Genomic DNA, 57,671 nt, shown 5'->3' on the forward strand with positions numbered 1-57,671 from the left:
CGATCTCGTCTATCATGAGACGGAGGGGAAGACGCGCCTCTTCCGTACCCTTGCCCACCCTGAGCCAATCTTTAGCTGCGACTGTACCCAGAGCAGCGCTGTCTGGACAACCGATGACAGCCACCTTTTGATCAATGCTGGCAGCGAGCTTTTCCTGGTAGATATGACCGGCAACAGTGAACCCGTCTATTCATCAGCACTACTACAGGATAGCACGCTTGCCTTCTATTACAACGATTTCCTGTTTTTTATCCACCAGGAAACCGCCAAAGAGGTGCTCTATCGCCTTGATTTGGCCAACGGGGAACTACGTTTGATTGCCTCTCGACCTCTGACCACGGATCAAGGTACTTCTACCCCTACAGTCAGCCAACGCGCTTCCTGGTTGCTTAGCCCCACTGGCTCAGCGATTTACTACAGCGTAGGCAGTGGCCCGGGGGCAACCATCTATATGGTCAACAGCGATGGAAGCAACCTGCACTCGCTCAATCGACATGGCATCCCGCTTGGCTTTGCCGAGGATAACCACTTGCTTTTCTTGCAGGAAGTTCAAGGGGCCTTTGCAGTGCGCAAGCTGGGCAACACTCCCCAGCAGGATCAGCTCGTGGTGGTCAACGCTGCCCCGGGGGCCAGAAGTATCCTGACCAACGGACTGGCCCTTGCTCCTTATGGCTGGGCTTTGCTGACGGAGGCCCTGTATCCAGATCACTCGCTGCGCCTCTGGGCCACAAACTTGACGACGCACGCCCAGAAGCTATTGCTCTCGCTGTCAGCCACCCAGGTCACTCAGCAGGGCACGCCACAACTGGTCGGCTGGGACCAGCTCCCTGTCAGCGATGAGACTACCCCCACTCCCTCTGCGGCCCAGATCCCGGGGAATACTCCTACCGACGATTGGAACGGCCTGGTGCTGGTCTCGGATGCCCAAAATGGGCAGGTGGTCGTCAGCAACTATAACTATGCCAGTGGGCAGCTGCAGCAGCTGCTCTCTGCTCTCCCTGCCCAGACGGAGATCGATGGGATCTCCCCCGACGGCAGCGCCCTGGCTTACCATGTCCCGAGCACCACTCAGACGGACTACTATGTCCTGGATCTGCGCGTGACGCCGCCTCTCATACGCGTCCACTATCATGTTCCTGGCAGTGGGGGAAACGCCATCTGGCTCAATGCTCAGACGCTACTGCTCAATACACCCTCCGCCCTGCTGCGGCTCAATATGCAGCGGTCGCAGCCCCAGGAGGTCATGGCCTCGCTGCCAGACGCGCGCCTGGCCTTCTACAGTGCACCGTACCTGTACTTCGTGCAGCGCCTCAATAACAGCCAGGAAGCGCTTTTCCGCCTGCCCCTGGGGGGAACATTTGAGGAGCGGCAGGCCATCACGCCACCGGTTCAGAGGGCCAGCACCGATTTCTGGCTGAGTCCCGACGGGCACGTCATTTACTATGCCGACTACCAGTCCACGGCCTCGGGCATCTACGCCGTTGACAGCGATGGATGGAACCGCCATCGTCTGCGTCCCTGGGGGGTCCCCATCGGCTACGCGGCAGATAATTCGCTGATGGTCATGCGCTATCGCCAGGGCACCTTTGAGGTGGTGAAGCTGGGTCTGACCCCAGCCCAGGACCAGGTGCTGCTGCAGGATGCTGCTCCTGGCGCGCGCACTCTCTGCGCAGATCGCAATGCTCCAGCAACGTCGGTCGATGCTACGCTGATCTGTCCCAACAATGTAGCGCTGGCTCCCTACGGCCATCACCTGGTCGTGCAGGCATACTATCCAGATGGGCATTCCACTCTGCTAGCCTATAATCTGGACAGTAACCAGCTGCTCTCTGCTCAGAATACCGCGACAAGCCGGCTGATCGGCTACAATCGCTATCCACCCGTCTGAGCCGACGAGGGAGCAAGCATCTCCTTCCGTCTACCTCTTGGGGAGGGCTGATTTCTGATCCGATCAACGGGGATCGGATCGCTCAGCTCTCCCCACCGACTGACGCCGGCTGGCTCTCCTCTCTGACACGCCAGGCGTTTTTCTTGTGTCCGCTTCTGCTTTTAGATTCGGTATTCCTCAGCGCTCATGTTGCGCCAGATGCGAACCCGTTGGATACCAGCCTCGCGCAGCAGCTGCTCACTGGCCTCGTGACTGTTGGCCAAACTCGACGGGTAATGAGCGTCCGAGCCAACGCTTACCGGCGTCCCTTGTAAGGCACAGGCCCGCACAAGACGGCGCACTAGCTGGGGATAGGTGGCAACGTCGAAGCCATTGACCTCCAGGGCCACATCACAACTCCTGGCTTCGGCAGCGAGCTGCTCCAGCTCCTCATCGATAGTGGCGGGCAGGTGCCGATTCTCAACGAACAACCTCACCGGATGGCTGACAACACTAAAGAAGCCCGAGCGCACAGCCTGACGCAGCAGCTCCATATAGCGCTGCCAGGCTCGCTCTGCCTGGGGTGGTTCCCCCCAGCCCTCTTCGTTCTCTAGCTGCTTCCCATCAATCTCATGAACGGAGCCAATGAGAAAATCCCAGGGATAGCCCTGCAGTAACTCACGGACTGCCTCAATTTTGCCAGGAATAAAATCAATCTCCAATCCCAGACGGACGTCAAATTGCAGGGCTTGTCTGGCCTCCTGCACGCTCTCAATATAGTCAACAAGGGCCATCTCCGGCCCTTCCAGTGGCATATGTGCAAGGAGCGGACGCACCTCGCGCATCTGAAACACGTGCTCAGAGAGACCCAGGACACGTAATCCTCGCTCTCTGGCCTCTCTCACCATCGCCTGGGCCGAACTACGGGAAACATGACTATGAAAGTCCGTATCGATCGTCATTGTCTCTCCTTCGCTTAAAGCAGCCGCGTCGCCGGGAGGAGGCGCCCCTCCCGGAAACGCTGGAGACTGAACTGCTCGATAGCGAGCGTGCTGCTTTTGCCAGTGGTCAGATAGTCGATCAGGAGCTGCGCCGCTAGCGGAGCGTGCATGAAGCCATGCCCGGAGAAACCAGAGGCGCAGAGGAAGCCCTCGACCTCGGTGGGACCCAGCACCGGATGCTCGTCTGGCGTCATTTCATAGAGGCCAGCCCAGGCACGCCGGAGACGGAGGCCCGCCAGCGCCGGAAAGCGGCGGGTACTGACGCGCTCAATCTGGGGCCAGACACGTGGATCAAGCGACAGGTCAAAAGCCGTCGCTGCCAGGGCACGGCTGGCCGCTTCTTCTTCGGGAGAAGGCTGATGGGGCAGCCCTAAGAGCAGGCCGCCATCGCGCCAGCGAAAATGGAAGCCGGTTGCCTGGTCCACAACCATCGGCAGCTCAGCTGGCAGTCCGGCAATCGCCTCACAGAGATAGAGCTGACGCCGCAAAGGATAGACGGGAAGATCATGGATTCCAACCAGGCGCGCCGTGAGGGCTGCATAGACGCCGGTGGCATTAATGACCAGAGGCGTGGCCAATGCTCCCTGGGGGGTCTGCACGGCCTGCACACGCCCCTGAGTGGTCCGAATGGCCACGACAGGACTCTGCTCGTAGACCACTACCCCTAGTCGACGGGCGGCGCCCATGAGAGCATGCGTCATGGCTGCCGGGTCCGTGTAGCCGTCGGTTGGGCAGAAGCTGGCGCCACGCAGATCGTCTGTGATCAGGTGGAGGCCAGGCCAGCGCCTCTCTACCTCTTGCGGCGTCAGCAGCTCGCTGGGAACGCCCAGTCGGCGCTGGAGCGCGACGTAGCCCTGCATGGCCTGCCAGCTTGCATCGTCGCTGACCAGGAAGAGGTAGCCATACTGGTAGAAAGGGGGAGGAGATGGAGAGGTGGGAACCACTTCGGCCTGCATCTCGGCTATGAACTGCCGATAGAAGCGCAGGCCCTCGCGCGCGAAGATAATATCCAGCTCATCGGCGAACTGTTGGCGTAGTCCCCCCGTGGCGCGCCCAATCGAGCCAGAGGCTACTGCCTCGCGTTCCAGCACAACTACCTCACCTATCCCACGCCGGGCAAGCTGATAGGCCAGAACTGCGCCCATGATCCCACCACCGATAATGGTGATCGCCGCCGTTCTGGTTGTGCTGCTTACCACAGCACTCACCCCTCGCGCACCAGGGTTACGGTGAAGCCATCGCGATAGCCTTCATCAATATTGAGGGCCAGCGAGAAGAGACGGGGATCGCTCGTAATGCGCTGACAATATTCGACAATGCCCGCTGTGACCTCGTCCACTGGCTCTCGGCTGAAGCGCCCATCGCGCAGGCAGTTATCGGCCACAATAATGGTGCCAGGATGGCTGAGCTGTAAGGCCCAGTCGAGGTAGCGAGGATAGGGCGGCTTGTCAGCGTCGATAAAGACCAGGTCAAACGGTCCTGCGCCTTCGTTGACGAGCGCGGGGAGCAGGTCCAAGGCCCGGCCAAGCCGGATCTCTACCCGTTCGCTGACCCCAGCGTGCTCAAAGACACGCCGCGCGACGCTCGCATGCTGGGGATTCATCTCCAGCGTGATCAGGCGCCCATCCGAAGGCAAAGCGCGCGCTAACCAGAGGCCGCTATAGCCCCCGAGCGTGCCTATCTCCAGGATGGTGCGCGCCCGAGAGATGAGCGCCAGGAACTGCAAAAGCTTGCCTTCGATCGGGGAAATATTGATCTGCGGCAGCCCGGCCTCGGCACTGGCCTGGAGAGCATAGCGCAGCGCCTCATCCTCCGGGGCAAAGACACGATTAATCTGCTCCTCAAGCTCATGCTGGATCTGCACTAAACGACGCAGACTCAGCAACTCTTCCTCAGCCGTTGGCTGTTGTTCACGAACTTCGCTCAAGTTGCTCCGCTCCTTTTATCTGGGCGAGGTCAGCCGCCGTCAGGTGAACCGGCGAGCCAACCACGCCCACGACAATAGCGCCTGGCTCTTCAGAGCAGCATCAGCGCGGCAGGCAGGCGGCGAGCGCCGAGGAAGCTTCCTGGCCGTGTTGACGCCTTCGCTCCTGACCCGCTCTCATTGTATGGTTGCTGGTCAGGCAGTGTCAACCTGCTCTCAGAGCACGAGCGAGCGAGCGATAGTGCGTTCAAGGCATGGCCCTGAGGGCAGCGGCCAGAAGAGGCAATGAGGGCCAGGTAGCCAGGAGGGTCTCGACCCATTGGAGATCGATCGCGGCCTGCGCCCGCCCAAAGAGGGCCTGGGCCTCTCTCAGGTAGGAATAGGCCCTTGCCAGCTCCTCCCTTCCGCTCTGCCTGGCGCTCAGCAGAGCCAGATGGACCCCATAGCTATGAAGGGTGCGAGCATAATCGAGGGTCAGCTCGCTTGCCTCGAAGATACGGGCAGCTTTTTCAAAATGGGCAGCTGCCGCCTCTGGCTCTTCCTGGACTGCCAGGATGCGAGCCAGCAGACGGTGAGCATGACCCAGAGTTAGACGGTTCTCCTGACGATCGGCGCTGGTGACCAGGTCCAGGGCCGCTTGTCCGGCGACTTCTAAGCGATCGAGGAGGAAAGCCACGCTGGCCTGGAGATAGCGCCCCTCTAAAGCTACCTCGGCATCCAGTCCCTCGTAGCGCAGCGCACGCTCTAAGGCCCGCTCGCCTCGCAAGAGCAGGCGGCGATAGGTACTGCGCCCGTGACAACCAGGCCCCCGGCGGTCCAGGCGCGCGCCAGCGGCAGAGAGCTGGCGCTGCGGCAGAGAGGCCAGACAGGCGGCGCTGGCCTGAGCCAGCCGCACCTCGGCCAGCACGATGCGCGCGTGGGCGACTGTGCGCGCGTGTCCGATCGCCCGGCCAGTCAGCAAGGAGCGCTGGACGCAGCGCAGGGCCTCATCGAGCTTGCCCGCGCTTTGCAGCGTTTCAGCCAGGGCAATATTGCACCAGGCCATGTGCTCGCGCTCCTGGGTCCGCTCGGCCAACGCGAGGCTGCGCCGGAAGCAGGCTTCAGCCTCGCGCAGATCACCGCAGCGACGGGCCAATTCGCCCAGGTTGCCCGTGACAAAGGCCATATTGGGGAGATCGCCCGTGCGCTCCGTCAACTCCAGTGCCCGTCGCATGTAAGCCCGCGCTGCCTGATGATCGGCTACCAGCGCATGGGCCGCGCCCAGATTACCACAGATTTGGGCCATCGCCATCAGACACTCATGCTGCTCGTAGATGGTCAAGGCCGTGTGCAGGTGCTTCAGCGCTTCGCTCGGATGGCCCAGTCGGGCGGCGATCACTCCGAGGGTCTCATGGGCATGACCCAGCTCCAGCGGGTCGCCGGCGATGGCGCGTTCGCTCAGGGTCGGCAGTTCCTGACTTGCAGCAACTGGCGCCGATCTCTGCTCCATTGCTCTCTCTAGCATGTCCAGCATCTGCTCAACCTGGCGGCGCGCTTCATCATAGTTGCCCTCCAGGGCCGAAAGGTTCCCTTCTTGCAAGAGCAGGCAGGCACTGGCCGGACTCTGCAAAGCGTCGGCCTCGCGCAGGGTGCGTTTCCCTTCTTCGAGGCAGTGGCGAGCCTGGGCGAAATCGCCGGTCCTGAGCCAGGCCAGGCTCATCTCTCGCCAGATGATGGCCTGAATCTGGGCTTCGCGCTGACGTCGCTGGCGTAGCTGCTCTCCATCTGGCCGCTCTGGTTGATGGTCCTCCCAGGTCTGTAACGAACGCTGGCGCAGAGCCAGAACGCGCGCATAGAGGCGGCGCGCCTCGCTGTAGTTTCCCTGCATCATGCAGCATTCGCAGACATGCTCTAAGAGGCGCGCGAAGTGAAGCAGTTCCTCCTCACCGGCACTGGGCAGAAGTTGATCGAGTGGGGGAACTGGATCAGCGTCGGCCTCGGGCGGCAGGTAGTCGACACTGATGAGGGCCTGGCGCTCCAAAGGAGGGGGAGGTGGCGCCCCGGCCAGGGCCAGCAGAGCCAGACGGTAATAGTATTGGGCTTCACCATAGGCAGCCAGCCGATAGGCCCGGTTGGCCGCGCGTTCAGCATAGCGGGCAATGCGGCTGCCATCGCTGGCCCCGCGGATTAGGTGATAGGTGACCGCCGCCGCCACTTCCTCCTCGCGCTGGGGATTCAGGGTCAGCAGGGCCTCCGCCGCCCGACGATGGAGCTGGATGCGGCGCATCACCGAGAGGCTCTGATAGAGGTGGCTTTCAATGAGCGGATGCCAGAAGTGATAGCTCACTTGCCTGCCGCTCTCTTCTTCAATCAGGAGGCCAGCACGCAGAGCCTCCTCCAGGAGATCCAGCACGTGCTCCTCTTGCGGATGAGGAAGCTGGCCGCTGTCCATGAAGAGCAAATGGCTGAATTCGAAAGGTGCGCCAAAGACCGCCGCTTTGCTTAGCAGCGTCTGGCAGGCCGCGCTGAGCTTGCTGAGCCGCCGATCCAGTACGGCGGCAATGGTCGCAGGGAGCGCAAGTCGGCTCTCTCCAGCGCCTGCCGCACTCTGCCCGGCTGCTGCCGCACCTCCTTCGCTGGCTTCGCGCTCCAGGTAACGCGCCAGTTCTTCGGCGAAGAAGGGGTTCCCATCGGCCTGGGTCTGGATACTGTGCACGAGACGGGTCGGCAAATGAGCAACAAGCTGCGCAATCTGCGCCGCTGTCAGTGGTTGGATCGGTAGGGTCAGGAGGACCTGCTCACGCTGGAGGTCGTTGATGAGGGTGCGCAGGGTATGGGTCGGCAACAGCTCCATGTCGCGGCAGGTCCCGAGAAGCAGAATCGGCTGCTCGCGCAGGTGGCGCGCGAGGTAGGTCAGCAGCTCCAGGCTGCTCTCATCGGCCCAATGAAGGTCATCGAGCACTAACAGGAGAGGTGTACGCCGACTGAGAGCCGAGAGCAGGCTATGCGTGGCCTCCCAAAGGTGCAGGCGCTCTTGTTCTACCGGCAGGGTCAGCGGCGCAACTCCAGGCTGCAGTAATTCGTGTAGTTCGGGCAGCAAGGTGCAGAGGCGTTGCAGGTGAGAGGTTGAGAGGCCGAGATCCATCAGGACCTGGGAGGTTGAGAGGGTCTGAGCGGCCAGCCGGCCCTGCAAGAGGGTACGCAGCAGCTCGACCCAGGGACAATAAGGAATGGCTCCTTCCTGCTCATAGGAGCGGCTCCAGACCACCTGCCAGCCCTGGCGCACCGCTTCGTCGCTCAACTCCTCGGCGAGGCGCGTTTTGCCTATGCCGGCCTCGCCAGTCAAGAGCAAGAAATGAGGAGACGAGAGCGAGGGCTCCGCTGTTGAGATCTGCTGACCAGTTGCTGGCGCTGCTTCAGCTCTCTCCTGGCTGCGTGAGCTGCCAGCGGACTTGACGGGGTCCAGACTGGAGAGGAGTTGGCGCATGACCGCTAATTCACGCTCGCGTCCGATCAGCGGCGTCCGTTTATGGCGTCCCGAAGGGAAGTGCGGATTGGTAACGGCACGCGTCGGCACAGTCGGACTGGAAAGACGAGCGGAAACGGGAGTCTGCGGAGTGTCGGAGCTGGCGCTGGCTCGAAGCGCCCCAGTAGCAGTAGCAGGTGAGTGGGGCAAAGCCGTAGCGGTTTCGGACCCTGTGAGAGTTGGCGAGGCAGTGCCCACAGCTACCAGTCCCAGCTCTCCGTTGCGGAGGGCTTCATAAAGACGGCGTGTCTCGGGCAGCGGCTCGCTGCCATACTCGCGTTCCAGCACCTCGGTCAGGCGCTGATAAGCCTGCAGGGCCTCGACACGACGATCCAGGCCCATCAGGACCATCATCAGCTGGCGCACCGCTGTCTCATGGGTGGGATCGCTCATCAGCAGCCGGTCGAGCGGCTCAATGGCGCTGGCCAGGGCCCCACGCCGGACTCGTAGCTCGGCGAGCTGCAGCAGTACCCCCATCCAGCGACGACGCAGCGCTTCGCGGCGCGGCTGGGCCCACTCCGAATAGAGTTCCTCAACCAGAAAGTCGCCGCGGTAGAGAGCCGCCGCCTCCTCCAGGAGGCGCTCGATCTGCCAGGGATCAGTAGAGTGCTCGGCTTGCCTGATCTTCTGCTCAAATTCGTCAGCATCAACCCAGATGACGCCTGCATCGGCTAGCTCCAGGACTTCATGCTGAAGGCGTAAGAGCGTCGAGGAGGCGGGACGCCGAATCTCTGGCTCGAGCAACAGGCGCAACTCGTGGACGGCACCGTTGAGACGATTGGCTGCTGTCTCGCTGTCGAGATCCGGGTCAGGCCAGAGCGCTTCCATGACCTGCTCCCGCCCCATGCGACGCAGGGGATGCGACAACAGGCAGCCCAAGAGGGCACGGGCCCGCCGCCGCTGCCAGCGCCGTCCATCGTCCTCAACCCAGCCGCTGCCGCTGCGCCGCTCTACTCGGAACTGCCCCAGCACATAAATGCGCAAGAGCGGTCTGGCTTCGCCACGCCCACTACGACGCTCACGCTCCCCTGCGACCAGCGCACGACCCCCCGCGGCAGCCGACGCCCGCCGCGCAGAGACAGAGACCGCCGATAGCCGCTGACCTGCCTGCTCCACCTCCGCTGGCAGCTGCGCCCCAATATACTTGCTCACGGTGCGCCCGTTCTCACTCCAGTAGGCATACCAGTAGGGGCCATGCCCAGCCCCCTCGCGGCATTTCCGGCAGCGCTGCTTGCCGCAGCGCGTATACTGCTGGCGATAGGTCACCTTGCTCTCCATTGAGTCCTTTCCCTCTGGCCCAGGCCGTTGGTCGAGGTCAATTGCATCGACGCGCTATCCTTGCCACACTACGAGCAGTGCTAGCAGCGTAGGCATAGTAACCAACAGGAAGAAGGAACATATTCGTAGCCTTTTTTGCTGACGCATCGGACTTCACAATGAGAGCTATCCCGTCATCAAGAAATATATACGAGTTCATTATAAGACGCCGACCGCCCTCATCAGTATTGGTTCCTTAACCAATAGCCCGATTGGACAGCCATCCTCGTGGGGAGGAAAGACTGCTCTCTCCGGGCCGCCGTTAGCGCCGTTGACAGGGCCACGGCGGCAGGCTAAGATAGAGAGGACATGCGGTGACTCACACCCTTGCTCACGTGCTCACACGCCTGCGCCACTACACCATCAACAGTCTCATAACAGTCTCATGATCAGACCTGGAAGCACCAGGTATGCCAACACTTGAAGGCTCTATTGAGAGCATCGTTTTTCATAACGAGGAAACACACTACACCGTTGCACGTTTTCGCCCCAGCATCAGCACTGGCCGAGGCTCGTCTCGCTCGTCTCGCGACGGCTTGCTGACGATCGTTGGGACCTTGCCGGGGGTACGCGCCGGCGAAGTGTTGACTGTGGAAGGTGTTTGGGAATATGATCCCCGCTACGGCCACCAGCTCCATGTGACGAGCTTTAGCCAGCGCCTGCCCACGAGTACTGAGGGCATCATTCGCTACCTCAGCTCCGGTTTGATTAAGGGCATCGGCCCCAAAAAAGCCCGCACGCTTGTCGAACACTTCGGCGAGCAGACGCTGGCCATTATTGAGCAGCAGCCCGAGCGCCTGGCCGAGGTACGCGGTCTTGGTGAGAAGGATCGCGCGCGCATTCTCGCCGCCTGGACTCAGCAGCAGGAGATGAAGGAGGTGCAGCTTTTTCTGCAGACTCATGAGATCTCACTGCACCTGGCCAATCGCATCTACCGGCAGTATGGGGGCGAGAGCGTCAAGGTGGTACGCGAGAATCCCTATCGACTGGTCCAGGATATCTATGGAATCGGTTTCCGTACGGCGGATGAGATTGCCAGCCGGCTGGGACTGCCACGCGACAGTCTGCCACGCCTGGTGACGGGCCTGACCTACGTGCTGGCGCAGGCAGCTAATGAGACCGGCCATTGCTATTTGCCGGAGAATGAGCTGCTGCTCCAGGCAGAGCGTATCTTGCAGGTCCCTCGGGCAGCACTTGAGCAGGCTCTGGAAGAGGGGCAGCGCGCAGGCGAGCTGTTTATTGAGCCGGCTCTACCTGATATAGAGAGTAGCACGCAGGAGGCCGCCGAGTACTCTCTCTTCCAGGACCTCGCTTCAGCTTCCACTCCTCTTGTTGCGTCAGAGAGCGCTTTACCCCCGGACCCACCAGCAGCCTCCACCGGTACGGCCCAGCGCCGTATCTACTATGGCCCGTTCTGGCACGCCGAACGCGGTTCCGCTCGCCTGCTCAAGCGACTGCTGCACACGCCCAGCCGCCTGCCGACAGTCTCTCCCGCTCTTTGGGAGCAGGTCTTTCATCATCTGGAGGTCAGGCGCCAGCTTCAGCTCACGGAGCGGCAGCGCGAGGCTGTGCAGACGGCTTTTACGCGCAAGGTGAGTATTCTGACGGGCGGCCCCGGGACAGGCAAGACGACGTCGCTGCGCGCGCTGTTGCTGCTCCTGCGCCGGCAGCGGGTGGAGGTGGCGCTGACGGCTCCTACCGGACGCGCCGCTAAGCGCCTCAGCGAGGCCACGGGACTGCCCGCCCAAACGCTCCATCGCTTGCTTGAGTATACCCCTCACGACGGGACGTATCAGCGTCACGAAGAACGCCCTCTGAGCTACCAGTTCGTCATTGTTGATGAGTGCTCGATGGTCGATATCCTTCTCTTCTACCATCTGCTCAAGGCTCTGCCGCCAGAGGCCCACCTGCTGCTCGTCGGCGACGCCGACCAGCTACCGTCGGTCGGACCGGGCAACGTGCTGCGCGATCTCTTGCGCAGCGAGGTCATTCCGACTACCCATCTGACCGAGCTGTTTCGCCAGGCCCGTCAGAGCCGCATCGTGGTGAGTGCCCACCGCGTGAATGCCGGCCTCTTACCGGTGGTCAAGAATGAGGAGGGCAGCGATTTCCTCTTTCTGCGCGAGAGCGAGCCGCAGCGGGCTCGCTCCCTGATCCTTGACCTGGTAGGGCGCCGTCTGCCAGGCCGTTATCATCTTCACCCACAGGCCGACATTCAGGTGCTTTCGCCGATGTACCGCGGGCCATTGGGCGTGATCAGTCTCAATGAGTCACTGCAACAGCGCCTGAATCCGCGCAGCGAAGGCGAGCTGCTGCTGGGCCGGCATCATCTGCGCATCGGCGATAAGGTGATGCAGGTGCGCAACGATTACGATAAAGGGGTCTTCAATGGTGATCTCGGCTGGATACGCCGCATCGATCACCAGGCGGCGACTGTGACAGTCGAATTTCAGGAGGAGGCCGGCCCCCTGCTGGTCGAGTACGAGTTTGCGGAGTTGGATGCCCTGACGCTGGCCTACGCGGTCACGATCCATAAGAGCCAGGGAAGCGAGTACCCGGCGGTGATTATTCCTCTCTTTTTGCAACATGCTCCGCTGTTGCAGAGGAATCTTCTCTATACGGCCATTACGCGCGCTCGACGGCTCTGTGTGTTGGTGGGGCAGCCCCAGGCCCTGGAGCTGGCCATCCGCAACGATCGTGTGGCTCAGCGCAATACTGCTCTGGCCGAGCGCCTGAAGGCTTTGCTAGCGTAGCGTCCCGTTTTCTCTCTAGTTATCCAAATAAGCGCTTGTACTTCAACAGCCCGAGCCTGGCTTGCCTTGGGTCTCGCCCTGCGGTAGAATAGAAAGCGAATTGACATAGTCAACTACCGCCTGGGGTGCGTGGGTCGCCCGTTCCGTGTGTGGGCGCCGGCGCGCACCAGGCTGGCAGCTCTCTTGTCACTGTGATTGTCAAGGCTTCCGTAATAATGGAGGAGGGAGGACGATCCTATGCCAGAGACAGAGGCCACAACGGCGGGCCAGGGCCAGAGCACGCCCGCTGGTTACGCTCATCCCGAGGTCCTGGTGGAAACGGACTGGGTGGCGGAGCATCTTAACGATCCCAATGTGCGTATCATCGAGGCCGATGAGGACGTGTTGCTCTACGAAACTGGTCATATTCCTGGCGCTGTCAAGCTGGACTGGCACGTCGATGTCCAGGACCCCGTGACGCGCGACTTTGTCGATCGCGAGGGTTTTGAGCGTCTGATGCGTCGTTGGGGCATTCGTAACGATACGACGGTAGTGCTCTATGGCGATCGCAACAACTGGTATGCCTGCTATAGCTTCTGGCTGTTCACGATGTATGGCCATAAGCATTTGAAGATTATGAACGGTGGGCGTCAGAAGTGGGAGGCCGAGGGGCGACCGCTGACGAAGGAGGTGCCCCATTACGAGCCGAGCGATTACCAGGCGCCGGAGCCGGACGAGTCGATTCGTGCTTTCCGCGAGGACGTGCTGGCTACTTTGCACAAACCCGGTTACGGTCTGGTTGACGTGCGTTCGCCGCAGGAGTATACCGGCGAGTTAATCCATATGGTAAACTATCCTCAGGAAGGGGCCCAGCGCGGTGGGCATATCCCCGGGGCGAAAAATATCCCCTGGTCGACGGCTGCCAACCCCGATGGGACCTTTAAGTCGGTGGAAGAGCTGCGGAAGCTCTACGGAGAGCAGGGGATTACGCCCGATAAGGATGTGATCACCTACTGCCGCATTGGGGAGCGCTCCGCCCATACCTGGTTTGTGTTGACCCAGCTGCTCGGCTATCCGCGCGTGCGTAACTATGATGGCTCCTGGACGGAGTGGGGCAATATGGTGCGCGCGCCGATCGAGAAGCCCTGACGGGAACTGGCCGCCTTGGCCTCAGCGGCGGCAGCTGATCTACTTTCCACCTGGACAGAGACAGTAGCCAGGATGGAACGGGACGGGGCCATCCGCCGGGCAGTGAGAGACGGGACGCCAGCCGCGGCTGCCCATCTTTGCAAGCGCGTTGGTTTGTCAGGCCGTGGTTGTTTGCCTCTGCTGCAGCGGTGGAGGCCCTGTTGCTTTTGTTGGAAAGTTTCGTGATGCCCTATGGATAGACAAGAAGCCATTGAGTTTCTCCTCGATCATTATGAGAACCCGCGCAACTATGGCCCTCTTGAGGAGGCCGATGTCAGCCTGAAGGGTGGCAATCCGGGCTGCGCCGATGTAATCACTATGTATGGGCGCTTCGACGAGCAGGGCCGCCTGGCACAAGTGCAGTGGGAGGGTGAGGGGTGTACCATTAGCCGCGCTGCTGCTTCCTACGTGACCGAGTTGACGCGCGGGATGACGGCGGAAGAGATCGAGAACCTGAGCTTCGAGGATCTGATCGAGGACCTGGGGCGCGAGGTGGTGATGACGCGCCCAACCTGCGCGACGCTGGCCCTGGGTACGCTGAAGCGCGGCGTGCATGAGTATCGCATGCGCAAGCTCTCGCAGCAAGACGATGCACCGCAACAAGCCCAAGAACAGTAACAGCCCTCGCAAGTGGCGGTCCGGTCGGCACATCTCCTGACCTGACTCACAGCTCTCCCGCGCGTCTCTAGCGATCAGGGAGTCTGACCGCGGCGAGGCCAGTTGCAGCAGGCCGGCAAGGCTGAGGACTATAGTCCTAGCTCGCGGCGCCAGTCGGCCAGGAGCGCCAGCGCGCGTTGAAGTTGCTCCCGATGCCGGGGTGTATTGAGCCAGCGGCTGACTCCCGAGGGATGAGGTAAGGGAAGCCAGCGTCGGGCATCCTCTACGCGCCCTGTCCCGATGATCTCTTCCAGTTTGACTTTGCCCCAGAAGGCTTCTATGGCCATGACGCCTACGAGCAGGATCACGCGGGGGCAGAGGAGGGACAGCTCGGCTTCGAGAAAAGGGCGGCACAGGGCCAGCTCCTGGGGCGAGGGACGGCGATCACCTTGCCCACGGGGAGCCGGTCCTGGGTAGCAGCGCGTGAGCGAGCTAAGATAGGCATGCTGATGCAGGTAGCCCGGGGGAAAGCCTGCCTGCTCTAGCCAGGATTGCAGGATGCGCCCGCCCGGGCCGCCAAAAGGAATGCCGCGCTGCTGCGAACGCAGTCCGGGCGCCTGCCCTATGACCATGAGGCCCCCGATGAGACCCTCGTGCAGCACTGGGCTGACCACGGGCAGGGCCTGTGCCAGATAGCCCTGATCCTGGCAGCGTCGGCAGATGCGCAAAGCCGCCTGCAGTCGCTGCAGCGCTTCAAGCCGCTGGAGGCGCTCCTGTTGCGGTTCTGCTGGCGGCCCCGCTTCCTCATGCTGAAGCGGATGGGATTCAGATAACATCGCTTGGCGCTGACAAGGGTGAGAGGCTCGGTTGAGCATAATCGTCCGCCAGATGGCGATAGCGGCCTCGATAATAGGCCAATGGCTGCTTGCCTCCAGACCGAGCAGGCTGCCCGCTGCCATCCTGAAGTGTTTCCCCGGAGACAGCCGGGCGTTCGTCGGCGGCAGCGGTCGCGTCGTCTGACGCAGGGTGGTCATCGGCCCCGAGGGCCACGACCTCGCCCAGCAGAATCGCGTGGTCGCCACCTGGATAGTCGGCGACCAGCCGCGCCTCAACAAAACCCAGGGTCCCTTCGAGCAGCGGCGCCCCGGTTATGCCCAGGTGATAAGGAGCATGGCAGAAATAGCGATAGCGCTCCTCTGAGGGGAGGGCAAAGCAACGGGCCAGCTCTTCCTGTCCCTCGCTCAAAATATTGATTGCAAAGATGCGGCTCTCGCGAATGGCCTGCAGCGTTCGGCTCTTAAGGTCGATGCAGACAAGGACCAGCGGCGGGTCCAGGGAGACAGAACAGAAGGCGTTGACTGTCAGCCCCACCAGGCCGGCGCTGCCCCTGGTCGTGACGACCGTTACTCCTGTGGCAAACTGCCCCAGGACGTGGCGAAAGAACTCTCTGTCGATAGACATTAACGGCTCGATCCCTCTTCTTCCTTCACCATCAGAAGCGAGCGAGGGAATAATGAGATCATCTGTGGCACACCGACACGGCCTTCGTCAGCGCCTCGTCGCACGCCCACTAGCAGCATCTTTCCCTCGCCTGCTTATGTGTAGTATCCGGGGCCTGTCGGCGCCTGACACTGGCCTTTCGGACAGAACTCCGTAGCAGAATCGTAGCATATGCGCCGCTTCTCTGCCAGCGACCAGGGACGAGAACAACTTTCCTGAGCGCCCGCCTTCCTTGACAGGTGAAGTTCTAGCGCGTATAGTTACAGCGAAAGCGATACACAGTAGCCTAGCGACAGCCCCCCGACGGAATGAAGATCGAGAGCAGAACGACCGCAGAATCGCCTGCAACAGCGACGACCACCGCTACGACCCTTGCTGACGCTAAGGCCGTGCATGTCAGACGCCGCCTGACTCCTTTCGTCTTTACAGCTCTCTCGCTTCTGTTGCCGCTCACGCTGCTGGCAGCGGTGAGTGCTGGCTCGACGGCCATTCCTTTTGCAACTGTCCTGCAGATCCTGCTCAACGGTAGCCACCTTTTGCATTTCCGAGAGAGCTGGGACCCGGCTCTGACCATCATTATTTGGGATTTACGCCTGCCGGAGGCGCTGGGGGCGGCCCTGGTAGGGGCCGGGCTGGCGGTGGCCGGGGTGCTCTTTCAGGGGATGCTGCGCAATCCCTTGGCTGATCCTTTCCTGATGGGGACCTCCTCGGGGGCCGCCCTGGGGGCGGTCATTGCCTTCATTCTGCCGCTCGATACAACCTACGGTCTCTTCTTCTCTCTGACGCCCTTGCTGGCGTTCAGCGGGGCGTTACTGACAGTGCTGCTGGTCTATGCCATTGCGCGCGTCGGGGGACGCACGCCGGTGGTAACGCTCTTGCTGGCCGGCGTTGTGATGAATGCGCTGCTGGTGGCCGTCCAGACCTTGATTCTGACGCTGAGTCCCCAGGCACAGTTTAATCTGCAGGCTCTCTTTAACTGGCTCTCGGGCGGGATTAGCGTCAATAGTTGGTGGCCGGTGGTGATCGTGGGTAGCCTTATTGTGGCAGGCATCGGTGGGGCATTGGTCTTGGGGCAGGTGCTGGATGCCTTTGCGCTGGGCGAGGAGGGAGCCGCCCACCTGGGCCTGCGGGTTGAGTGGTATAAGTTTTTGTTGATTATGCTCGGTTCGCTGTTGACGGCGGCGGCGGTCTCGATTAGCGGTTTGATCGGCTTTGTGGGTCTGGTCACACCGCATATGCTGCGCTTGCTGATTGGTCCGCGCCACCGCCCTTTGATCACGGCCTCGGCCCTGGGGGGAGCTTCTTTTTTGACGCTGGCCGATTTGCTGGCACGCACGGTGATTGCGCCGGCGGTCTTACCGGTTGGGGTCTTCACAGCCCTGATCGGGGCACCGTTTTTCCTCTATCTGCTGCGTCAGAGTAAGAAGGAGTATCGATGGTCGTGAATCTCAGGCCAGAGAGCAGGAAGGTGTCTGCTGCGGACGGCTTCCCCCTGTTGGAGGTGCGCCATGTGACCTTCGGCTACGGACAGCAGCCGGTTTTTTTTGATGTCTGTCTGCAGCTGGCGGCTGGTGAGATGGTGGGTTTGCTCGGCCCGAATGGCTCGGGCAAGACTACGCTGCTGCGCCTGCTGAGCGGAGTGCTGCGCCCAACGCAGGGGGAGATCTGGCTGCAGGGACGAGGGCTTGACCGCTGGCGACGGCGCGAGCTGGCGCGTGTGGTGGCGGTGGTGCCCCAGGAGTTGCACCTGCCTTTCGATTTTACAGTTGAGCAACTGGTGGCGCTGGGCCGCCTGCCCTTTGTCGGTTTGCTGGGCAGCTATGGGCCGCAGGACCGCGCTCGGATCGAGGAAGCGATGCAGGTGACCGGGGTCGCGGCTCTGGCGGAGCGGCCTTTCAATGAGCTAAGCGGCGGCGAACGGCAGCGCGTGCTGGTGGCAATGGCTCTGGCTCAGCAGCCCCGTTTGTTGCTGCTCGATGAGCCGACCTCCCATCTGGATATCAGATATCAGATCGAGGTGCTGGAGCTGGTGCAGCGGCTGAACCGTGAGCATGGGATGACGGTGCTGGCCGCAATGCACGACTTGAATCTGGCCGCCCGCTATTTTCCGCGTCTGGTGCTCTTCCAGCGCGGCGTTGTGGCGGATGGGACGCCGGCAGCGGTCCTGGAGCCGCGTTTGTTGAGCCGCGTCTACGGGATTGCGGTTCAGGTGGGGATTGTGCGCGGCACGGCCCATTTCAGTGTGGTGCCGCCGGGCAGTCGCGAGGCCCAGGAGGCCGAGGAGGAGATGAGGACCCAGGAGCCTCCCCCGCGGGTGTTCGTGATGGCCGGCGGCGGCTCTGGCGAAAGGGTGATGCGTGCTCTGGCAGATTGGCATATTCCTTTTCTGGCTGGGGTGCTCAATATTGGTGACAGCGATCATACGCTAGCCCTGCGCCTGGCAAGCCGCGTACTGACGGAGCAACCGTATGCCCCTCTCTCTCAGGCAGCGCTGGAGGAGCTGCGCGCCGCCCTGTCAACAGTCGAGACGCTGATTATTTGCCCAATGTACGTCGGACCCGGCAATGTGGCTTTGCTGCGCGAGGCTCTGTCAGTGGCTCGTCAAGGCCGCCAGGTGCTGCTGCTGGCTCCTGAAACAGTTGAGGCGGAACCCTCGGGTGCGATGCCGGCGCCCGGCAGCGAGCCGCAGGAGCTGCCAGCTCCAGCTCTGCTGGAGTGGACCGGAATGGCGGCGCGCGATTATACCGGCGGCGAGGCAACCCGGCTGGTTGAGCAGCTCCTGCAGAGTGGGGCGCATGTGATCAGCCACCCGACAGAGGTCCTGGAGCTGTGCGCTGTTCGAGCCTGAGTGAGCACCTGCTCCGGCGAGCCGAGGCAGGCAACGGGCGCAACACTGAGCCCGGTGAACTTGTGGGCAGACGGACGGAAAGGACCTCGCAGGCCCACGCTTGCAAACGGGGTTTTGTATGTAGTATATTGCTTTGTACAGCATGATAGAGTCTCGGAATGCGAGCCTTGTTCTCGATGAAAAATCGATGCCATCTTCAAAAGGCAGGGTAGACGGCATGGGTGGCACTGAGCAGGCAACTGTGACGCTGCGCTTACCTTCAACGCTGAGCGCCTGCAACGGCGGCAAGAGCCAGATCGTTGTGCGGGCCAGTACGGTAGGCGAACTGTTCGAGGCGCTGGAGGCCCACTATCCGCAGGTCTGGCGCTGCCTGTGCGATGAGCATGGCTGGGTGCGCGCTCAGATCCAGCTCTTCGTGAGCAACAAGCTGATTACTGGTCCGCATGACCTGCAGACCGCCTTGAGGCCCGGCGAGGAGATTATTGTGCTGCCTTCTGCTCGGACCCCCTAGGCTAGTGCTTGCATCGGCCCGCCGGCTTGTGGCCATTTTATCGGTGGGCTTGCAAATGTGGAGCTATTGCGCCATAATATGGGCTATCTTCTGCTATGTGGAGGAGAGGAGGTTTTCAAGGAGACGGGATGTTGGCGCACGTTCGAAGTTGTGCTATTGTGGGTCTGGAAGGCGCCCTGGTCGAGGTGGAGGTTGACCTGGCCAATGGTCTGGCGGGCTTTACGATCGTGGGCCTGGCCGATACGGCTATTCAGGAGGCGCGCGAACGGGTGCGCGCCGCTATTAAGAATAGTGGGGCGACTTTTCCTTATAAGCGGATTACGGTGAATCTGGCCCCCGCCGATCTCCGTAAAGAGGGGCCTGTCTACGATCTCCCCATTGCTATCGGTATTCTGCTGGCCTCGGGCCAGCTGGTCCCCGCTGAGCCAATTGCTGATTGTCTCTTCCTCGGTGAGCTGTCCCTCGATGGAAGTGTGCGCCATACCAATGGGATTTTGCCAATGGTGGCCCTGGCACACGAGCGCGGCCTCCGCGCGGTCTTCGTGCCGGCGGTGGATGCGCGCGAGGCGGCCCTGGTGCGCGATGTGCCGATCTACGCGGTGGAGACCCTCGCCCAGCTGATGGCCCACCTGAGCGGTGAGCAGCGCCTGGCTCCTTTCCCACCAAATTCAGCCCTGCTGCAGGAGGTGAGTCGCCATTGCCCGCCTCACGATCTGGCGGCGGTGCGCGGCCAGGACCATGTGAAGCGGGCGCTGGAGGTGGCGGTGAGCGGCGGCCATAATCTGCTGATGAGCGGCCCCCCTGGCACGGGCAAGACGCTGCTGGCCCGGGCAACGCCGTCGATTATGCCCCCGCTCTCGATTGAGGAGGCCCTGGATGTGACGCGCATCTATAGCGTAGGCGGCCTGCTGCCGCCAGAGGTGCCGCTCATTATGGAGCGCCCTTTCCGCGCGCCACACCATACGATCAGTCACGCCGGCCTGGTGGGCGGCGGACGCCAACCACGCCCGGGCGAGATCAGTCTGGCTCACCGCGGGGTGCTCTTTTTGGATGAGTTGCCTGAGTTCAATCAGTATGTGCTGGAGGCCCTCCGACAGCCGTTGGAGGATAAGGTGGTGACGATTTCGCGCGCCCAGGGGTCGGTGACGTTCCCAGCTAATTTTATGCTGATCGCGGCAATGAATCCCTGCCCATGCGGCTATCTGCACGATGTGGCGCGCGAGTGCACGTGTTCGCCAGCGGCGGTGCGCCGCTATCAGAAGCGCGTCAGCGGTCCGCTCCTGGACCGCATCGATATTCAGGTGGAGGTGCCACGTGTGGCTTATGAGAAGCTGGCCGGCGCTCCAGCTCCAGAGCGTACGGAGCGTATTCGGGCCCGCGTCGAGGCCGCCCGCGAGCGCCAGCGCCAGCGCTTTGCGAGGACGCGCCTGACCTGCAACGCGGAGATGGGGCCGGCTGAGGTGCAGGCTTTCTGCCGCGTGGATGAGGCCGGGCAGCGCTTGCTGAAGGCGGCGGTGCAGCAGTTGGCGCTGTCGGCACGCGCTTTTCATCGCCTGTTGAAGCTGGCGCGCACGATCGCCGACCTGGAGGGGACGGAGTTGATCGGTTCGGCCCATGTGGCGGAGGCGGTGCAGTACCGCCCCCGCATCGCTCCTTGATGGGCGCCCGGCTCTCGCCCCTCACTTGGCCTTTGTCCCGTCCAGTTGCCGCTATGGCCCAGCCCTGTGCTCTGGGCTTTGATCCCCCGGATCGCTACAGGGCCGCTGCCCCTATGTTCGTCGCTCGCCAGCTTTCTGGCTGGCCAGCCAGGAATAGGCAGGTCTGGGCCCGGATTTGGACGGTGCTTTTGTGTTCGCCGGTGCCGGCTCTTCTGCTCTCGCTTTTCCTCGCTGGAGGCACTGGCCCGGGCCGGGGAGCGGTGAGGTGAGCTTTTCTCTTTGCCCGTACGCGGGTTCTCAAGGCGCATGGGTGAGGTGTGCTTACCCATGCTGCTCAGTCTGGCTCTTGATCTGCTTCCGCTCCGTCGTCGTTGCGCGACCTGGGCAGGCGCCCGGGGCCGTAGCGATGGGCCTCAAGATAGGCCTCGATGTCGCTGCGTTTGAACCTCCAGGCCGAGGCAATCCGATACCCCGTTATTTCTCCTCGCTCTACCACCCGTACCATTGTTCTTCTCGTGACCCCTATGAGCTTCCCGGCCTCGGTGGCAGTAAGCCACTCTTCCTTCTGGACTCTCCGATCCGTCATGTGTGGCTAACTCCTCTGACGCTGTCTTGCTCTTAGCGCCGCACTGTGTTGCCCTGTTCATCTGCTAGTGAAGCCAGCCAGCAGACGGCAGCGTCCGGCTCGCGCAGCGTGGGGGCTTGCTTAGGAGGGCTGTTCAGTCGTCCCCTTAGCAGTCGTGCCCGGCTCTTGCTGTGCATCCCCGTTCCTTTTCCCCTCTTGGCGTGTCCCGAGTGGGCGCTCAGGACCATAGCGGTGCGCCTCAAGATAGGCCTCGATATCATGGCGCTTGAAGCGCCACCTGGAGGCTACACGATACCCCGTTAATTCTCCCCTCTCAACCATTCGCACTACCGTTTTCGGGCCAATCCCTATGAGCTTGCTCACCTCGTTAGTGGTCAGCCACTCATCTCCGTGGTTACTACGCTCTGTCATCTACGCCTGGCACCTCACATGCTGTCTTCTTCTTTGAAATTGTATCAGCTTTGCTTAATTACGTCAAATAGTCTCTATTGACTCAAATATTCCATATTGACTCTTAGTTACCATTAGACCATAGAGACTATAGAGACTCGATCTTACGATTAAGCCATGCTATACTCATAGCAAGGCAAGGAGCCGGGCAGGTTATTCCTGACCCTGGTTGCCGGGTCCGCCAGGCTAGAGCGCTCACTTGCCCGAGCTTTCGCGATCAGGATTGCTATTGTTGGAGGTCAAGTCGATCGAAAGGAGTTTTCTGCATGGCAGAAGAACTGCAGTGGGGACAGGCCAGGCTCATCCTGAATCTGGAGGCTTTTGCTCGTGGCTATCACCAGGGGCGAAAATACTACTTTGAGGAGCGAGAACTCTCGGAGCGCGTATGTCAGTGTCTGGCAGCCACCGACCTGCTCTGGCTGATCGCCGCGCCCGACGAGAGCGGCCACTATCAGCTCGTGGATGAGAGCCGTCTGCTCACCGAGCTGTCCGAAGGCATTGCCCCGATGCTGGGCATGATCGTCGGCTATCTGAGCGGACCGTTGCAGCCCGAGAGCGCCGAGGAGCGTCAGCAGCGCCAGGCCGGGCTTCAGGCCCTGCCCCAAGGCGCTGGTTCCCTCTCTGAGAGCCGCCAGGCTGGTGCTTCTGCTTCCTAGCGGACGCCGGGCCGTCAGCTGGGCCTCAGACCGCTTACCGCCAGAACAGCACAAGGAAGGGAAGGCCTGGCTTTTGCCCCTTCCCTTCTTTACGGCAGAGGATCAAACGTGCTACAATCCGGGCGCATGACATTTCTGCCGCCTGGAGGCCCTCAATGGAGATCGCTTCTGCCGCTTCACCTTCATCCTCCCCTGCCAACCGCCCGCCCCTCGTTATCCTCAATCCTGCCGCCAACCAGGGTCGTATGCAGCGTCACCGTGCCCTGGTACGCCAGCGCGCCGCTGCCATAGGAGCCGACTACTGCGAAACCGCGCGCCCTGGTGAGGCTGAAGAGCTGGCGCGCGCGGCTGCCGGTCAGGGACGGCCCATCGTCATCGTCGGCGGCGATGGCTCCGTTCACGAGGCTGTGAACGGTATCCTCAGCAGTGGTCAGCGTGTCCCTTTGGGTATCATCGCCGCCGGCTCTGGCAACGACTTCGCTTGCAACACCCTGGGGCTGCCTCGCCGTCCCGAAGCCGCCATTGAGCACGCTTTTGACGGCAAGCCGCGAGCTGTCGACGCCGGTCAGGCTAACGAGCGCTACTTTGCCAACTCCTTCAGCGTCGGTCTCGACGCCGACATCGCCGCTGGTGCTCGCCAGCTCAAAAAGATTCCTTTTATGACCGGTATGCGCCTCTACTACAGCTCCACTGTCAGGCAGCTTCTCCTTGGCTATCGACAGTGCCCCTGGCTGCGCTTTAGCTTGGAGCCTGCCAATCTCGAGGCCCCGCCCGCCGAGACCTTCCAACGCTACGTATTGCTGGCCGTTACTAACGGCCCCACTTATGGCTCAGGCTTCCGCATCAACCCCGAGGCCGACGCCAGCGATGGCCTGCTTGACCTCTGCACCATTCACTACGCCCCCTTGGGGCGCGCTCTCAGACTCTTCCCTGTCGTCAAACGTGGTCAACACGCTTCCCTGCCCGAAGTTCACTTCTACCGCATCCAGCGCCTCACCATCGAAAGTCGCCTGCCGCTCAACGCCCAGATGGACGGCGAAGTTTTCCACGGCCAGCGTTTCGAGGTCACCGTCCTTCCGCAGGCGCTGCTTGTGAGATACTAGCCTGAGCGACCCGGCGCCCGTAGTGTGGGTCCATCTCGCTTCCGGCTATCAAGACTATAAGAATTTCTCCAGTGCGAGCCACAGCATCACTCACCCGTCGCAGCGCCATCGGCCCCCGCCCACGCGGGCCAATCGATCAGGCTGCGACGGGTGTTTGTCCCTATCGCTGAGAATGTCCCTCATGAGGACTGGCGCGCAGCGGTGCGGCGCGAGCGCTTTTTCGTGGCGACTGTCTCCCCATTGGCCTGGAAAGCCGAGGGACAGAGCGGTACCAGTGGGCACTCCTCGCAGCGCGGATCGCGAGCGCGGCAGAGCGCCCGCCCGTGGAAGATCAAGAGATGCGACAGATCCAGCCAATCCTCACGCGGCACAATGCGCATCAAATCGCGCTCAATCTGCTCAGGGTCCTCGCTCTGCGTCCAGCCCAGGCGGCGCGCCAGCCGCTTGACATGCGTATCGACCACGATGCCCTCGACGATGCCAAAGGCATTCCCCAGCACCACATTGGCGGTCTTGCGCGCCACGCCTGGCAGCGTCAGTAGCGCCTCCATGCTGCGCGGCACCTCGCCCCCGTAGTCAGTGATCAGCCGCTGGCAGGTCAGTCGCAGATTGCGCGCCTTATTGCGATAGAAGCCCGTCGGCTTGATATCTTGCTCCAGTTCCTCGGGATTGGCATTCGCGAAATCCTCAACCGTGCGATATTTGCGGAAGAGTTGAGCTGTCACCTCATTGACGCGCTCATCGGTGCACTGGGCCGAGAGCTGGACCGCAATCAGCAATTGCAGTGGATTCTCATAATTCAAAGTGCACTTCGCATCGGGATAAAGGCGCCGCAGCTCGGCGATGACCGCACGCACATGCTCGGGCGAGCCGGGGGCCGGTCCCTGATAGGTCGGTGGCAGATTTGCAGTACTCACGAATCGTCCCCTGCCTTCTTCTGGTCTTCCCCCTTCAATGGTAGGCCCATTATAGCACAGGGCGAACCCGGTCAGTCACGGAGCCAGCTCCAGCCAGCGATGCCAGGTGATATGATGAGAGCAAGGGACAATGGGGACTTGCCAAGGAGGATCACCACATGACAGTACCTCTTGACCTGAGCGCCTACCGTCGCTATTTTCCAGCCCTGCAGCAGGAGATGAACGGTCAGCCCGTCATCTACTGGGATAATCCCGGCGGCACCCAAGTCGCCCAGCAGGTCATCGAGGCTATGACGCGCTACCTGCGCGAGGCCAACGCCAACGCCCACGGGGCCTTTCTCACCAGCCGGCGTACCGACGAGACCATCGCCGCCGCACGCCAGGCACTGGCCGATTTCCTCAACGCCGCCAGCCCGGCAGAGATCGTCTTTGGTCCCAACATGACCACCCTGACCTTTGCCTTCAGCCGCGCCATCGGCAAAACGTTGCAGCCCGGCGACGAAATCATTGTGACCGTCCTCGACCACGATGCCAACGTCGCCCCCTGGCTGGCCTTGCAAGAGCGCGGCGTGGTTGTGCGCACCGTCGATATTCATCCCGAGCATGTCACGCTTAATCTGGAGGATCTGCAGGCCAAACTCAACGAGCGTACGCGCCTGGTAGCCGTGGGCTATGCTTCCAACGCCGTGGGAACCATCAACGATGTGCGGCGCATTACGGAGCTGGCCCACGCCATCGGCGCCCTGGTGTGGATCGATGCCGTGCAATATGCTCCGCATGGGCCGATCGATGTCCAGGCTCTCGATGCCGATTTTCTGGTCTGCTCGGCCTATAAATTCTTTGGCCCGCACCTGGGCATTCTCTACGGCAAGCGCGAACACCTGGAGCGCTTCCCAGCCTACAAGGTGCGCCCGGCCAGCAACGCGGTCCCCGATCGCTGGGAGACCGGGACCCAGAACCATGAGGGACTGGCCGGTTTGCTGGGAGTCATCGACTACCTGACGCTGCTCGGAGAGGAGCAGGCCGCCCATTATGGCAACGATCCCGCGCTGCAGCCCTACGCCGGGCGGCGACGCACACTGAAGGTAGCGATGCGCGCCATCAGCGACTACGAGCGCCAGCTTGCGGCCCAGTTGCTGCGGGGCCTGCGCGAAATTCGGGGCCTGCATCTCTACGGTCTCAGCGGGACCACTCCCGAGGAGCTGGCGCAGCGGGTCCCAACAGTGGCCTGTACCATCGATGGCCGTCACCCGCGCGAGCTGGCTGCCGCCCTGGGTGAGCGCGGTATCTTTGCCTGGGACGGCAACTATTATGCCCTCGGCCTGATGGAGCGCCTCGGCCTTGAAGGACGTGGCGGCGCTCTGCGCCTCGGCCTCTGCCACTATAATACGTCCGCCGAAATCGAGCGCGTCCTGGGCGTTCTGGAAGAGCTGGCCTGAGTTGGCGCACACTGGCTGGCACCAATCGGGACCTGCTGACCAGGAGAAGGCCAATCCGATCCCTTTCCAGTGAGCAGCAGCAGAGCGCGGCGCGAAGAGGAGCACGGCGGCAACCTGACTGAGCTAAGGGCCTGGCGGCGAAGAGGGAGCGGGTACAGTCGCACTTTGCCGCCCAGGCTCCCTATGCGGCGAGAATGAGATCTTCCCAGCCGAGTGAGCGCTTGTATTTTTGTCTGCGCTGTTCTACACTAAGGTAGGTAGAGAATACAGTCGTTCGATTTACCTGGCTTCTTCTGGAGAAGCTTGTAGTTTTTTTATTGAACCCGGGCGGAGGCCAGACATGTAAGGAGGTTACTATCTGATGGATCAGCAATGGATCTAGGGTCCAGATGATCTGTACGGCATCTCAGCCTACCTGCAGTTGATCCAGCGCTGGGTTGCCACGGCCTTTCCCCAGCCGCGCGACCCGGAGATCGTCGCCAGGCTAGACAGCCTGTGGGCTTCTCTTGGCTGGGCCCTGCAAGGTCGTGCCGTGGCTGAAGAGGCCAGACGCCTGGCAGCCAAGAAGAGGACAAGGGAATTTTCTCAGGAGGACGCAGAGCAGCTGCGTCAACAGCTTCGTGACGTGACTTTTGATGAGGAGCTAAAGAGCCTGGCCACAGCGGGACGGGCGGGTGACCCTCCTGTCCAGGGTCTTGAGCGGCGGCTACGTGCTCTGACAGAAGCTGGTGTCCGCGAGGGCTTCCTGGCCGCGGCGATGCGCGAGGCCACAGAATTCCGCATCGCCAGAAGTCTGCCGGCGGCCCTGGATCAATGGCGGCAACTCGCCGATCAGCTCGTCCCGCGCTCTATGTGGTTTGCCAGCTCCTATCTGGAGATGCTCCCGGACACGACCGCTTACGGGCCGGACAGCTAAAGGGTCCCGCCTGTCCCAAAGAGAGACCTACCCCCTTGGGCCTGTGTCATCCAGGCCCCACGCTTATGGTCTCCCTGGCCTGGTCCTGGACAGAAGTCGACAGCTTTCCTCACCTCGTGGCCAGGCAGCGCAGCCCTGCACCCGGGCATGGCCCGCTTGACTAGCGGGCGCGGGTCCCTACGGACCGGTATGCTCTCTGTCCTCTCCATCGTGTCGCACTGTGATCGTAAACGGTCCCCACTCACCGATCAGGCCCTGGCCATGCAACGAAACGCTGCGCCCGTCTTCAATGCTCTTCTCCGTCATCAGGCCCAGCGCCAGAATGCAGCCATCCACCTTGCACGGTACCTCGCTGTAGCGGCCCACCTCCTGCCCATTCAGGAAAAAGCGCACCTCATCGCGCGCCTTGCAGTAGCTGATGCCATAGCGATGCCATTGCCAGGGCGCCGTCTCTACCGGCAGCTCATTGAAGTCGCAGAAGTACTTTGGCTTGACGGCACGCTCCGGCTCAGGATCGGGCGGCGCTGGCACCCCTGGAAACGGCAGGAGCGCATAGACTGTGGCAATCGTATCGTTAGAGACGAAGAAATCGAAGGCCATACCGGTGGCGAAATCGAGCAGGTGGGCTGACACAAAGCCATCGTAGAGATCATGCGGGCGCGTATTGATGCCACGGGCGCGCATCTCCCATTCGAAGAGAATGGTCCCATCCTCGGGCATCGTGAAGCGCCGCGTCGAGAAAAACATATTTTTGGCGTTATCGAGAATCTGCACCTCGTTATGGAAGCGCGTTAACGGAACCGACGCCACGCGCAGACGATTGCCCTCGACCACCACCACCGCGTTTGGCTCACGATAGCGCCAGAAGCTACCATCTGGCAGCGGGAAGCCCCCATAGTCCCAATGCCGATCAACGCCGCTGATGATACTATGGTAGCCCGCATAGACGAAACGCTCCTCTTGCTGAGCGCTATCTGTAGCAGCCCGTCGAGACTGCAGGATTTGCTGACTCTGCTCCTGATCGATCTCTTGTCGTGCATCTGTCATTGCTGCGTCGCTCCTTCTCCTCTCCTCACAGACAATCAGCGCTGATACATACATGCATATCTGACCTGTATACGCCCGGCGCACAGACCCATGCATCTGCGCATATGCAGACCTATGCCTGCGACCACCACCCTGGCTGGCCAGCTCTCCGCCACTCTCGCTACGGCTATCCATCCTTCCCCTCCTCACTCGCAAGGCCGTTGCCAGCAGAGGGCCACTTGCTTCATGCTATCACCGCTACCCCTTTCGGGCAAGGCTCACGCGGCCAGCGGCACCAGCTCAGACTCTTCTTGTTGGAAGCCCCTCACAGCTGGCCCACGGTGCCAGTTTTGTGATGTGCCAGTGTCTGTGCACGGTCGACCTCCGTAACAGATAATAGAAGAAGAAGAAACAGTGAGCCAGGCGAGCAATCCGCCGTCCGAGAGAGCCGCAGAAAGGACAGAGCAAGACATGAAAATCCTCGTCTTCAACGCCGGTTCAAGCAGCCAAAAGACCAGACTATACGAAGTGCAGGCCCCTTTACCAGCAGAGGCACCACCACCCATATGGGAAGCCAGCGCCGACTGGTCGCACGAGCCGGGCAAAACCGAACTGGTCATTCGCAGCGCCAGCGGGCAAGAAGAGCGCGAGACCCTTCCCACCAGTGAGCGGCCTGCGGTCCTCAAACACATCCTGCACAGCCTCAGCCACGGCGCAACACACAGCATCGACCGGGGCGAAGAGATCGGAGTCGTAGGGCATCGCGTCGTCCACGGCGGCGCGCACTATAGCGAGCCAGCGCTGATCACCCCAGAACTGAAAGCCACCATCGAGCGCCTGCAGGTACTGGCCCCTTCCCACAACCGCGCCAGCCTCGAAGCAATGGCCGCCGTCGAAGAAGCTTTTCCCCAGGCGAGGCAGATCGCCGTCTTCGACACCGCCTTCCACAGCCACATGCCGTTACCAGCCCAAATCTACCCTGGACCCTACGAATGGTTCGCCCAGGGCCTGCGCCGCTACGGCTTCCACGGTCTCAGCCACCAATACTGCGCGCGCCGGGCCGCCCAGCTCCTGGGGCGCGACCTCGCCAGCCTGCGCCTTATCACCTGCCACCTGGGTAACGGCTGCTCGCTGGCCGCCATTCTGGGAGGCGAAAGCATCGAAACCACAATGGGCTTCACCCCAATGGAAGGGCTGATGATGGGCACGCGCTCCGGCTCCATCGATCCTGGCCTGCTCCTTTACCTCCTGCGCCACAGCGGCTATAGCGCAGACGACCTTGACCGCATTCTCAACCGTGAATCGGGCCTATTGGGCATCTCTGGTCTCTCGGGAGACATGCGCACCATTCTGCAGGCACGCGCCGAAGGGAATCGGCGGGCCAGGCTGGCCTTCAACACCTTCATCCATCGCCTGCGCCTGCAGATCGGCGCCATGCTGGCCGTCCTGGGCGGCGTCGACGCCCTGATCTTCACTGGCGGCATCGGCGAACACGCCCCCGAAGTACGCGCCGCCGCCTGCGAAACGCTGGGCTTCCTCGGCCTCGCCATCGACCCCACTCGTAACGCCGACCCGGGTGGCGACGCCGACATCTCCAGTCCTCACTCAGCCGTGCGCGTGCTGGTCGTGCAGACACAGGAAGACTGGATGATTGCCGAGGCCTGCTGGCACCTGCTCCAACAGCGCGCACGCTCTTGAGCGTTCGCCCTGACCCTGGCCTTGCCGCTCTTCCCGCCGGTCCTATCCCTCCCCAAAAAAGTGCCAGCTCCTTGACCCTCGACGGCTTCCAAGAAGCTGGAACAGCCCAAAGATACGGCGGGAGAGCAGACGCCAGCTCGCTCAGCTCTCCATAAAGAAGGAGCGCCGCCCCACTCTAGCTTGCTCAGCTCGGCAGAGCAGGACTTACGGGAGGGCGGCCCCAACCAGTTCGGCAATATTCTCGATGCCGTGCGCTCGCATAAAAGCCTCAATCCCTTCCAGCACGAGCACGCCTGTACGCGGATTCACAAAGTTAGCCGTGCCGATCTGCACAGCGACCGCCCCGGCCATGATGAAAGCCAGCGCGTCCGAGGCCGAGGTAATCCCGCCGATGCCAATGACTGCCACCCCCGGCTGCCGCTCGCGTAACTCACAGGCCACCTCGTAGACCATGCGCAAAGCCAGCGGTCTGATGGCTGGCCCGGACAGCCCGCCGGTTCCGTGGGCCGGCAATGGGCGACGGGCCTCTAGATCGATGTCCATTCCTGTCAGCGTATTGATCAAAGAAACCGCATCGGCCCCAGCCTCAGCCGCCGCCAGAGCGGTCGGACGCGCATCGCCAGTATTAGGCGAGAGCTTGACAATCACGGGTAAGGTCGTGCTCTGACGGACTGCCGCCGTGACCGCGGCCACCGCTTCAGGACTCTCGCCGAAGACACGGCCCCCGGCACGCACATTAGGGCAAGAAACATTGACCTCAATACCCGCCACCCCCGGCACCCCCTCCAGCCGCTGCGCCAGCTTGGCAAACTCCTCAACCGTCTCGCCCGCAATGTTGACAATCACCGGCGTCTGCCAGGTGGACCAAATTGGGGCATATCGACGAATCACGGTCTCAATACCAGGATTCTGTAGTCCAATGGCATTGAGCAAGCCCGCCGCGACCTCGCGCGTGCGTGGCTGCGCGTTGCCCCGCCGCGGGCGCAAGGTCGTTCCCTTACTGACAATGGCCCCCAGGCGCTCGATCTCAGCAATCCTGGCATACTCCAGGCCGTAACCACAGGTTCCGGCAGCTAACATCACCGGATTACGCAGCAGCAGACTGCTCTTGCGTCCCGCCGCCAGTTCGACCGTGAGCCGCATCTAGCTCCCTCTTGCCTGGTTAATCGCAGCACGCAGACGCCGCGCCGCCTCGCCCGCTGCCAGCGCGTAGTCGCTTCCTCCATCAGCATAGAGAATAGCCCGCGAGACCGCAATCAGCATCCCCCCACCATGCTCATCCAGGCCGGCTCGTACCGCCGCCTCTAGTTCGCCTCCCTGGGCTCCCACTCCGGGCACCAGCAGCGGCAAGGTCGGGCAGCGCTCTCGAATGGCCGCCAGCTCGCGCGGATAGGTTGCCCCAGCCACCAGCCCACAATTGCCATGACGTTCTTGCCACTGACGCACACGCTCCGCTACCGCCAGATAGAGCGGCCTGGCCTGCGCCTCACCAGAGGCGGACTGCACCAGCAGATCTTGAAAATCACCGGCCCCTGGATTCGAAGTGCGGCAGAGCACAAAGGCCAGCTTCTCACGATAGGCCAGAAAGGGCTGCACGCCATCGTAGCCAAGATAGGGCTGCACCGTCACGGCATCGCAGCCAAGCTGCTCGAAAATGGCCGTAGCATAGGCGCGGGCCGTGTGCCCGATATCACCGCGTTTGGCATCAGCAATCACCGGCACCTGCGGCGGAATGGCCGCCAGTACCTCGCGCAGCAGCGACCACCCCTGCGGTCCCAGCGCCTCAAAAAAAGCCAGGTTCGGCTTATAGGCACAGGCATAAGGTAAAGTCGCCTCTACGATCTCACGGCAGAAACGTACCAGCGCCTCCGGGCCTCCCCCTCGCAGCGGTGCCGGCAAGCGATCCAGCTCGGGATCAAGCCCGACGCACAGCAGACTCTGGCGTTCGCTGCTCGCCTGCTGCCACTTCTCCAGAAAGCCCAGTTCTCTCATGACGGCTTCCCCCCGGGGGCAGTCAGGCCGCGGCTGCCGGGCTTGGTCAGCGGCAGCCCCTGGGCACAGAGAGGGCAGGCAACCGGCTCGTAGGTCCGCGCAGCCACAGTGAGGAGCGCCTGGCAAGGGACAGGCAATTGCTCTGCCGCCGCACCGCCGCTGCGATCCAGTAAGACCGCAATGCCCACCACCGTCGGCTCATAGACCAGCAGGGCCTGGAGCGTCTCCTGCAGCGACAGCCCTGTTGTCAGGACATCGTCAACCACTAAGAGGCGCTCGCCTTGCCGCAGGCTAAAGCCACGGCGCAGCTCACGCCCACCACCAGCAGCCGGCTCCACCACCAGGCAGCGCGTCCCAAGCTGACGGGCTACCTCCTGGGCTAAGAGCGCCCCTCCAGTGGTGGGACCAGCCACGGCCTCGATCTCCTCGCGGCCATAGCGTGCCACTATCTCAGCACAGAGGCGCTCTGTCACCCGCGGCCATTCCAGCAAGCGGAACTTCTCCCAGTACTCATCACTATGCCGACCCGAGGTCAGCACAAAGTGCCCTTTCGAGACAACTCCCAGACGCTCAAAGAGCGCCTGCAACTCTGTTCCATCCATCTTCCTTCAACCTATCCAGCGAGCTTTGCACCACCCTGCAGCGCGTGACAAGGCTGACCGTGGCAGCTTGCCAGGCCAACGGCCAGCCCACCAGCCAACCAGAGCGAGAAGACCCGAACTATTTGACACTGAGCACGATGACGTCGAAGATCAGGTCCGAGTTGGCAGGAATCGAGCCTTGCGCCTGGTTGCCGTAGCCGAGCTTCGCCGGAATGTAAAGGCGGCGAATCGTCCCCGGCTTGACCCCGACCAGGCCCTCGTCCCAACCTTTAATGACCTGCCCCTTGCCCAGTGCGAACGAGAAAGGCTGGCCATTGCGATCATACGAACTATCGAACTTCTTGCAGGTATTGGCCAGCCAGCCAACGTATTCCACCTCCAGGGTAGAGCCGTTCTTAGCTGCCGTCCCACTGCCCGTGCGAATATCAAAATACTTAAGTCCATCGCTCTTGACCACCGGCGTTCTATTGACCGCTGGCGCCGTTGCCGGTCCCGCTGTTGGGGTGGCCGTGGCACTGTAAACCGAGGGCACCTGTGCAGACGCTCTACTATCGATGAAGCAGTTACGCGCCAGGGCCGTCGCCGTGGCATTGGCATGGGCCTTGCTGACGGCAGTCGCTGTGGCCTCACGCGAGGCGGCCTGCTGGGCATTAACACGCTGATACTGCCAGAAGCCCAGCGCGGCTAGAATAATAATGACGAGAGTAACAGTGCTGGTAATAATGAGTTGCTGACGCCTCCGGCGCCGCATCTGCCTTCTGATTCGCTCTTGTTGACGTTGCCCCGGACGGCGCAGTCTCTGCGAACCTCCTTTTTTCCCCTGTTCTGTCTGCGTCATACACTCTCCTCTGTGGATCTGTGATGGATGCCTGCCCCGGTGGTGATGGTGTGCATTGTTACGCTGAGATTAACATGTTTCCTCCACTCTGGCAAGAGCAAGCCCGCGCAGGCTGCCACCGGTTTGCTTCTAGCGTCCCCAACCACCCACTCGGCTCTCTCTCCTCGCCTAGGCAACGATCTCCCCAAGACACCCCCCCACTCGCTTCCTCCATCTACCGCATGCCCTTGCCACCGGCTCCCCCTGCTCGCTCGTCTCTTAGCTAAAACTCGACAATTGAAGCAAGCTATGCTAGAATGCTCCTAGTAGCTTCAGTAGAGTCTCTCTACTACTGCACAGCAGCATAGCTCATCTCATATAATATGGCCAAGGTGCTAGACGCCATTCTCTTGCCATACAGAGGACTCAGCAGCGATTGATTCCTGATCTCATCAAAGGAGAGAGTATGCCTTCCCAGGGATATGTGCGCTTCCCTACGATTTACCACGACCAGATTGTCTTTGTCGCCGAGGACGACCTGTGGCTCGTTTCCAGCGAGGGCGGACGGGCCGAACGTCTGACGGTGGGCATGGGCGCAATCAGCTATCCTCACTTCTCTCCCGACGGCAGCCAGCTTGCCTTTGTCGGTCATGAGGAAGGTCCTAGCGAGATCTTTTTGATGCCGGCAGCAGGGGGACCGGCCCGCCGCCTGACCTACCAGGCCGCTTCCTGTAAGGTTTTGGGCTGGACCCCGACGGGCGATGCGATCCTCTACGCCAGCAGCGCCGGCCAGATGAGCCTGCACTACGAGGTGATCTACGCCGTCAGCCCCGCCGGCGGCCTACCGCGCCAGCTACCCTATGGCGCTGCTAATGAGATCTCTTTCGGCCCCAACGGCGGCGTCGTTCTCGGTCGCAACATCCGCGAGGCCGCTTATTGGAAGCGCTATCGCGGTGGTACCGTCGGCCATCTCTGGTGCGACCGCGCTGGGAGCGGGCACTTTGAACGCTTGCTGCGCATCGATGGCAACATTAGCTCTCCCTGTTGGGTGGGTGAGCGCATTTACTTCCTTTCTGATCATGAGGGAATCGGTAACGTCTATTCATGCACTCCCGAAGGGGAGGACCTGCGCCGCCATACGCACCACGAGGATTTCTACGCGCGCAATCTCGCCAGCGATGGCCAGCGCCTGGTCTATCATGCCGGAGCCGATCTGTATCTGTTCGATCCAGACAGCAACCAGACGCGCCGCCTGGAGGTCCTGCTCCCAAGCCAGCGTCCGCAGCGCAATCGCAAGTTTGTGCCGGCAGCTCACTATCTCGATACCTATGCGCTCCATCCCCAGGGACATATGGTAGCGGTGACAACCCGCGGCAAGGCGTTCTCTTTCGGCAACTGGGAAGGCCCGGTCATTCAGTATGGCGAGCCTGATGGCGTGCGCTATCGCTTCCTGCAATGGCTCAACGACGGGCGCCGCCTGGTGGCGGTCTGCGACGCTATCGGGCGCGAAGCGCTGGTAGTCTTTGATCCCGAGGACGCTGCTGAGCCTCGCCTCTACGCCGAGATCGAGTTTGGGCGGGCGTTGACCGTCGAGATCTCGCCGGTCGCCGATGAGGTGGCGATCACGAACCACCGCAATGAGCTGCTGGTGGTCGATTTGGCCGAGGGTCGTGCCCGTCTGCTTGACCGCAGCCCATTCGGCCAGATCGAGCATGTAGCCTGGTCGCCCGACGGGCGCTGGCTGGCCTATAGCTTTCCCGCCAGCGCTCAGCAAACGGCCATCAAGCTCTGCAATCTAGAAAGCGGCGAGCTGGCTTTTGCCACTCGTCCGGTGCTACACGATCTGGCACCTTCCTTTGATCCCGAGGGGAAGTTTCTTTATTTCCTGGGCCACCGCATCTTTAATCCCGTCTACGATGCCCTGCAGTTCGATTTGAATTTTCCACGCGGAGTAAAGCCCTACGCTATTATGCTGAGCCGTGAGCAGCGCTCGCCATTTGTGCCAGAACCACGGGCCCCCCAGTCGAATGGGCGGGAGAAAGAGGAGAAGCGAGCCGCACCTGGAGGGGCAGAGGGCAGCCCCAGAGGAGACCACAAGGAGGAAGGCGAAGAGGAGAGTAGCGAAGAGGCTCAGCGCCGCCCTGCTCCTATCACCATTGATCTGGAGGGCATCACAGAGCGGGTACTACCCTTTCCCGTACCAGAGGGCCGCTATCGCAAGATCCGCGGCCTGAAGGGCAAAGCCCTCTTTCTGAACTTCCCCGTTGAGGGAGCTTTGCACAGCCAGCCCGATAGCCAGACACCGCCAGTACGTGGCCATATCGAGTGCTACGATTTGGAAAATCATAAGTATGAGTGGCTGATCGATGGTGTCGATGATTTTGAGCTGGCCCGCGAGGGGCGCATGCTGATCTATCGCTCCGGTCAGCGCCTGCGCGTCGTGAAGGCTGGAGAGAAGGCTCTCAAAGGGGAGAACGGTGAACGGGCCAGCCGTGAGACAGGCTGGCTGGATCTGAGCCGGGTGAAGGTATCGGTGCAGCCAGCCGCTGAGTGGCGCCAGATGTTCAATGAGGCCTGGCGCCTGCAGCGTGAACAGTTCTGGGACGAGGATATGGCAGGCATCGATTGGGAAGCGGTTCATGCCCAGTACGCACCGTTGCTGGAGCGCGTCGCTTCGCGCGCGGAGTTATCCGATCTCCTCTGGGAGCTGCAGGGCGAGCTAGGCACCTCCCACGCTTACGAGATGGGCGGTGAGTATCGCCACGGACCGCAGTATCGACAGGGCTTCCTGGGCCTCGATTGGCTCTACGACGCTGAGCATGAGCGCTATCGCATCGCTCGCATTGTGCGTGGCGACCCCTCCGATAGCCGCGCCACTTCGCCGCTGACCGCCCCCGGGCTGAATGTCTCCGAGGGTGATGCGGTGCTGGCGATCAACGGTCAGCGCGTCGGCCCACAGCGCAGCCCCGAGGAGCTGCTGGTTAATCAGGCTAACACGGAGGTACAGCTGACTATTGAAAGTGCGGCCAGCGGCGAGGTGCGCACAATCACGGTGAAGGCTCTGGCCAGCGAGCGCCAGGCTCGTTATCGCGATTGGGTCGAGAGTAACCGACGTCTGGTGCACCAGCTCTCTGAGGGACGAGTCGGCTATATCCATATTCCCGATATGGGAGCCGAGGGCTATGCCGAGTTTCATCGTAGCTATCTGAGCGAGTACGATCGCCCGGCCCTCTTGATCGATGTGCGCTGGAATGGTGGTGGCCATGTCTCACCGCTGTTGCTGGAGAAGCTGGCCCGTCGCCGCCTCGGCTACGATTTCCCACGCTGGGGCCAGCCTGTCCCTTATCCCCCAGAATCGCCGCGCGGCCCAATGGTCGCTTTGACCAATGAGCAGGCCGGTTCGGACGGCGATATCTTTAGCCATTGCTTTAAGCTGATGGGGCTGGGACCGCTGATCGGCAAGCGTACCTGGGGTGGGGTGATCGGTATTAGCCCACGCCACCGCCTGGTCGATGGGACACGCACAACACAACCAGAGTTTGCTTTCTGGTTTAAAGATGTCGGTTGGAATGTCGAGAATTACGGTACCGACCCCGATATCGAGGTGGATATCGCTCCCCAGGACTATGCACACCAGCGCGATCCCCAGTTGGAGCGCGCCGTCGCCGAGGCCCTGCGCCTTCTGGAGAGCTATCCAGTCCTGGAGCCAAAACCCGGCGAGCGTCCGCGTCGCTCCCGTCCCCGCCTGCTGGTTGCTCCACCAGCCACGGCCCCCGGCGCCAATAGCGAAACGTTGCCCGCCGGCGATGCCGATACGGCTGCCGCGACTGAGGAGTGAGGAGGTAAGGAAGAGGAGAGCAACCCTGGCATGAGGCGCAAGGGCCAGCGCCAGAGGGCAGCCCCTGCGCCCCTCTCTCTGTTTTGACCAGGCAAACCGACTATCTCTCTCGGAGAGAGAAGAGCGGATCAGTTGAGACGCTGCCAGACGTTATTTCTCTGGAGGAGTCCATAGAGGACAAGCAGGCCCAACAGCGGCGTGAACGACCTCAAGGTTACGATATGTAGCACTATGTCCATGATAATATTGAGGATAACGTAGGCTACGACCGCATAGAAACCCCACTTCTTCCAAAAGAAGAGAGCAACCAGGCCGGCAATGCCGATCAGACCGATCACCGCGTAGATGAGAAAGACGCTGCTCGGGTAGGCCGCTATCGCTCTGTTCGTGGCCACAGCTTGCGCTGCAAACAGGTAAAGGGCCGTCAGGAGAATAATTAAGGCGAGATTGAGGACCAGCCAGGTCGTCAAGCAGCCACCAAGGCGGCGGCGTTGATCCGCCTGCTCTGCCTCCTGCACGGGCATAGGCGTGAGCGGCGAGCCATTGCGCCAGACCTCTGGCTGCTCTCCTGTCAGGCGCACGAATAGCTGTGAGCCATCGGGAAGTTGTACCTCTCTCCCCACGGTTTGCTCCTGCTGATTGGCAAAGCTGAAGAGCGGGCGCCCGTTGAGGGAGATAGTAGCCGGCACGGTGGCTTGCCACTGCACTTGAACCCGCTGGTTGCTGGCCGCATCGAGGACAAACTCGTACAATGCCATTTCCTCTTTACTCCTTTTCGTTCCTTGCTCACCTGGTGCAATGCCTCTCGACGCCAGCGCTTTCCACCTAAGTGCCGTCGCTTTGCGACAGAGGAAGAAAAAGGTGGAGGCGATACAGTTGAGGGAAGAGATAGACCCGTTTCTATTATAGAACGTTTTTACGAGGTGCACAAGTGATAGCAGAGGATAATACACGAGAAAACCAATCACGACACGGTCTTCTTCGCAGCCAGAACAGCAAAGAAACGAGCCTGCTCCAGGAGTGAGAGCGTCGCGAGCGGCCCTCTCAGGCTCGACGAAGGAGGGCATTCAGCGGGCATAGACCTGCTTTCCCGCTACCCAGACAGCCCCGACGACCTCCGCCGAGGCGCCGAAAAAGAGGCCATCGAGCAGGCTCTCGGTGGTCCACCCCTGAAGCATGGGATGCTCCAGATCAATGGCGACCAGATCAGCCAGGCGACCAGGTTCGAGGCGTCCGCTCTCGACTCCCAGGGCCGCCGCGCCGTGTTCACAGCCGCAGACCAGCAGATAGGGGCCGGGCGAGGCTGTTGGTCCGGCCACCAGCACGCGCCGCTCGCCGTAGCGCAGGCGGGCCGTGTATTCAGCCCAGCGCAGTTCTTCAAATGGGTCAAGGCGCGTATTGCTGTCGGAGCCGATGGTCAGGGGAATGCCCAGCGCCAGGAAGTCGCGGTACGGTGGGATGCCATCGCCCAGGTCGCCTTCGGTCGTGGGACAGAGGCAAACGCTGGTTCGCGAGCTGGCCAGGAGAGCTAGCTCCTGCTGATCAGCATGCGTGGCATGAACGACAGTGGTCAGCGGCCCAAGCACCTCACAGCGCGCCAGCAACTCGAGCGGACGGCAACCACAGGCCGCCAGACAGCTTGCGATCTCCGCAGGTTGCTCATCGGCATGGATATGCAACGGCAGCCCCTGCTGCCGGCTGTAGGCAGCAATGGCCCGCAACCAGTCCTCGGGAACGGCCCGCACTGAGTGCGGCGCCAGCCCGACAGAGACCCCCAGGCGGCGCAGAGCCTCGACCCGCTCTAGATAGGCAGCGACTGAGGGATCGCAAAAACGGCGCTGCTCCCTTAAGGCTGGTTGACCAAAGTCGTTGCGCGCATAGGCGGCGAGCAAGATCACCAGGCGAATGCCCGCGTCGCTGGCCGCTTGCAGCAGGGCCTCGGCCATGAGATTAGGGGAAGGATAGGGCTGGCCATCAGGTTGATGATGCACATAATGAAACTCGCCGACGGTGGTGTAGCCGGCGGCCAACATCTCGCGATAGGTGGCCAGGGCCAGCGTGTAGAGACGCTCAGGATCGAGGCGCTGGGCCTCCGCATACATCGCCTCCCGCCAGCTCCAAAAGGTATCGTGTCCACTGACAGGCCGCTGGGCCAGGCCACGGAGCGCGCGCTGGAAGACATGGCTGTGGACATTGACGAAGCCGGGCAACAGGGCTTTCCCACGCAGAGGCTCCACTACAGCCCCTTCCGGCAAGGCAAGAACGGCCCCGTCGGCGGCAAAGCGTGGCTGCAGACCCGCAATGCGCCCCTCCTCATTCAGAGCTACCAGCAGATCACGCTGCCAGCCACGGGGCGTATAGACATACTCGGGCCACAGATAACGCATGGCCTCCTCCTTCATACAGACAGAGAATATTCCCCACCAGCTACTCGCCCAGGTTCATCGCTCATCAGAGGCCACTCTCACTCAGCCACAACGCACGCGCGGGGCACTGGAGCCACGAACGAGCAGGCGCCCCTTGAGAATAACACGCCGGGTCGGGCGCTCCGGCTCAGCCACCCGCTGCAGCAGCAGCTCGGTAGCTGTCTTTCCGATCTCATAGGTCGGCTGCTCGATCAAGGTGATCGGCGGCTGAACCAGCGAGGCCCAGGTCGTCTCATCAAAGGTGACCAGCGCCACGTCATCAGGAATACGCAGCCCACGCTCGTGAATCGCCTCCAAGGCTCCCGCCGCCAACAGACTATTGGTCGTGAGCAGGGCCTCCGGCGGCTCGGGCAACTCCAACAGGCGCAGAGCAGCCGCATAGCCAGCCTCAATCTGCGGCGGCACAAAGCGCACCAGCTCCGCACCCGGCAGCAACCCATACGCGCGCAACGCCTGCTCGTAGCCAGTACAGCGCTCCCGCCCCGTGGTGCTGCGCTCGCCACAGATGGCGGCAATCCGCCGATAGCCATTCTCCAGCAGATGGCGGGTCAGGCGATAGGCCGAATCAACGTTGTCCAGTAAAACCATATCCACGTCCGCATCAGGAATCGAGCGATCAATGACTACTACGGCAAAGCCTGTCTCCAGCTCGTGTAGCCCCGCCGCCGTCGGCCCAGTCGGCGACAGAATAACGCCCGCAACGTTGGCATCGCGCATCACGTTGAGATAAATGCTCTCCTTCTTGGGGTCCTCGTCCGTGTTACAGAGAATCAGACTGTAGCCTTCCTCGTAAGCGGTATCCTCAACGGCACGGCTGATGGCCGTGAAGAAAGGATTGCGAATGTCTGAGACAATCAGACCGATGGTCGTGGTCTGCTGAGCACGCAGGCTGCGCGCAATCAGATTGGGCCGATACTCTAGTTCCTTGATGGCTTTCAGAACACGCTCGCGCAGCGCCGGACGTACGTGCGGGCTGTTGGCCAGTACCCGCGAAACGGTGGCCGTGGATACACCCGCGGCCCTGGCTACCTCTTTGATGCTCGCCATGCACGCTCTCCGAAATGCCTCCCGGTGATTGGCTCGCTGGCTGACTGACTCGCTCCAGTCGATTTGAATCTTACTATACCACAATTTTGTATCTCGGCATATCACCATGCGGCCATCTCAGTAATCATTTTGAAATCGTTTACAAAAATCTCTGCCGTTTTTCGGCCAAAAAGGGCAATTTCTGGGCCACTGAAGCTGCGGGAAAGGGGGAGGCACTTGACAATTTTATTGTAATCGTTTACAAATAAGACAGAGTGTGTGCCCTGGCTCCTATCCCCCTGGAGGCAACCATGATTCGCATAAGTGAGCAGCAAGTCCGGCTGCAGGCGCAGGCTGAAAACAAGCAAGGAGCCATTCGCCAGGCGGGCGATCTCCTGGTGCGCAGTGGCTGCATTGAGGCAGGCTATATTGACAGCATGTTGCAGCGTGAGCAGGTCGCCAACACCTATCTTGGCAACGGTATCGCCATCCCCCACGGTTTGCCCCATGACCAGGAGCTGATCCACCGTACCGGCATTGCTGTGCTGCAGCTCCCTGCCGGCGTGGCCTGGAACCCAGGCGAGCTTGTCCATCTGGTCGTCGCTATTGCCGCCCGCTCCGACGAACATATCGATGCGCTGCGGCGGTTAACGCGCGTGCTCGGCGACGCGGCAGCTGTCGAGCGCCTGATCCACACAACTGACCCCCGTGATATTATCGAGGCCCTCACTGGCGAACGGCCCGCCGCTCCGAGCACCATGGCCGACTACGCCTCTTCATTCGAAGCAGTGATTCAGAATCGGACCGGGCTGCATGCCCGCCCGGCGGCGCGCTTTGTGGAGCTGGCGCGCGCCTTCCAGGCTGCGATTCGGGTGCGTTATGGCGAGCGTGTCGCCGATGGAAAGAGTTTGATTGCGCTGTTGCAGCTGGGGGCCGAGCGCGGGGCCGTTATTCGGGTCTCGGCAGAAGGTCCCGACGCGCCCCAGGCTCTGGCCACCCTACAGGAAGCGATCGCCGCTGGTCTGGGTGACGAGCTGGAGCCACCGCCAGCGCGCGACGAGACAAGCTCAGGTGCCGTGCCGCGCTGGGCCCCGCGCTCGGTGGCGGCCACCTACAGCGGTCTTGGAGCCTCTGGCGGTTTGGCGATTGCGCCGCTACAGCGCTACCGCCGCGAGCACCTGGAGGTCACTGATCAGCCGGGCGATCCCGCCAGCGCAGGTCTGGCTCTTCAGCGCGCCCTCGATACCGCTCAGGCCGAGTTGGACCAGCTCTATGAGGAGGTGCGCGCGCGCCTCGGTTCGAGTCGGGCCGCGATCTTCCGCGCCCATCGCGAGTTTTTGCAAGACGCCGAGCTGATTCAAGAGGCCATCCGCCTGATCTATGCTGGTCACGGTGCCGCCTGGGCCTGGCAACAGGCCATCAGCAGGCGTGTGAACCAGCTGCAGCAGCTCGATGATCCCGTGCTGGCGGGCCGCGCCGTCGATCTCAGCGACGTGGGCGAGCGGGTGCTGCGCCATCTGCTCGGTGTGAGCGCCACTGGAGCCTTTCCCAGCAGTGGGCCGGTGATTCTGGTGGCAGACGATCTGACCCCTTCAGATACGGCGTCTTTGGACCCGGATATCGTGCAGGGTCTGTGCACGGCGCGCGGTGGCCCAACGTCGCATACGGCCATTATCGCTCGTTCCCAGGGCATCCCGGCGGTGGTGGCCGCTGGTGAGGCGGTGCTGGCGCTCGCCGACGGAACACCAGCAATCCTCGATGGTTTCAATGGACGGCTTTACGTAAAGCCCAGTGAGGCCGATCTGGCTGAGGCGCTCGCCTTGCAGGAGCAGCTGCAGCAGCAGGAGGAGGCAGCTCAGCAGCAGCGCTTTGCCCCAGCCGTGACCCGCGATGGTCACGCTGTGGAGATCGCGGCCAATATCAACCGCGCCGAGGAGGTTCCCCAGGCCCTGGCCGCTGGAGCGGAGGGCGTCGGTTTGATGCGCACGGAATTTCTCTTTCTCGGACGGGCCGCTCCTCCTTCGGAGGATGAGCAGTACGCGGCGTACTGCGCGATGGCCCGCGCCTTGAACGGGCGCCCGCTGATCATTCGAACGCTGGATATCGGCGGCGATAAGCAGGTGCCCTATCTGGAGTTGTCCGCCGAAGATTCTTCTTTCTTAGGTCTACGCGGCATTCGTCTGTGTCTGGCCTATCCAGATCTCTTTATAACACAGTTGCGCGCGCTCTACCGCGCCGCCGCCTGTGGGCCGATCAGCATTATGTTCCCGATGATTGCAACGCTGGAGGACTTTGCCCAGGCCCGCGACTATGCCGAGCGCGTACGGCGCGAGTTGAACGCGCCACGGCTGCCGTTGGGCATGATGGTCGAGGTGCCTTCTGCAGTGCTGCTGGCCGAGGAGTTCGCCGCGGAGGTCGACTTCTTCTCGATCGGTACCAATGATTTGACACAGTATACGCTGGCGATGGATCGTCTCCATCCCCAACTCGCGCGCCAGGCCGACGCCCTTCATCCCGCCGTTCTACGGCTGATTGCGCGCACGGTGGAGGCAGCGCGGGCAGCTGGCAAGTGGGTTGGCGTCTGTGGCGGGATGGCCGGCGAGCCGCTGGGGGCCGCGCTCCTGGTCGGCCTGGGTGTCTCGGAACTGAGCATGACCATCCCCGCAATCGCGACGATTAAAGCGCAGATCCGTCGCCGCTCATTGGTCGAACTGCAGCAGCTGGCCCGGCGGGCTTTAGGCTGCCGCTCGGCAGAGGAGGTACACGCCCTATGAAGGTGGCAACGGTGACTTTGAATCCGGCAATCGATCAGACGGTGCGTGTGGCTTCTTTGGAGCCGGGCCACGTCCACCGGGCACGGACCATGCTCTCACAGGCCGGCGGCAAGGGGATTAATGTGGCCGCTTTTCTGGCTGCGAGCGGCTGCCCGGTCATTGCTACTGGCTTTCTGGGAAGTGAGAACGCCTTGCTCTTCGAGCGCTTCTTTGCTGAGCGCGGGATCACCGATGCGTTCGTGCGTCTCCCAGGCCAGACCCGCATCGACATCAAGATTGTTGATGAGGAGCGACGACAGACTACCGATATCAATTTGCCGGGCCTGGCCCCCTCGGAGGAGGCTTTGAGCGAGTTATGGGAGACCATCGAGGCCCTGGCCAGCGAGTGTCGCTGGTTTGTGCTGGCGGGAACCCTTCCACCAGCAGTGCCCTCCTCGCTCTATGCGACGCTCATCGCCCGTTTGAAGGCCCTGGGCCGGCTAACGGTGCTCGATGCCAGCGGCGAGGCCCTCGCTCAGGGCATCCTTGCTGGGCCGACCCTGGTGAAGCCGAACCGTGCAGAACTAGAGCAGCTGGTCGGGCAGCCCCTGGCCAGCCTGGATGAGATCGCTCAGGCCGCTCACTCCTTGCTGGAGCACGATATTCGGCGGGTCGTCGTCTCGCTCGGCGAGCAGGGAGCGCTGTTTGTGGAACGCGAGCAGGTGCTGCAGGCCCTGCCCCCAGCGGTGCAGGTAGAGAGTACGGTCGGGGCCGGCGATGCAATGGTGGCCGCTTTGGTGCTGGCCGAGCTGCGCGCGCTCGATCTGGCAGCCACGGCGCGTCTGGCTACAGCTTATTCCCTGGCCCGTATTACGCGCCTCGATGGACAGTTGCCGCCTCCGTCGGTGCTGGCGCACTATGGCGAGCAGGTGCAGCTCTCACCGCTGGCGCTGCTGACCGCCGAGGGCTAGTGGCGAGCAAGGCGTTCCCGTCAGGTTGGCAACCGGTCGGCAAAGACAAGAGCAGTGAGCAGTGTTTCAGCCCCTACCTACTTACGTATGCGCTGAGCAACGAAGCAGCGTTGTTTCGTCAACACCTAGCACACACAAAGGAGTTCGCCCATGGCACGGATTGTAGCCATCACCTCATGCCCTACGGGCATCGCCCACACCTTTATGGCCGCTGAGGGCCTCCAGCGTGGCGCAGAGGCTTTGGGCCATACCATCAAAGTTGAGACGCAGGGATCGGTCGGCGCCCAAAATACCTTGACTCCCGAGGAGATCGCTGCTGCCGATGTGGTGATTATCGCCGCCGATACGAAGGTGGATCTGAGCCGCTTCAGCGCGAAGACGGTCTATGAGACCTCGACCAGCGCCGCCATCAAAGACGGCCCGGCGGTCATTCGCGAAGCGCTCGCCCGCGCCGAAGCGGCTGCAGGCCAGGCTTCCACAAGCACGAGCGGCACCGCCACTACAACAGAGTCAAGCGGGGGCCAAAACTATCTGGAGCGCGTCCAGCAGGCTAAGGCGGCCCGGGCCCAGGCTCGTCGCGGCCCTTATAAGCACCTCTTGACTGGCGTCTCCTACATGATCCCCTTTGTCGTCGCGGGCGGTATTTTGATCGCGCTGGCTTTCGCCATCGCAGGCTATCGCATCGCCTTCTACGATACCTCCAATCTGACTACTCTGACGACCGGCTTCAGCGCTAACCCACTGCAGTCGGTAGGGGCGGCGCTCTTCGTGATTGGCGCTAAGGCGGGCTTCCTGCTCTTCGTACCTATCCTCTCGGGCTTCATCGCCTACTCCATCGCCGACCGGCCAGGCATTGCTCCAGGCATGATCGGTGGAGTGCTGGCCAGCCTGACCGGCTCGGGTTTCCTGGGCGGCATCATCGCCGGTTTCCTGGCCGGCTACCTGGTCTATTGGATGAACCGCAGTATTCGCCTGCCCAGCAATCTGGCCGGCCTGATGCCAGTGCTGATTTTGCCCCTCTTCGGTTCGCTGATCGTGGGCTTGCTGATGCTCTATGTGGTCGGTACCCCTGTAGCCCTGCTCAATCAGGCCCTGGTCAGCGGCCTCAAAAACCTGCAGGGCGCCAACGCCGCCGTGCTGGGATTGATCATCGGTTTGATGATGGCTTTCGATATGGGAGGCCCGGTCAATAAGGCGGCCTACGCTTTTTCGACGGGCCTGCTGCTCGATCCTCATAACCCCGTCTCCCTGCCAATGGCTGCCGCGATGGCCGCCGGAATGACGCCACCGCTCGGGCTGGCATTAGCAACGCTGCTCTTCAAGAATCGCTTTACTCCCGATGAGCGGGAGGCTGGTAAGGCCGCCTGGGTGCTGGGCCTCTCCTTTATTACAGAAGGTGCTATTCCCTTCGCCGCCAATGACCCGTTCCGCGTTATTCCCTCGATCATGATCGGTTCAGCGGTGACCGGTGCGCTCTCGGCTTTCTTCGGCTGCCAGCTTCATGTCCCCCACGGCGGGATCTGGGTCATGTTCCTCCCCGGGGTGGTCGGCAATCTGCCACAGTACCTGCTCTCGATTGCCGTGGGCACGCTGGTGACAACCGGTATGCTCTTTGTGCTCAAGCGCCCCATCGCAGTCGAGCAGGAGGGGCTGGAGGCAGCCCTGGCCTGAATAGTCAGCCCAGATAGGTCATCAGCAGGAGAAAGCCAGGCAGTCTGAGTACCTGCTGTCAGGATGAGCTGGATCAGCCCAGCAGTATGGATGAGACGGCACTGGCCCCCGCCAGCCCGCCGTCTCATCGCTCTCTCCGTTGTAGACATTTACTAATCAAGCTGTCGCCCGGAACAATGACGCCGTCCAGCCAGCCACCAGGCACGGCGAGCACGATGCCTGCCGATCTTGCACGATCTTGCAGGTCAGAGCAGCCGCCTTACTGGCCTGGATGAATGGCAGTGCCCTGGCAGACAGAGGCCGCCGGCCCTTTTTGGGCCGGCGTCTCGTCTTCTTGGCTTGCTCCATAGGTCCCATTGCCAGAGACTTCGTTGCCAATCTTCCAGAATTTGCTATCATAGTGACGGGTGAGGTTGGCATACCTCACCCAGGCAGCAGCCTCCTGGAGCACCCTGCAATCGCAGTTGACGGCGATGATGGGCGTGGCTCCTCCCTGGCACACGACCGGCCTGAAGCGGTCGAAGGCGACTGGCCCGACTTCAGTGTCGCCTGGTTCAATGGCATCGCTCTGCCAATGAAAAACGTCCGCGCACGGGCCACCTGCTACGCGCTCTGACAAGCCAGGCGTCACCTCTCCGATGACCGATAAAATGCCTGCGGCTGCTGACCTTCTTTTTGTAACCGTTGCCGTAATCGTTTACGAAAGTAGATGTATTGGGAAGAATTTTGATTGTCACCTGTGGGACATTAGCAGGCAGGATGGAACCGTCGGGATGCTTGTGCTTATGCTGGCGTTTCGGTATACTTATCTCGTAAGCAGGTAACCGAAGCAGGTCGCCTGTGATCTCTCACAGAGTAGCGCAGGAACCCGGAGCAGCAAAGCGGAGTAGAGACGACATGAAGGCAGGTTTCCACCGGCCTGCCTGCCTTGAGGCAGTTATGTTCCACATGCAGCGGAGGCGAAAAGCAAACACCTATGGCCCACAAAGTCACGATACTCGATATTGCACGCCTGGCGAAGGTCTCCACGACCACCGTCTCGCGTGTCCTCCATAACAAGCCGGATGTCGACCCGGCGACGCGCGAGCGCATCCTGCGCATTGTTGAGGAGCAAGGTTTCGTACCCAGCATCACCGCAGCCGGGCTAGCAGCTGGACGCAATCCCCTGATCAGCGTGCTGGTACCGGCCCTGACCTGGCCACTGATTCCCGAACTGCTCCTGAGTGTGGCGTCTGTTGTCGAGAGCACCTCTTATGAAATGGTGCTCTACAGCATCAGCAGCTCTAACCACGAGCGAGACTGTGGCAAAATTATCGACCGTATTCTCGCCACGCGGCTGACCGCCGGGCTGCTGGCCGTTTTCCCGGGTCAGTCTAGCCAGCACCTGACGCGGCTGCGTCGCCAGGGCTTCCCGGTTGTACTCATCGATGACCAGAGTCCGCCGCCGGAGGGCATTCCCTGGATTGGGGCCGACAATCGGCGTGGCGCCTACGAGGCCACCCGCCACCTGATCGAGCTTGGTCATCGGCGCATTGCTCACATCCAGGGGCCGCTCAAGTACTGTGTCTCCCACGAGCGCTATCAGGGCTACTGTGACGCGCTCCAGGAGGCTGGCCTGGAAGTAGACCCTTCGCTGGTTCTGGAAGGCGACTTTATGCCTGCGGGTGGCCAGCGCTGTGCTCTGGCGCTCCTTTCACGCCCCATCAGCGAGCGACCCACTGCCATCTTTGCTGCCAGTGACTACATGGCCTATGGCGTGATCGCTGCTGCCGAAACGCTCGGCCTGCGCATCCCCCAGGATCTGGCCTTGGTCGGCTTTGATGACAACCCCGCCTCTGCCCATGTGCGGCCCTCCCTGACGACGGTGCGTCAGCCGGTGCACGCGATGGGTGAGCAGGCCATCAAACTGCTGTTGGAGATAATCGAGCAGGAGCAAATGCCGCGGCGCCGTCGGCAGAGCATGCCCGCTACCGCCGAGGAGCCGCCGCATGAGGCACCGCGTCTTGTTCTGCCCACCAGCCTTGTGACCCGTGAGTCCTGCGGCGCCCTGCAGCGCCATCCCTCCGCGCTGCTCCCTGAGATCTAGCTCGCCGTTGACTCGCTCGCTCGCTCGCAATGCGGTGGGCCTCTTCTCCCGCCTGCCTGGTCCGTGTTGGCGTTTGCCACTACCTCTGTTCTTCTACTATACTCTCTTGCTCGCAGGTCTTGCCAACCGGACCAGGCGGCACCCTCCCCTCTCAAGGCAGCTCCGTCTCGCCCTTCCTCGCCATCCTTTTGCTCGCTCTGCTGTCCCTTGACCCTGCAGACCGCGCCCGGTAAGATTCTTCTCGAAGAGAACCCCAACCCCCCGGCAGGAACGTGTTTTCTGATAGAGAGGCATTTTCAATGGCTGAAAGGAAGCAACCTTCCTGTAATACCGGGAAGCAGAAATGATAAGGAAGGCCCGATGAATACACCGTTTGTCTTCGGCTGGCAGCAGCTCTTGCTTTTTGCCATCGCAGCCCTCGGCTTAGCCCTGCTTATCTACGCCATTCACGGCGTGGTCCGTGGCGAGAAGGTCTACTACCGCCAAAAGCACCCCTACCGCAGTGAGAAAGAGGCCTGGGAGCACGGATGGTATGACCAACCCCATCGGCGTTTCTTTCGCTATCGGCGGCGCTATCGCGTGGGCCACGGTCTCGGGGGGCTGGTTCTGTTACTGTTCGCGATCTTGCTGCTTTGGCTGACCTCACTGATGCAAACCTATATTGGACTGACCGGCGACATCAAGGTGGCCCAGGTCCGGGCCCATCCGGTTGCCAATATGCCCCACACGATGAATGTCGAGCTGGTTCTCTATGGCCAGGACGGTAAGCAGCTCTCCGATAACTTTTATATTGTGGCCGGCGATGAGTGGATGCTCCAGGGCGACATTGTCAAGTACCCCTCCTGGCTGAATGTCCTGGGCCTCCATTCGGGGTACAAGCTGACGCGCCTGGAGGGGCGCTTTGATGATCCCAACCTGGAGGCAAATGCCAAGCACACGGTCGTGGTCCTGAACGGGGGCGATGATAACTTCTTCCAGACAATGCGCAACCAGCGCGGCGGCTGGCTCTCCAACTTCGTGGAGGCCTCCTACGGCAATGCCGTCTTTAATCCAGCTGATGGCAGCTACGATGTCTTCGTCTCGCAGACCGGCCTGTGGGCGAAACGCACATCCTCTTAGCTGAGCGACAGCGAGCCACAAAGAAAGCCAGGAGAGCGCTTCAACGAGATGAGCGCCCGGCCACAAGGCAGATCGCTGGCGATCGAAACTTCGTCAGGGCCACCGCGCGTCTTGCATCTCGCTTGCGCTCGTTCGTCCGGCAGCCTACCTGTCCTTATCAGCCCTGACGAGAGAGGGAGAGCACCAGCTCACGAGCCGTCTGCCAGGCTGCCGAGTGGGGATCGATGAGGGCAAAGTGATCGACCCCAGGCAGCTCGACGAGCGTGAGCTGATCTCCCGCTGCACGCGCCCGAGCGGCATAATCACGACTGATCTCCACAGGGACACGATCATCCGCCGTTCCATGAATCAAGACCTGGGGAACGCCGAGCGGTAGCAGAGCCGCAGGTGAGGCCAGCTGATAGCGTTCAGGCACTTCGTCGGGGCTTCCTCCCAGCAGCTCAGCAACAGCGTCACGCCCTAGATGGCGCCGCCAGCCAGTCTCTAGATCGACCACACCCGCCAGACTGATCGCGCCCTGCAAGGATAAGGCCCCCTCACTGACAAACAGCTCCCCCCCAGGACCGCTAGCCCGTTGCAGGAACAGAGGCCGCGCTGCCAGCCAGAGGGCAAGCTGCCCACCAGCAGAATGACCAACGGAGACGAGCCGTCTGAGATCAAGATGGAAGCTCTCCGCCATCTGACGCAGGGCGTCGACAGCCCGGGCGACATCCTGCAGAGTGCCTGGCCAGCCTCCCCCTTCGTCGCCCAGACGACGGTACTCGATGTTCCAGGTGGCTAGGCCGTGAGCTGTCAGATCCTCGGCCAGCCCCTGCATGAGAGCGAGATCATAAGGATTGCGCCAGAAGCCACCATGAATCAGCACCACCACGGGATGAGGCCCCGGACCAGATGGCAGATGCAGCTCGCCAAAATGCAGCGACAAAGGACCATAGCTCAGGCGCCTCATCGGCGCTCCGGCAGCGGACGGATTCGTTATGCCCATTGCTGCTTCCTCTCACTCACAAGATGAGCCAGCCCCGATTGGGACCGCGCACTTGTTCAGGATAACAGACGAGCCAGCCGGAAGACAAGCCAGAACTCCTCATATAAAATGAGGAGCTATCCACTCGTCGCAGATAGCTCCTCAGCCGGGATGAATGCCCGGACGAGTCTGGCAGCGGAAGGCCGCGGAAGCACTCCCCGGCCTCTTGTCCTTGCCTTTAGGACACCTCCGTCGTCAACCTGGATTCATCTCGGGCAGCCTGCCTGGCACGACGGGCCGCCATTGCTTCAGCATAGCGCACCGGGTCGGGCGTGTCCGGGCGCAGCGAGCGCGTGGCGCGGACCACAAAATGGACCTCGACGTCCTCGGTCTGGAACATCTCTTTGGCATAGGCAATGGCGTCTTCCTGGCTGAACTCTTTGCAGGAACAGATATCTATATCGACCTCGCCGTACTCGGGCCAGGCATGCAGGCTAATATGGCTCTGGGCGATGATCACAAAGCCGGACATGCCAGAGTCGAGCGGATTCGGTGTCTCGATATCATAGAGGTGCACCGGACTCACCTTCTCCATCCCCACCCGCGCCGGGAATTCGTCCAACACGCGCCTGAGCAGCGGCTCGCTGGTCAAGAGTTCCCGTTTGCAGCCGTACAACTCCAGCATTAAATGCACAAGCATCGGGCTACTCCTCCTGTAGACGTCAAAAGTATGAAATCTGCGAGTCTTCACCCTTACTCGGCCCAGATTGCCAGGTTAGCGACTCGCTGCAATCAATTCAAGTGCCGTTTTGAGCACAAGTGATATTATACGGTAGCAGGTCAACGGAACCACAAGGCGGCTGCGCTCGCACCCAGCCCGTTGGCGCTCTTCTCCCAGGAGAGGGATCTCAGAGCCGGCGTTGAACCAGAAATGCATCCAGCTCCCGAATGATTACTAAGGGGAGCCGTTTCATTGGCCTGCCTCCTCATCTGAACGAGTAATCGAGCTCGATCGTTACAGTATCACTACGGCTGAGCTTAAGTTTCTCTCCATCTGCAAGCAAGCGCACTTCGATCGATCACTGGCCAGCACAGCCCCTCAGCTGGGATCAGCCGGGGAGACATGAGCAGACATATTGCTCCAGAGCAAGCGAGCGGGAAGAGATCAGCTCAGCAATTTGGGGAGGAATGGCGGGCGCTGCATGGCAGCAGTTCAACCGGGGCGCAGAAGCCCAGAGCCACCGCTCCCCAGCGCTCAACAAGCCTGGCGACGAGTGATCCGCTTCGCTCCTGCCAGCCACGCAGCACATCGGGGGCGGAGACGCTGGTGCGGAGAGGACCAGGCCCTGCTACCTGGATAGGTTGCCAGTAAAGGGGCCACCTTGCTTCCGTGGGCGCGAGTGATCTTTGCGCTTGTGCCTCGCTCACACTCAGGTCTGGCAATCCGCCAGGCAGCTCTCTCGATAGAGAGCAACCTCTCCCAGTCATGCTTCCTATTGCGCGAGCCACCCAGCAGGAGCGGCATGAGGCTCGGCTCCTGCTCAAAGAACCGCGCTTTGAGCGCCAGCAGCCCTCTCCTTAAGGCCGGACGGCTCTGGCGCCGCGTGATCTCAGTCAAGAGAGAGGCTAAGGCGGGCCTGGCTTTGCTAACGGCGCGCCGGCTCCGCTGGGGCACTCTCTGAGCTAGCCAGACCTGCATCTTGATCGTGAGGTCGTCGGTTCCCTCCTGTAGCACCGTTTCCAGCGGCTGAGAGAGTGCATGGCAAGGAATGGCACCGCTTCTGCTGAGGATGTACTGCTGCCACTGCTGCTGCTGCGATGTGTCCGTGCCACACACCACGCTTGCCACCACAAAGAAACGTGCTGCCTCCTGCCAGCACGCCATATGATCAGCTTCTGAGACGTGGTGGTCACCTGCTACTGCTCTGCCTGCCTTTACCTGCCGCCACCAATAAAGAGGCAGATGAGAGCCACACCACCAATCGGAGTGGTAGAGACGTTCTTCTGACTGCTCGGATTGTTCAGATTGCTCAGACTGTCCGGATTCCTGGGCCACTGTCTGGTGACCGCGCTGGGTCTGTTGCCGACAATGTGGACTCTGCTGGGCCATAGCTGCTCGTATTGCCAATCCTTTCCTTCCTGGTCGGGTAGGTAGTGGTGCCGGACTCCGGCAAGCCTGGCTTTCAAGCAGGCATACATGCAAATAACTCGCTCTTTGCCAGCCAGACACTGGGACCCGGCAAAGAGAGGGCAGCAGGATATGCCTCGCTCCTTTACTCTCTCTGCCAGTCCGTTTGTCCCGCTCACAGCCTGACAGGCGGTTGGCTTACTCAACCATCGCGCGCCGAATCTCGATGATCTGATCACGCAGCTCAGCAGCTTTTTCAAACTCCAGCTGCCTGGCCGCGGCGCGCATCTGAGCCTCCAGATTCTTGATCAGGCGCAGGGCCTCCTCCTTGGGGATGCCAGCCAGCGCTACAGAGGCTCCCTGCTCCTGCTGACTCCCATCCGCTTCCGCACCGCTCATCGCCTTGATGCGCTCAGAAAGCGTCTTAACCCCTTTCCTAATGCCTCGCGGGGTTATCCCATGCTGCTCGTTATAAGCCATCTGTAAGCGACGCCGGCGGTTGGTCTCATCAATGGCCCGCCGCATAGAGCCAGTGATCGTATCAGCGTACATGATGACTGTGCCCTCAACATGGCGCGCGGCCCGACCGATCATCTGAATAAGTGAGCCTTCCGAGCGCAGGAAGCCCTCCTTATCTGCGTCCAGGATCGCCACAAGCGAGACTTCTGGGAGATCCAGGCCCTCGCGTAAGAGGTTAATGCCCACCACCACATCGTAAACCCCCAGGCGCAGATCGCGCAAAATGTCGACACGCTCGATGGTATCGATCTCGGAGTGCAGATAATGGACTTTGATGTTCAGCTCCTGCAGGTAGTCAGCCAGATCCTCGGCCATCTTTTTGGTCAGGGTGGTGACCAGAGCGCGCTGCCCCTTCTCGACCCGCCGGCGAATCTCAGCTACCAGATCATCGACCTGGCCCCGCGTTGGGCGCACAACAATCTCAGGATCAACCAGCCCCGTCGGACGAATGATCTGCTCGACAATCGCCTCGCTGTGCTCGTACTCATAGGAACCAGGCGTGGCTGAGACGAAAATCGCCTGGTTGATCTGGCGCTCAAACTCGGCGAAGGTCAGCGGGCGATTATCGAGCGCCGAGGGTAGGCGGAAGCCGTAGTCAACCAGCACCTGCTTGCGCGCACGATCGCCCTCGTACATGCCACGCACCTGGGGCAAGGCAATATGCGACTCATCGACCACCAGCAGGAAGTCATCGGGCATGTAATCAAGCAGCGTCCAGGGCGGCTCACCCGGAGCCCGTCCCGCCAGGTGCCGCGAATAGTTCTCGATGCCCGAGCAGATGCCGGTCTCGCGCAGCATCTCGATGTCGAAGTTCGTCCGCTGCTTCAGACGGGCCGCCTCCAGCAGCTTCCCCTCGGCCTCCAGTTCAGCCAGGCGCTCCTGCAGCTCGGCCTGAATCGACTCGATGGCCCGGTTGAGGCGCTCGCGCGTCGTGACCCAGTGCTTGGCTGGATAGATGTCCAGACGCTGCCGTCTCCCCAGTACTTCCCCAGTCAGCGGATCGATCTCAGTCATGCGCTCAATCTCATCACCAAAGAACTCAACCCGTACCGCCACATCCTCATAGGCCGGAAAGATCTCTAGCACGTCGCCGCGGACACGGAAGCGCCCCCGCGTAAAGTTGGTGTCGTTGCGCTCATACTGAATCTCGGTGAGGTGGCGCAGGATCTTATCACGCCGCCGCTCCTCTCCAACACGCAGCGTAAGCACTACCTCACCGTACTCTTCCGGGCTGCCCAGACCGTAGATGCAGGAGACCGAGGCCACAATCAGGACATCGCGCCGCTCAAAAAGGCTCCTGGTCGCTGACAGACGCAGCTTCTCTATCTCTTCATTGAGGAGACTCTCTTTCTCAACATAGGTATCGGTACGTGGAATGTAGGCCTCTGGCTGATAGTAGTCATAGTAAGAGACAAAGTATTCTACTGCATTATTCGGAAAAAATTCCTTGAACTCACTGTAGAGCTGTGCCGCCAGGGTCTTATTAGGGGCCAGCACCAATGTTGGGCGCTGCACCTGCTCGATGACCTTGGCAACCGTATAGGTTTTGCCGCTGCCCGTGACTCCAAGCAGGGTCTGCATGTGGTAGCCTTTTTTGAGGCCCTCGACGAGCGCTGCTATGGCCTGCGGTTGATCGCCGGTTGGTGTGAATGGCGCTTCTACTTTGAACTCCGGCACAGATCTTGACCCCTTTACCTTTACGTCTCTTCGCGCTAGCCTGCCGATTCTTCTCTGTTCTGCTGTCTCTTCGTTTGCCTCAGCTTGAGCTTATGGCCGAGTCTCCAAAAGTCCTCACCATTATATCACCTTCTCTCCGCAGTAGCGACCCTCTCTTTTCTCTGGTATCTGGCGCTGACTGCCTGGCGCCAGGCTTGCCCCTTGTACTCGGCCCCCCGGTCTGGGACTCTGGGGGCAAGACCGATGTATGCCGCCCTTACCAGGCGTTATGTTAGAATGGTAGCAAGAGGCCAGGGGAAGAAGAAGCCCCCCTGCCTTTGTCACTACGCCAAGCCCAGAGAGAGTACCCACCCAAGGAGTCTTTGGTTATGGCGCAGGATTCGCCATTGTGGTCTTGCCCCCGCTGCGGCGCCCCGGCGAGACCCGGCCAGCGCTTCTGCCCTCACTGCGGCCTGAGTGCGGAAGAGGCTTTCTCTTACCAGATCGCCCAGCCGTCGCAGTCCAGACCTGGACAGCAGACGCCGGCAACGCCTGCTGTGGCTGCGCGCCCGCTTGCCAGGCGGCTTCCCCGGCAACGCTGGCTGCTCCCTGTGCTGCTTGCCCTTGTCGTCCTCGTTGTCCTCGGTTATGTCGCTGCTGGCCTGGCCGGGGTCTCTGTCCCTGGCTTCCGCAGTCAGGCCCAGGGACCAGTGACGACGTTGCAGCTCGATACTACGGTGACTTATGCGAGCGCGCGCATCATCATCCAGCGCGTTCAGCAGGCGCAGACCTTTGCCGATGATCCACACGCTACTGAAGACGGGATGGTGCGCGTCTTCTTGCACGAGGAGAATCCCACGGCCAGCCCCATTGTGTACAATCTTTACCAGTCTGCCCATCTGCTCGTGCCCGGCAAAGGCGAGCAGGCCCCTCTGCTTGTGACCGCTAATGGCTCGCTCGCTCCCCAGGCGAGCCGCAACAATCTGCTGGACTTCGCAGCTCCGCAGAATATCCCCCTCAGTAAGCTCATGCTGCGCCTGGGTACGGACAAGGAGGCCCAGATGGATATTCCTCTGACCAGGAAGCCGGATCTCTCACGCTACGCTCCCCGCAGTGTGAAGCTGCATACGCAATTGCAGTACTTCGGGCTGAATTGGACTGTGACCGGGGCTGCGCTGACCTGGAGCACTGAGGGCCAGCAGGCCCCACAGGGCAAGGTTTTCTTGACTCTGACGCTGACAGTTGAGAATACGCTGGCCCAGACGGCGATTCCCGGCTCCCCGTACGATTATCTCCGTCTTCAGACAGCCAACGGTGACAGAATTGCCCCAAGCTATAGTACGCTGCCCGTGGCCTTCTCCCAAGGAGCCAACAACCAGGGCGGTACCGTCACTTTTACTGTTCCTCAGAAGGATCAGCAATTTACCCTGATCATGGGCCAGTCCAGTAGCGGCATGCAGAGCACAAGCGCGACGATTCGCCTGCTATCCTAGCCTGCCTCGACTGCCCAAGCTGGTCGGCATTGGCAGGCCGTCCGCTCATAGTGACGGCGAGTAGGGATCAAAGGCGAGCAAGCGCGGAAATGGGGAAGAGACCAGACGGGCCAGCCCCGGTAGCCGGCCAAAAGTGCCTGTCCCAGGAAGGAAGGAGGTTGCACCTTCCAGGGACAGGCAGCAATTGTGTTCCACAGGAGCAGCGAAAAGCAGCGGTTTCTGACTCACTCTGGCGCTTAGTCCAGCAGGAAGCTGCCCATCAGCTCACGTCTGAGGGCTGCCTTGCTTTCTTCGTCAAGAGCCGTGGGTGTAGGAGCTGCCGGCCCGCCCTGCGCCGGAGCCGGTTCGTGCTCGCGTGAAGGCTCCGCACCCTGCGGCCCGGTTGATCCGGGATCAGCACCCGCGCTGGCAAATGCTCCCAGCGGCCCCGTAGCTGCGGCAGCGAACTCATCAAGTAGTATTTCTTCAAGATAAGAAGGGGAGAGGCGTGGCCCCTCCAAGGGCGAAGCCTGGACCAGGGGCAAGGATTGAGCCATCTGCTGGGCCTCCAGCGGGCCGATCGAGGCTCTGATCTGCGTGATTTCCACAGGACGCTCCTCTGCCGGCGTTAGTCCTTGTGGACCCTGTCCCTCAGAATGCTCTTCCTGCCACTCTGGTTCCTGCTGGTAGGACGGCATTATGGCCATGTATTCAGGCTGCGCAGCAACCGCCGGCGCAGGAGCGGTGACCTGCCGCTCTACCGCACCCACGACAGCCAGGGGATAGCGCACCCCCAGAATCTCCACAAAAATTCCTCGCCCCTCACGCAGGTCCTGCAGCTGCTGACGCAGCTCGCGATTCTCTCTTTCAAGCTCTTCTAATAAACGCTGTTGGGTATAGATTGCTTCTAGCAGACGATCAAAGGTATCGCCACTTACTGCCATAGTATTCAGTTTCTCCTCTCCAGTTGCAGACCTGACGATCCGATCAGCCACGACCAACCGCTGCCCGCGAACGCTGGAGACAGACAAGATAGAGACGGACCATACCCCTTATTTGTACTTGACCCGCTCTCCTCCATGCCCCAGTTTGAGACAACCGCCGCTCTCTTGCCTCGTCCAGGCGCTGCTTCGGCCACCTCTCCCGCCACGCCACCAGGCAGATGCGAGCGCCTGTCACCAGGTCTGTCCGACCAGTGAAACAACGTGATTACCCGAGAAACATTTCTTTGGCTTAGAACGGTTGAGCGGCAGCGAAGTAACAATGGCTGCGCTTTGACCAATGGCCCCGACTGAGACGTTTTCCCCTTGCCCCGGGTGAAGATTGCATGTTACAGTTATAGCCGGAACTACCGACGCGGCGGCTCAGGTTCCTACCCCTATTGGGTTAACCCAAAAAGGGGAGGGGCACACCCCAAGATCCTCTGAGCTCAGCTAAGGACTCTACAATGCAGGAATCGGTGACACAGGCAACAACAACAGACCAGTCGCAGGAGCATCAGCCAGGCCGTGGCCGCCTCGGCCCCCTGCTTTGCTGGGCGGTCGTCTTCGCCGACATCGGCACCTCAGTGTACTATACACCCGGCATCCTCTACGTTACTGTGGGGAAACTGGCCGGGTTCTTTGTCCTCCTCACAATGTTCGTCTTCGTACTGCTCACCCTCAAGTACGCTGAGGTCTCGGCGCGTTTCCCCCAAGGTGGCGGCGTTGTCAGTGTGGCAGCCCACGCCCTGAATCCCTGGTTCGGCGCCTTGGGCGGTATGTTCATTCTCGTGGACTACTTCTTGACGGCGGCTTTGAGCTGTCTCTCAGGCATCTTTTATTTCAGCGTTGTCTTCCCAGCCCTGGGGCCTAACGCTCTCTGGATCACGATCGCCGTGCTGGCCCTCTTGGGCTTTCTGAACTGGATCGGCATCACAGAAAGTGCGACGGTGAGCTTGATCGGCGCCTTGATCGCCTTTGTTAGCGATCTGGCCATTCTCGTCACGGTCTTTAGCCATATCTCGCCCGCTGAGGCCCTCCAGCTCTTCGAAAGCATGTTCGCGGGCAACGCCGTGACCCCGGTCAAGCTGCTGGTCGGCTTCGGAGGGGCCTTTCTGGCTTTCTCGGGCCTGGAGAGTATCTCTCAGCTGTCGCCGGTTATGAAGACACCACGCAAAAGGGTCGCCGGCCTGGCGCTGCTGGTGGTCGTCG

43 protein-coding genes (1 of these 43 running past the window's edge) are annotated in these 57,671 nt (G+C 61.4%); 21 read left to right on the top strand and 22 right to left on the bottom strand.

Going from position 1 to position 57,671, the window contains the following annotated elements:
* On the top strand, positions 1-1,888 hold a 1,888-nt coding region (locus BGC09_RS22705), incomplete at its 5' end, for a TolB-like translocation protein (RefSeq protein ID WP_176728822.1).
* Positions 1,889-2,049: 161 nt separating this feature from the next.
* Here BGC09_RS22705 and BGC09_RS02100 read toward each other — a convergent pair.
* From BGC09_RS02100 to BGC09_RS02115, 4 genes are all read right to left on the bottom strand, one after another.
* Complete coding sequence (locus BGC09_RS02100) at positions 2,050-2,829, bottom strand: PHP domain-containing protein (RefSeq protein ID WP_069801632.1); 780 nt, start codon at positions 2,827-2,829, stop codon at positions 2,050-2,052.
* Between the two features lie 14 nt (positions 2,830-2,843).
* Positions 2,844-4,067, bottom strand: a complete 1,224-nt coding sequence (locus BGC09_RS02105; RefSeq protein ID WP_069801635.1) for an NAD(P)/FAD-dependent oxidoreductase — start codon at positions 4,065-4,067, stop codon at positions 2,844-2,846.
* 5 nt (positions 4,068-4,072) lie between these two features.
* Entirely contained in the window at positions 4,073-4,795 is a 723-nt protein-coding gene (locus tag BGC09_RS02110; protein WP_218103929.1) for an O-methyltransferase, read from the bottom strand.
* A gap of 244 nt (positions 4,796-5,039) precedes the next feature.
* A complete protein-coding gene (locus BGC09_RS02115; protein ID WP_069801636.1) occupies positions 5,040-9,575 on the bottom strand; it encodes a DUF6788 family protein in 4,536 nt (1,511 codons plus the stop codon).
* Between the two features lie 449 nt (positions 9,576-10,024).
* Here BGC09_RS02115 and recD2 point away from each other — a divergent pair, with 449 nt between their 5' ends.
* The 3 genes from recD2 (at position 10,025) to BGC09_RS02130 (ending at position 14,152) form a co-directional block, all read left to right on the top strand.
* Positions 10,025-12,367: an SF1B family DNA helicase RecD2 gene (recD2, locus tag BGC09_RS02120; protein WP_069801638.1), complete on the top strand. Its 2,343-nt coding sequence runs from the start codon at positions 10,025-10,027 to the stop codon at positions 12,365-12,367.
* 237 nt (positions 12,368-12,604) lie between these two features.
* Positions 12,605-13,495 carry a sulfurtransferase gene (locus BGC09_RS02125; RefSeq protein WP_069801639.1) on the top strand — a complete coding sequence of 297 codons (891 nt, stop codon included), beginning with the start codon at positions 12,605-12,607 and terminating at the stop codon, positions 13,493-13,495.
* Between the two features lie 231 nt (positions 13,496-13,726).
* Positions 13,727-14,152, top strand: a complete 426-nt coding sequence (locus BGC09_RS02130; RefSeq protein ID WP_069801641.1) for an iron-sulfur cluster assembly scaffold protein — start codon at positions 13,727-13,729, stop codon at positions 14,150-14,152.
* A gap of 128 nt (positions 14,153-14,280) precedes the next feature.
* On the opposite strand, the gene BGC09_RS02135 is transcribed toward BGC09_RS02130, so the two are convergent.
* Together BGC09_RS02135 and BGC09_RS02140 are read right to left on the bottom strand one after the other, a co-directional pair.
* Positions 14,281-14,967, bottom strand: coding sequence for a uracil-DNA glycosylase family protein (locus BGC09_RS02135; protein ID WP_176728823.1), 687 nt, complete (start codon positions 14,965-14,967; stop codon positions 14,281-14,283).
* A complete protein-coding gene (locus tag BGC09_RS02140; protein WP_069801643.1) occupies positions 14,957-15,592 on the bottom strand; it encodes a flavin reductase family protein in 636 nt (211 codons plus the stop codon). The genes BGC09_RS02135 and BGC09_RS02140 overlap by 11 nt, the downstream gene beginning before the upstream one ends.
* A gap of 347 nt (positions 15,593-15,939) precedes the next feature.
* On the opposite strand from BGC09_RS02140, the gene BGC09_RS02145 reads away from it, so the two are divergent.
* The 4 genes from BGC09_RS02145 (at position 15,940) to BGC09_RS02160 (ending at position 20,648) form a co-directional block, all read left to right on the top strand.
* Positions 15,940-17,076 (top strand): FecCD family ABC transporter permease, encoded by a 1,137-nt coding sequence (locus BGC09_RS02145; RefSeq protein WP_218103930.1) that lies wholly within the window; start codon positions 15,940-15,942, stop codon positions 17,074-17,076.
* On the top strand, positions 17,067-18,479 hold the full coding sequence (locus tag BGC09_RS02150) for an ABC transporter ATP-binding protein (RefSeq protein ID WP_069801645.1): 1,413 nt from the start codon (positions 17,067-17,069) through the stop codon (positions 18,477-18,479). The genes BGC09_RS02145 and BGC09_RS02150 overlap by 10 nt, the downstream gene beginning before the upstream one ends.
* A 217-nt stretch (positions 18,480-18,696) precedes the next feature.
* On the top strand, positions 18,697-18,990 hold the full coding sequence (locus tag BGC09_RS02155) for a MoaD/ThiS family protein (RefSeq protein ID WP_052888827.1): 294 nt from the start codon (positions 18,697-18,699) through the stop codon (positions 18,988-18,990).
* 128 nt (positions 18,991-19,118) lie between these two features.
* Complete coding sequence (locus BGC09_RS02160) at positions 19,119-20,648, top strand: YifB family Mg chelatase-like AAA ATPase (protein WP_069801647.1); 1,530 nt, start codon at positions 19,119-19,121, stop codon at positions 20,646-20,648.
* A 334-nt stretch (positions 20,649-20,982) separates the two neighbouring features.
* Here BGC09_RS02160 and BGC09_RS02165 read toward each other — a convergent pair whose 3' ends face one another.
* Both BGC09_RS02165 and BGC09_RS02170 read right to left on the bottom strand, forming a co-directional pair.
* On the bottom strand, positions 20,983-21,234 hold the full coding sequence (locus tag BGC09_RS02165) for a helix-turn-helix domain-containing protein (protein ID WP_069801649.1): 252 nt from the start codon (positions 21,232-21,234) through the stop codon (positions 20,983-20,985).
* Positions 21,235-21,354: 120 nt separating this feature from the next.
* Complete coding sequence (locus BGC09_RS02170) at positions 21,355-21,645, bottom strand: helix-turn-helix domain-containing protein (protein WP_069801650.1); 291 nt, start codon at positions 21,643-21,645, stop codon at positions 21,355-21,357.
* 305 nt (positions 21,646-21,950) lie between these two features.
* On the opposite strand from BGC09_RS02170, the gene BGC09_RS02175 reads away from it, so the two are divergent.
* Both BGC09_RS02175 and BGC09_RS02180 read left to right on the top strand, forming a co-directional pair.
* Positions 21,951-22,340, top strand: coding sequence for a hypothetical protein (locus BGC09_RS02175; RefSeq protein ID WP_069801652.1), 390 nt, complete (start codon positions 21,951-21,953; stop codon positions 22,338-22,340).
* 155 nt (positions 22,341-22,495) lie between these two features.
* Positions 22,496-23,443, top strand: a complete 948-nt coding sequence (locus tag BGC09_RS02180) for a diacylglycerol/lipid kinase family protein (protein WP_069801653.1) — start codon at positions 22,496-22,498, stop codon at positions 23,441-23,443.
* A gap of 179 nt (positions 23,444-23,622) precedes the next feature.
* On the opposite strand, the gene nth is transcribed toward BGC09_RS02180, so the two are convergent.
* Positions 23,623-24,360: an endonuclease III gene (gene nth / locus BGC09_RS02185; RefSeq protein ID WP_218103931.1), complete on the bottom strand. Its 738-nt coding sequence runs from the start codon at positions 24,358-24,360 to the stop codon at positions 23,623-23,625.
* A 158-nt stretch (positions 24,361-24,518) separates the two neighbouring features.
* Here nth and BGC09_RS02190 point away from each other — a divergent pair, with 158 nt between their 5' ends.
* Entirely contained in the window at positions 24,519-25,799 is a 1,281-nt protein-coding gene (locus BGC09_RS02190; RefSeq protein WP_069801655.1) for a cysteine desulfurase-like protein, read from the top strand.
* Between the two features lie 421 nt (positions 25,800-26,220).
* The gene (locus tag BGC09_RS02195; RefSeq protein WP_069801657.1) at positions 26,221-26,715 is read left to right on the top strand and encodes a hypothetical protein; all 495 of its coding nucleotides are present in this window, start codon (positions 26,221-26,223) and stop codon (positions 26,713-26,715) included.
* A 177-nt stretch (positions 26,716-26,892) separates the two neighbouring features.
* Here BGC09_RS02195 and BGC09_RS02200 read toward each other — a convergent pair whose 3' ends face one another.
* Positions 26,893-27,762 (bottom strand): DUF6081 family protein, encoded by an 870-nt coding sequence (locus BGC09_RS02200; RefSeq protein WP_218103932.1) that lies wholly within the window; start codon positions 27,760-27,762, stop codon positions 26,893-26,895.
* Between the two features lie 450 nt (positions 27,763-28,212).
* Between BGC09_RS02200 and BGC09_RS02205 the strand changes: the two genes are divergently transcribed.
* Positions 28,213-29,439: an acetate/propionate family kinase gene (locus BGC09_RS02205; protein ID WP_069801659.1), complete on the top strand. Its 1,227-nt coding sequence runs from the start codon at positions 28,213-28,215 to the stop codon at positions 29,437-29,439.
* A 204-nt stretch (positions 29,440-29,643) separates the two neighbouring features.
* On the opposite strand, the gene BGC09_RS02210 is transcribed toward BGC09_RS02205, so the two are convergent.
* From BGC09_RS02210 to BGC09_RS02225, 4 genes are all read right to left on the bottom strand, one after another.
* Entirely contained in the window at positions 29,644-30,582 is a 939-nt protein-coding gene (locus BGC09_RS02210) for a dihydroorotate dehydrogenase (protein WP_069801661.1), read from the bottom strand.
* Complete coding sequence (pyrF, locus tag BGC09_RS02215; RefSeq protein WP_218103933.1) at positions 30,583-31,431, bottom strand: orotidine-5'-phosphate decarboxylase; 849 nt, start codon at positions 31,429-31,431, stop codon at positions 30,583-30,585.
* The gene (locus BGC09_RS02220; RefSeq protein WP_069801663.1) at positions 31,428-32,033 is read right to left on the bottom strand and encodes an orotate phosphoribosyltransferase; all 606 of its coding nucleotides are present in this window, start codon (positions 32,031-32,033) and stop codon (positions 31,428-31,430) included. Before BGC09_RS02220 ends, pyrF begins: the two co-directional genes overlap by 4 nt.
* Before the next feature lie 118 nt (positions 32,034-32,151).
* Entirely contained in the window at positions 32,152-32,871 is a 720-nt protein-coding gene (locus BGC09_RS02225; RefSeq protein WP_218103934.1) for an FKBP-type peptidyl-prolyl cis-trans isomerase, read from the bottom strand.
* A 445-nt stretch (positions 32,872-33,316) separates the two neighbouring features.
* Here BGC09_RS02225 and BGC09_RS02230 point away from each other — a divergent pair, with 445 nt between their 5' ends.
* Positions 33,317-36,688 (top strand): S41 family peptidase, encoded by a 3,372-nt coding sequence (locus BGC09_RS02230; RefSeq protein WP_069801664.1) that lies wholly within the window; start codon positions 33,317-33,319, stop codon positions 36,686-36,688.
* A gap of 128 nt (positions 36,689-36,816) precedes the next feature.
* On the opposite strand, the gene BGC09_RS02235 is transcribed toward BGC09_RS02230, so the two are convergent.
* The 3 genes from BGC09_RS02235 to BGC09_RS02245 form a co-directional block, all read right to left on the bottom strand.
* On the bottom strand, positions 36,817-37,446 hold the full coding sequence (locus BGC09_RS02235; protein ID WP_069801666.1) for a hypothetical protein: 630 nt from the start codon (positions 37,444-37,446) through the stop codon (positions 36,817-36,819).
* Positions 37,447-37,755: 309 nt separating this feature from the next.
* Positions 37,756-39,075 (bottom strand): formimidoylglutamate deiminase, encoded by a 1,320-nt coding sequence (locus BGC09_RS02240; RefSeq protein ID WP_069801668.1) that lies wholly within the window; start codon positions 39,073-39,075, stop codon positions 37,756-37,758.
* An 81-nt stretch (positions 39,076-39,156) separates the two neighbouring features.
* The gene (locus tag BGC09_RS02245) at positions 39,157-40,161 is read right to left on the bottom strand and encodes a LacI family DNA-binding transcriptional regulator (protein ID WP_069801671.1); all 1,005 of its coding nucleotides are present in this window, start codon (positions 40,159-40,161) and stop codon (positions 39,157-39,159) included.
* A 290-nt stretch (positions 40,162-40,451) separates the two neighbouring features.
* Here BGC09_RS02245 and ptsP point away from each other — a divergent pair, with 290 nt between their 5' ends.
* The 3 genes from ptsP (at position 40,452) to BGC09_RS02260 (ending at position 45,535) form a co-directional block, all read left to right on the top strand.
* Positions 40,452-42,914, top strand: coding sequence for a phosphoenolpyruvate--protein phosphotransferase (ptsP, locus tag BGC09_RS02250; RefSeq protein WP_069801673.1), 2,463 nt, complete (start codon positions 40,452-40,454; stop codon positions 42,912-42,914).
* Complete coding sequence (gene pfkB, locus BGC09_RS02255) at positions 42,911-43,864, top strand: 1-phosphofructokinase (protein WP_069801675.1); 954 nt, start codon at positions 42,911-42,913, stop codon at positions 43,862-43,864. The genes ptsP and pfkB overlap by 4 nt, the downstream gene beginning before the upstream one ends.
* 150 nt (positions 43,865-44,014) lie before the next feature.
* Complete coding sequence (locus tag BGC09_RS02260) at positions 44,015-45,535, top strand: PTS fructose transporter subunit IIC (protein WP_069801677.1); 1,521 nt, start codon at positions 44,015-44,017, stop codon at positions 45,533-45,535.
* Between the two features lie 259 nt (positions 45,536-45,794).
* On the opposite strand, the gene BGC09_RS02265 is transcribed toward BGC09_RS02260, so the two are convergent.
* Positions 45,795-46,154 (bottom strand): hypothetical protein, encoded by a 360-nt coding sequence (locus BGC09_RS02265; RefSeq protein ID WP_069801679.1) that lies wholly within the window; start codon positions 46,152-46,154, stop codon positions 45,795-45,797.
* A 357-nt stretch (positions 46,155-46,511) separates the two neighbouring features.
* Between BGC09_RS02265 and BGC09_RS02270 the strand changes: the two genes are divergently transcribed.
* Together BGC09_RS02270 and BGC09_RS02275 are read left to right on the top strand one after the other, a co-directional pair.
* Positions 46,512-47,621, top strand: coding sequence for a LacI family DNA-binding transcriptional regulator (locus BGC09_RS02270; protein WP_069801682.1), 1,110 nt, complete (start codon positions 46,512-46,514; stop codon positions 47,619-47,621).
* 360 nt (positions 47,622-47,981) lie between these two features.
* Positions 47,982-48,740, top strand: coding sequence for a hypothetical protein (locus tag BGC09_RS02275; RefSeq protein WP_069801684.1), 759 nt, complete (start codon positions 47,982-47,984; stop codon positions 48,738-48,740).
* Positions 48,741-48,897: 157 nt separating this feature from the next.
* Here the strand turns inward: BGC09_RS02275 and BGC09_RS02280 are convergent, their stop codons facing one another.
* The 3 genes from BGC09_RS02280 to uvrB form a co-directional block, all read right to left on the bottom strand.
* Positions 48,898-49,725, bottom strand: a complete 828-nt coding sequence (locus tag BGC09_RS02280) for an alpha/beta hydrolase family protein (RefSeq protein WP_069801686.1) — start codon at positions 49,723-49,725, stop codon at positions 48,898-48,900.
* A gap of 217 nt (positions 49,726-49,942) precedes the next feature.
* Positions 49,943-50,404: an S-adenosylmethionine decarboxylase family protein gene (locus BGC09_RS02285; RefSeq protein WP_069801687.1), complete on the bottom strand. Its 462-nt coding sequence runs from the start codon at positions 50,402-50,404 to the stop codon at positions 49,943-49,945.
* A gap of 1,626 nt (positions 50,405-52,030) precedes the next feature.
* Entirely contained in the window at positions 52,031-54,028 is a 1,998-nt protein-coding gene (uvrB, locus tag BGC09_RS02300; RefSeq protein WP_069801692.1) for an excinuclease ABC subunit UvrB, read from the bottom strand.
* A gap of 368 nt (positions 54,029-54,396) precedes the next feature.
* Between uvrB and BGC09_RS02305 the strand changes: the two genes are divergently transcribed.
* Positions 54,397-55,500 (top strand): zinc ribbon domain-containing protein, encoded by a 1,104-nt coding sequence (locus tag BGC09_RS02305; protein WP_069801694.1) that lies wholly within the window; start codon positions 54,397-54,399, stop codon positions 55,498-55,500.
* Positions 55,501-55,736: 236 nt separating this feature from the next.
* Here BGC09_RS02305 and BGC09_RS02310 read toward each other — a convergent pair whose 3' ends face one another.
* Entirely contained in the window at positions 55,737-56,423 is a 687-nt protein-coding gene (locus tag BGC09_RS02310) for a hypothetical protein (RefSeq protein WP_069801696.1), read from the bottom strand.
* Between the two features lie 503 nt (positions 56,424-56,926).
* On the opposite strand from BGC09_RS02310, the gene BGC09_RS02315 reads away from it, so the two are divergent.
* Positions 56,927-57,671, top strand: the 5' end (the start) of a protein-coding gene (locus BGC09_RS02315) for an APC family permease (RefSeq protein ID WP_069801698.1). It continues 1,274 nt past the right edge of the window; 745 of the gene's 2,019 nt are visible here — the first part of the coding sequence; the start codon lies at positions 56,927-56,929; its stop codon lies off the right edge, out of view.

The sequence above is a fragment of the Thermogemmatispora onikobensis genome (assembly GCF_001748285.1).
GTDB classification, from domain to species: Bacteria; Chloroflexota; Ktedonobacteria; order Ktedonobacterales; family Ktedonobacteraceae; genus Thermogemmatispora; species Thermogemmatispora onikobensis.

Coding starts and splice junctions, on each gene's coding strand:
- BGC09_RS02100 (WP_069801632.1), bottom strand. CDS start 2,829: ATGACGATCGATACGGACTTTCATAGTCATGTTTCCCGTAGTTCGGCC.
- BGC09_RS02115 (WP_069801636.1), bottom strand. CDS start 9,575: ATGGAGAGCAAGGTGACCTATCGCCAGCAGTATACGCGCTGCGGCAAG.
- recD2 (WP_069801638.1), top strand. CDS start 10,025: ATGCCAACACTTGAAGGCTCTATTGAGAGCATCGTTTTTCATAACGAG.
- BGC09_RS02125 (WP_069801639.1), top strand. CDS start 12,605: ATGCCAGAGACAGAGGCCACAACGGCGGGCCAGGGCCAGAGCACGCCC.
- BGC09_RS02130 (WP_069801641.1), top strand. CDS start 13,727: ATGGATAGACAAGAAGCCATTGAGTTTCTCCTCGATCATTATGAGAAC.
- BGC09_RS02135 (WP_176728823.1), bottom strand. CDS start 14,967: ATGTTATCTGAATCCCATCCGCTTCAGCATGAGGAAGCGGGGCCGCCA.
- BGC09_RS02140 (WP_069801643.1), bottom strand. CDS start 15,592: ATGTCTATCGACAGAGAGTTCTTTCGCCACGTCCTGGGGCAGTTTGCC.
- BGC09_RS02145 (WP_218103930.1), top strand. CDS start 15,940: ATGAAGATCGAGAGCAGAACGACCGCAGAATCGCCTGCAACAGCGACG.
- BGC09_RS02150 (WP_069801645.1), top strand. CDS start 17,067: ATGGTCGTGAATCTCAGGCCAGAGAGCAGGAAGGTGTCTGCTGCGGAC.
- BGC09_RS02155 (WP_052888827.1), top strand. CDS start 18,697: ATGGGTGGCACTGAGCAGGCAACTGTGACGCTGCGCTTACCTTCAACG.
- BGC09_RS02160 (WP_069801647.1), top strand. CDS start 19,119: ATGTTGGCGCACGTTCGAAGTTGTGCTATTGTGGGTCTGGAAGGCGCC.
- BGC09_RS02165 (WP_069801649.1), bottom strand. CDS start 21,234: ATGACGGATCGGAGAGTCCAGAAGGAAGAGTGGCTTACTGCCACCGAG.
- BGC09_RS02170 (WP_069801650.1), bottom strand. CDS start 21,645: ATGACAGAGCGTAGTAACCACGGAGATGAGTGGCTGACCACTAACGAG.
- BGC09_RS02175 (WP_069801652.1), top strand. CDS start 21,951: ATGGCAGAAGAACTGCAGTGGGGACAGGCCAGGCTCATCCTGAATCTG.
- BGC09_RS02180 (WP_069801653.1), top strand. CDS start 22,496: ATGGAGATCGCTTCTGCCGCTTCACCTTCATCCTCCCCTGCCAACCGC.
- BGC09_RS02190 (WP_069801655.1), top strand. CDS start 24,519: ATGACAGTACCTCTTGACCTGAGCGCCTACCGTCGCTATTTTCCAGCC.
- BGC09_RS02200 (WP_218103932.1), bottom strand. CDS start 27,762: ATGACAGATGCACGACAAGAGATCGATCAGGAGCAGAGTCAGCAAATC.
- BGC09_RS02205 (WP_069801659.1), top strand. CDS start 28,213: ATGAAAATCCTCGTCTTCAACGCCGGTTCAAGCAGCCAAAAGACCAGA.
- BGC09_RS02210 (WP_069801661.1), bottom strand. CDS start 30,582: ATGCGGCTCACGGTCGAACTGGCGGCGGGACGCAAGAGCAGTCTGCTG.
- pyrF (WP_218103933.1), bottom strand. CDS start 31,431: ATGAGAGAACTGGGCTTTCTGGAGAAGTGGCAGCAGGCGAGCAGCGAA.
- BGC09_RS02220 (WP_069801663.1), bottom strand. CDS start 32,033: ATGGATGGAACAGAGTTGCAGGCGCTCTTTGAGCGTCTGGGAGTTGTC.
- BGC09_RS02225 (WP_218103934.1), bottom strand. CDS start 32,871: ATGACGCAGACAGAACAGGGGAAAAAAGGAGGTTCGCAGAGACTGCGC.
- BGC09_RS02230 (WP_069801664.1), top strand. CDS start 33,317: ATGCCTTCCCAGGGATATGTGCGCTTCCCTACGATTTACCACGACCAG.
- BGC09_RS02235 (WP_069801666.1), bottom strand. CDS start 37,446: ATGGCATTGTACGAGTTTGTCCTCGATGCGGCCAGCAACCAGCGGGTT.
- BGC09_RS02240 (WP_069801668.1), bottom strand. CDS start 39,075: ATGCGTTATCTGTGGCCCGAGTATGTCTATACGCCCCGTGGCTGGCAG.
- BGC09_RS02245 (WP_069801671.1), bottom strand. CDS start 40,161: ATGGCGAGCATCAAAGAGGTAGCCAGGGCCGCGGGTGTATCCACGGCC.
- ptsP (WP_069801673.1), top strand. CDS start 40,452: ATGATTCGCATAAGTGAGCAGCAAGTCCGGCTGCAGGCGCAGGCTGAA.
- pfkB (WP_069801675.1), top strand. CDS start 42,911: ATGAAGGTGGCAACGGTGACTTTGAATCCGGCAATCGATCAGACGGTG.
- BGC09_RS02260 (WP_069801677.1), top strand. CDS start 44,015: ATGGCACGGATTGTAGCCATCACCTCATGCCCTACGGGCATCGCCCAC.
- BGC09_RS02270 (WP_069801682.1), top strand. CDS start 46,512: ATGGCCCACAAAGTCACGATACTCGATATTGCACGCCTGGCGAAGGTC.
- BGC09_RS02275 (WP_069801684.1), top strand. CDS start 47,982: ATGAATACACCGTTTGTCTTCGGCTGGCAGCAGCTCTTGCTTTTTGCC.
- BGC09_RS02280 (WP_069801686.1), bottom strand. CDS start 49,725: ATGGGCATAACGAATCCGTCCGCTGCCGGAGCGCCGATGAGGCGCCTG.
- BGC09_RS02285 (WP_069801687.1), bottom strand. CDS start 50,404: ATGCTTGTGCATTTAATGCTGGAGTTGTACGGCTGCAAACGGGAACTC.
- BGC09_RS02305 (WP_069801694.1), top strand. CDS start 54,397: ATGGCGCAGGATTCGCCATTGTGGTCTTGCCCCCGCTGCGGCGCCCCG.
- BGC09_RS02310 (WP_069801696.1), bottom strand. CDS start 56,423: ATGGCAGTAAGTGGCGATACCTTTGATCGTCTGCTAGAAGCAATCTAT.